Source organism: Pseudanabaenaceae cyanobacterium SKYG29, assembly GCA_025055675.1.
Taxonomy (GTDB): Bacteria; Cyanobacteriota; Cyanobacteriia; order Pseudanabaenales; family Pseudanabaenaceae; genus M5B4.
Map to the genome: position 1 here is coordinate 169,326 of JANWWT010000006.1, position 56,337 is coordinate 225,662.

Consider the following 56,337-nt stretch of genomic DNA (forward strand, 5'->3'; position numbering starts at 1 on the left):
CTCAAGATAGCGGAATTAGAGAATCTCACCCCCAAGCCAGAAGCGGTAGAAGAACAACTGCGGGAGTACAAAGAAGCCCTGCGCGGTCGCAACTATGATAAAGACACGCTGGCGGAGTTTGTAGCAGAATCCCTCAAAAAAGACCTGGCACTGGATTGGTTGAAACACCATGCCACGATCGAGCTAGTGGATGAACTAGAATCGTCTGACCCAGACCAGGAGGAACACCCTACCCCAGAGGCAGCGGATTTAGGGCATAATACGGACAGTTAGGCAAAGTAACTATGGATCACATTTGGGCAAACGATCGGGTGCCTATTATTGTAGAAACGACCGATCGAGGGGAGCGCAGCTGCGACATTTATTCCCGTTTATTACAGGAGCGCATAGTATTTTTGGGTACAGGGATTGACGACAAGGTAGCCAATGTAGTCATCTCCCAACTCCTATACTTGGAAGCAGAAGACCCAGAAAAGGACATATACTTGTACATTCACTCGCCAGGGGGGTCGGTGACGGCAGGCATGGGTATTTACGACACCATGCAACACATTCGCCCTGATGTGTGCACCATCTGCATGGGATTAGCCGCTAGTATGGGGGCATTCTTGTTAGCGGCGGGTGCCAAGGGCAAGCGTTATTCCCTCCCGAGTGCGCGCATTATGATTCACCAACCCCTAGGGGGAGCCCAGGGGCAGGCTATCGACATTGAAATTAGAGCTAGGGAAATCCTTTACATCAAAGGCTTACTCAATCGTATCTTGGCAGAACGCACAGGACAACCCCTGGAAAAAATCGAACGGGACACCGATCGGGATTTCTTCATGTCCCCTGAAGAAGCTAAGGCTTACGGCATAATTGATGAGGTGATGTACAGTCCCCGTTCCGCCCTCGCGCCCAAACCACCCACCGTAATTGAAGTTCTGTGAGGAGAAACAGCCATGCCTAAGTACGACACTCACCTCAAATGCTCCTTCTGTGGTAAGTCCCAAGAACAGGTGCGCAAATTGATTGCCGGTCCTGGGGTTTACATATGTGATGAGTGTGTGGAGTTATGCAACGAAATCCTCGAGGAAGAACTGGTACCGCAGCAGCAGCGGCGGGAGCCGGGGGACAAGCGCAAACGCAGGGGCAAGAATCTACACCAGGTGCCCAAACCGAGGGAGATCAAGAAATTCCTCGATGAGCACGTTGTGGGTCAGGAAGAGGCGAAGAAGATTCTTGCAGTTGCCGTCTATAACCACTACAAGCGCCTAAATTGCCTCGATGAAGATGAGGACGGCGTGGAGTTACAAAAATCCAACATCCTCCTCATTGGTCCGACGGGGTGTGGTAAGACCCTCCTTGCCCAAACTCTAGCGAAATTACTGGATGTCCCCTTTGCGGTTGCCGATGCTACTACTCTGACGGAAGCAGGCTACGTGGGGGAAGATGTGGAAAATATTTTGTTGCGCCTCCTCCAAGCAGCTGACCTAGACGTGGAGGAAGCCCAAAGGGGTATCGTTTATATTGACGAAATCGACAAGATTGCCCGTAAAGGAGAAAACACATCTATTACTCGCGATGTGTCAGGGGAAGGTGTCCAACAGGCATTGCTAAAGATTCTGGAGGGCACGATCGCCAATGTCCCCCCCCAAGGGGGCAGAAAGCATCCCTACCAAGAGTGCATCCAAATCGACACCAAGAACATTCTATTTATCTGTGGGGGAGCCTTTGAGGGCTTAGACAAAATCATTGAACAGCGCTGTCGCAAACGCTCGCCCATTGGCTTTGAAATTGAACCGAACCAAATTGCCAGCAAGGAAGACCGCAAAGCCGATTTGCTGAAAGAACTACAGCCAGAAGACCTTGTCCGCTACGGTATGATTCCTGAATTTATTGGGCGCGTACCTGTTACAGCTGTCATCACCCCCCTAGATGAGGAAGCCCTAGTTTCCATTCTCACTACTCCCCGCAACAGCTTAGTGAAGCAATACCAAAAGCTACTGCTGATGGACAACATCCACCTGGAATTTCAAGAGGAGGCACTGCGAGCGATCGCCCAGGAAGCCTATCGGCGCAAGACAGGGGCAAGGGCACTGCGCAGCATTGTGGAGCAGTTGATGCTGGATATAATGTACGAGCTGCCTTCCCGCAAAGACTCCAGTGTACCCAGGAGGTGTGTAATTACTACCGAGATGGTACGGGAATTATCCACCGCCAGGGTTCTCATGCACCCATCTTCTCTCCCCAAAACGGAATCGGCATAGGGCACAATAGGGGTAGACGTTACAAAAATTCACTATGTCTCCCCCTGTGATGCTGGTAGATGGATACAATGTAGTAGGAACTTGGCAGTCCCTGCAGGAATTAAAATCAACAGGTAATATCGCCCTGGCCAGGGACAGGTTAGTGGAAATTCTCGCTAGCTACAGTGCCTACAGGGGGTTTCATACCACGATCGTTTTTGATGCCTACAACCAGCCCCACCCCGGGTCAACGGAGGATGTAACCCAGTACTTGAAACTTCATTACACTGACTATCACCAAACAGCAGACAGCTACATTGAGAAAGTTTGTGCCCAGCTGCGCAAGCTCAGGCGGATAATTGTAGTGACATCCGATCGTGCCCAGCAGCTGACAGTGGGGGGATTTGGTGCCGAGTGGATGTCTGCCCTCCACCTGGAACAGGATGTACGGTCTGCCCAGAAGAGTATGCACAGGAAGCAGAGAGCAAAAATTGCTCCCCAGAGGCGATTGCACAGTGTCATGAAGGAGGAAGTGAGAAAGAAACTCACCGAGTGGCGAACCCAACTAAGTCAGTAACCTTTAGATGTTAGAGCGGGATACAGCACAGCACTAGGAGCCGAGATGTTTCAACCTAGCAGGCTCCTCGAGTAGTACATTATCGGGCTTTTGCAAAATTTGGAGTCAACGAAAATTTAGACAATTTTGAGGGAGTTATTACGGTAAAGATGTTTATAGTGAGGGTCAGTTAGCTGCTTAGCGACGGGTATATTATTGTACTTGCCCCTTTTAAAATAGTACCAGTAGGGGGCAGGCAACTAATACAGGGATATACTAGCAATTGTTTTGCCAAGCTCGATAGTTCTTGAAGCGATGATTTGCTCTATGTCATAAGGGATATTGAGAGCAGGGACACCGTATTCATCTTGCAGGAAAGTTTCCCCGTCCAGGTGATATTGCCATAGCTCTGCCAAGCTGTCAGTAGTTAGCTGTTGAAAGAAACTCCCCTGTGCTAGTGGGAACAAAAAGCTATCTAAGTTATTAGAAGAAGTAAGGGAAACATTTTCTGTAAATAGGGTCATGAATTCTGCAATTTGATAGTTGTGCACGCCAAAGTATCGCTGCGTTTTAGACTGTTGCCAGATGAGCAAGGGAATATTTTCGTATTCGAAAGCCCCGTAAAACAAAAACTCCTGATCGGTCAGAAAATCCAGGTCAGATTGGGGTATACACTATAGCAGTCGCTGCGCTCTAGTGGCAGCTATTCTGTTTAAGTTAGGTTCTCCTCGTTTCATCTTTTGTACTTGATCGTATATCACAAACATCGTTACTAATAAACGCAAGGCTAGATTTACTAACACAATCACTAGTTCAACCAGGAAAAACAATAGTAAAAATAGGAAAATTGTTGTCATAATCCCTCTGATACATGCATCTCCCTGCGTCTATCTCCGTGGACTTTTAATCCTTCTCCTACTAAAGATAAACCTGTAACTAATAGAGTAATGGCAAGTCCAGGGAAAAAGGTTGTCCACCAAATCGGTTCTCCTGTAGACAGGGCATCGAGGGCTTGTTTGAGGTCATGTCCCCATTCTGGTATCTCTGGCGGTACCCCTAAGCCTAAAAATCCCAGCCCCGCCAGGGTCAAAACGGCATCAGCGCTATTCAAACTCAGCAGTACCGGTAGGCTAGGTAATACATTCGGTAACACATACCGCCATAAAATCCAAAACTGACTGGCTCCCAACGATCGGGCTGCCTCAATATATAATTCATTTTTTACGCTGACGGTCTGATTACGGAATAGGCGAAAATACTGGGGAATATATACCACACTCAGAGCAATCACAGCATTTCCCACTCCCTTGCCCACCACAAAGGCAATAGCGATTGATAACAGTAGGCTGGGAATTGTATAGATAGCATCCATGAGGAAAACCAGGCAACGATCGAGCCAGCCACCACTATAACCACTCCACAAACCCAGCGGCAGACCGATCGTGACACTAACCACTGTGGAAAACAACACCACCTGTAAAGCTACCCCTGTTCCTGCCAGTACCCGTGCCAAGACATCATGTCCCTGTAAATCTGTCCCTAGCCAGTGACTCCAGGAAGGAGGGGAATGAACAGGGAAATCCAGGAAAGTATTGGGGTCGTAGAGCCAACCCGATCGGATGAGAAGAGGGGTAAGGACAGCCACCAGACAAAATACCAGCGTTATCCCTAACCCCACGCGAAACAGAAGGCGGTGCACTAGTCTTGGCGGTTCTTCAATTGGATTAACTCAATTTTGTAGCCATCGGGGTCTTCCACAAAAGCAATTTCCGTGGTGCCGTGCCTCATGGGACCGGGTTCGCGCACAATTTTGCCCCCTTTTTCCCGAATTGCCTGACAGGCACTGTAAATATCTTCTACCCCTAGAGCTACGTGACCAAAGCCATCACCAATATTGTAGGAGGGCGTATCCCAGTTGTGGGTCAGTTCAATGACTGCTCCCTCTTCTTCACTGCCATAACCGACAAATGCCAAGGTAAAACGACCCCCTGGATAATCCTTGCGCCGAATGAGATTCATACCCAAAACATTGCAGTAAAAATCAAGGGACTTCTCCAAATCCCCTACCCGCAACATGGTGTGCAGAATACGCATAACTATTCCTCAGAGCTACTTCAACCATCGTAGTTGCGTTTAGCGCGGGCGGCATCTGCCCTGAGAGCTTCTAGCCGTGCCTCTAGGACCATCTTTTGTCTACCCTTAGCTTGGTTCAGCATGGTTTTCAGCGCTGTTCCCAAACTCTTGTAGGCATCAGGGAGTTTATAACCGTTTTTCACGGCTAGGCGAATTGCCCCCTGGTCTGCCTCAATCAAACGGCGAATATCCTTTTTGGTTGTCCCCTTGCGCCAGAGTTGAAATCCTGCCACCGCACAGACAGCTAACGCCGCCAAAAAGAGAGCACCATTTTGTACCCACAGCTCACCCACAGCGCCACCCAGACCCACCGCTAAGGCTGCTACTTCCCAGCCATCCTTGGGCACATTGTCATTTTGAATGCGAGCTACCTCATGCCAAAATAGCAAGTTGCGTTGGTCTTCCGAGAGACGTTCCCATTTGGGCATGTCAATTAAGATGACCACCTCGTCTCCCCCCGCCTCCTCACAGGAGATAAGCTTGGGACGCACCCCATCCGCCTGGATCACCTTGACCCATGCTTGTAGTTCAGGCGGCAGCAGAGCCTGTAAGCGCATTGATTCATAGCGGGCAAAGGTATTGCGCAGGGAACGGTTGGGGGCTGGCATGGAACTAGAGTGGTAGTTGGTCTAATTCTACTTCTCCTATTTTATCAGGAGGAGACGGGAGCGGCACCAGATACCACTTCAATAATTTCCTGGGTGATGGCAGCTTGGCGGGCTTTGTTGTAGCTCAGGGTCAGTACACGGGCAAGTTCCGCCGCGTTGTCACTGGCGTTGCTCATGGCAGTCATCCGCGCCGCAAGTTCACTAGCAGCCGCTTCCCGTAACGCGCGCAGCAGTTGGTTGTTGACATAAAGGGGTAGCAGAGCATTCAACAGTTGTACGGCATCCTGCTCAAAAATCATATCGCGGGGAATTTCTCTAACGGTGGTCTCCAGGACTTCTCGCTCTACACCAAACTTACCGCCCCTAATGACTAAACGAAAGATTTCATCATCCTTGGGTTCAAGACCTTGGGGTTCCAGGGGTAAGAGGGTTTGGGTGACGGGTCTGGAACTGATCAAAGATACGAAGCGACTGTAGAGCAACTCCACCCGATCGAGTTTACCTGCCAAAAAGTTATCGGTAAATTCAGTGGCAATCTTGGCAGATTCAGTGGCGCTGGGGATTTGGGGCAAATTAGTGTAGGAGGCTAGAATGGGTTGCTGGCGACGGCTGAAGTACTGTAGGGCTTTTCTGCCAATAATAATAAATTGATAGCTCAAACCTTTTTCCTGCAGTTCCTTGGCGCGGTTTTCCGCATAGCGAATGATATTGGCGTTATAAGCGCCACAGAGACCCCGATCCCCCGAAATTACTAATAACCCTACGGTTTTCACTTGCCGTGTCCGCAGTAGGGGTAAGTCCACATCTTCTAGCTTGAGGCGGGTCTGTAACCGGTAGAGAACCTGGGCTAAGCGATCGGCAAAGGGTCTAGCATCGATCACCTGTTGTTGGGCACGCCGCACTTTTGCTGCTGCCACTAGGCGCATGGCTTCAGTGATTTTGCGGGTGTTTTTGACACTGTTGATGCGGTCGCGAATACTCTTGAGATTTGCCATAGTGCTGTGGGATTGTTTCCTTGTCGATCATAGTATCGATGGTCACCTTTAGCTTAACGTGTCTCCCACTTGCTCCCCGTCATGGTAGGCGGCAAACAGCACGGGGCAGGTTTTATCCCACCCGATCGCTCCTGTGTGGTCAATGGCGATCGCACCAAAATCACGGTGACGGCTGCGAGCTTCGGCAAAGGATTTTTCCAGGGCTGCTTGGAGAGTCATGCCATCGGTGACACGGGTAACGATTTTGACGGCTAAGCCTTCATCCAGGATGTCTTCCCCTACCCCTGTACAACTGACGGCAGCAAAACTGTTGGCGTAATTGCCAGCGGGGGTGGCGGAATCGCTCACTCTGCCAATGCGTTCAAAGCCCCTGCCCCCTGTGGAGGTGCCGGCACACAGTCTCCCTTCCTGGTCAAGGGCGACAGCCCCGATCGTACCTTTTTCCCTGAGTATTACCTCTGCCATTTTGCGCTGGAAGTTGCTTTTTCTTTCTTCTACCCACTCCTGGAGTCTTTGGTCAGTCAAGGGGTTGTAAGGAGGGATATTTAACTCCCTGGCTAGTTCCAAAGCACCGTAGTCAGAGAGGACTCGATCGGGACTATTTTGTAAAAACTGGGCAAGGTGGATAGGGTTTTTTACACGGCTGACGTTGATGACGCCGCTAAAACTTTGGCGCTGCCCATCCATGAGGGAAGCACTCATTCTAATTTGCCCATCGGACTGCAGGACAGAGCCAGTACCAGCGTTGAAACGGGGTTCATCCTCTAGGAGTTGACAGGCATAAATCACCGCTTCCAGGGCGCTTGCCCCCTCCAGGAGCTTACTGTAAACCGCTCTAGTTATTTGTTGCAGGATAGCCCTAGTTTCCGCTTGGTTACCTTTGCCTTCGGGGTCATCCCCTGCCCCACCGTGAATGATCAGCTTGGGGGTCATTAAAAGTCATTTCCTCCTGTTGCCATAGCTTCCGCTTCTTTTTTGGAAGTCAGGAGTTCCAGCTCATCTACCAGCACTACTGGACGGGAGCGGTCTTCCCCTGTGGTTTTGTCTTTCCACCGATCGAATTTCAAAGAGCCTACAATCCCCACCAGGTGTCCCTTTTTCACGTAATTGGCTGCTACCTCTGCTCTTTTTCCCCATATTTCTATATCGAACCAGTCGGGTTGCTCATCACGGTTACTGGTACGCCGATTAACAGCCAAAGTGAATTTGGAGACACAGTTACCCGACTCAAAAAAGGTAATCTCAGGGTCTTTGCCAGCTCGCCCTACTAGGTGGACTCTATTGATCATATAGTTTAGTGCCTATCTAGCATCCTATGATACTGCAAAGTGTATCTATCCTTATAACGGGTTTCGTGGTATTTCTACTACTTGTGGCTAGTTGGAAGGGTTAGAGAGTATTTTCGTCCTAGTCGGTTTTTTGACGGTATTTAATGGCTTAGTCGCCCTGTGGCTGCTTCTCTATGGGCTAAATTCCCTCTTTTTGACTTTGATGAATAAGCCTGCTCCCCGTTCGACCACATCTCTGCCACCAGAGGAATTGCCTGTCGTGACAGTACAGTTACCAATCTACAACGAACGGTATGTAGTGCAACGCCTGGTGGATGCGGTCTGTCAGTTGGATTACCCACGGGATCGGTTGTTTATTCAGGTTTTGGATGACTCTACGGACGATACACGCACAATTTTGCAGACGATCGTGGCGGAATATCAGGCTAAAGGACACTGGATTAGCTATACCCACCGCTCCCATCGCGAGGGGTTCAAGGCAGGGGCATTACAGGCAGGTCTAACCGCTGCTCAAGGGGAATTTATTGCTATGTTTGATGCCGATTTTGTGCCTGAACCGAGCTGGTTAAAGGAGACTATCAGTCACTTTTTTAACTATCCTGCTGCCGATCGCATTGGTGTGGTGCAAACGCGCTGGGGACATCTCAACCCCAATTATTCCCTCTTGACCAAACTGCAGGCGGTTTGTCTGGATGGGCATTTTATGGTAGAGCAACAGTCCCGATCGGTCAACAACTGGCTGTTGAATTTCAACGGCACGGCGGGGATTTGGCGCAAAGAAGCAATTTTAAGTAGTGGGGGCTGGCAGGGGGACACTTTGGCAGAGGATACGGATTTGAGTTATCGGGCGCAGTTGCAGGGCTGGCGGATTTTGTTCGACCGCACGATCGTGGCTCCCGCTGAACTACCTGTGGCAATGGCAGCCTTTAAGTTACAACAGTTTCGCTGGGCTAAGGGAACTATCCAATGTGCCAAGAAATTATTGCCCCAGGTGTGGTCCCATCCCCAACTATCCTATCTGGCAAAAATTCAGGCGACTATTCATCTCACGGGCTATGCTACTCAGTTATTTGCTCTGGGGGCACTGTTGCTGGCAATTCCCACTATGCTACTTTTGCCCCAAGATGTTCCCACCCTTAAGGAATCAGTGATGAGTTTTTGGGGCTTTATTACGCCAGCGGCTCTGGGACCAACTATCCTCTACCTAGCAGGACAGAGGGCAATCTATCCTAAAAGTTGGTGGCAGCATATTGATCGGGTGTTTCTCCTCTCTCTGTTGGGGACAGGGCTATCCCTGAATAATAGCCGAGCGGTCTTGGAAGGTTTGTTTAACTACGGTGTCCATTTTCGTCGTACACCTAAGTTCAATATCAAAACTACGGCTGATCGCTGGCAAGATAAAGTGTATAAGCTACCCTTTGACCCCATGGCTTTGGGGGAACTTGCTCTCTGTGTCTATGGTCTAATAGCTATGGTGGTGGCATGGCGGGAGTCGTTTTTCACTTCTTTGCCCTATCTGCTCATGTACACGATCGGTTATGGTTATGTGGGGGGGCTAACTCTGTGGCAGGCGTGGCAACAACAAGGGAGACAATAGGGTTTTTACTCCTTGTCCTGTGCTGGTGGGGGGGGGCAGAGGCAGGTAGCAAAATTGAACTCAATGGCAAACCCTACAATGTACCCTGGCAACAGAATGATAAGGGGCAGATATTTATCCAAGACCACTGGGTGCGGCGGGCTGTAGGTGTCACATTCTTAAGCTCCGATCGTCCAGAGCAGCAGCGGTATCAGTGGTATGGCGCTCCTACTTTTGCCAACAGTTTGTTTGTCCCCCCTAGTCGGCTCTTGCAAATCGACAACATCAAAGCAGATTGGCGCACAGAAATTACAGGGGATACCTTGAAAATCTTTACCCCCGATGCCAAGGTGACAGAAATTAGACGCAATAGCACCGACAAAGGGGAGCGCATAACCCTGCTCCTCAGTCGTCCTACCCCCTGGCAGCAAAGTCAAGTAGGCAATCAGTTGACTGTGACCGTTGCCGCGGAAACTAATAACCCCAACTCCCCTCGCCTGACCCAGAGCACCGATCGGATAACGCAACTACAAATCCGCCCTGCAGGAAAAGAGACAACTATCGATCTGCAATTCAACCCGAACTTAATTCCCCAGGTGCGCACCCTCAGCAATCCCCCCCGTTTAGTGATTGACCTAGAAGAAAACTTTTTGCCCCCACCCCAGAGAATTGCCTGGTTACCTGGCATTACCTGGCGGGAAGAATGGCTAGCAGTAGAGGGAAAACGCTGGCAGTTTTACGGACTAGAAATCAACCCCCAGCAACAGGGGATTAGCTTTCGCCCCATCTGGGCAAATCAGGGCATGACAGGCACAGTTCCCTTAAATACTATTGCCACTGTCAATAGGGCCGTCGCTGCGATCAATGGGGGATTTTTCAATCGTGACCGCCAACTACCTGTATCGCCGATTAAACGGGAGGGGGTCTGGTACAGTGGCGCAGTGTTTGAGCGGGGGGCAGTTGCCTGGAACGATCGCCATGAATTTACCTTCGATCGCCTCAACTACAGGGAAACGATTACCTTGCCGGACAACCAAAAAATTAACTTAACCAATCTCAACAGTGGCTTTGTCCAAAAAGGGATTGCCCGCTATCTACCCAGCTGGGGAGAATACACCAACTTGACGGATAACGAAACGATCGTGACTGTCCAGGACAACCGCGTTGTGCAGAATATCACTGTTGCTACTAGTTTCACCCAGAAATTTCTACCTCCCCCTAACGGCTATCTGTTAGTAGCTAGACAGGTGCCTGAAATCACAACCCTCCTGGCTCCCCAAACCCTGGTCAAGGGGGAGGTCAGTGTCCGTCCCTCTGCTTTTAATCAACTGCCCCATTTGTTGGGTGGCGGTCCTTTACTCTTGCAGAACGGCAAACCTGTTGCCGATGCCCACAAAGAAGGTTTTAGTAAAACTTTCGCTACCCAAGCTGCTCCCCGCAGTGTCATTGCTAGGCTAAAAAATAACAACTTACTTTTGCTCACCCTTTACCCTAACCCCACCCTAGAGGAAACGACCAAAATTCTGCAACAACTAGGAGCAGTGGATGCCCTCAACTTAGATGGCGGTAGTTCGACAGGTCTATGGCTTGGTGGTACTACTGTGGACAAGCAGGGAGAGACGCGACCAGTCCATAACGCTCTTGCTGTATTCTATGACACAAATGCTGGTAAAAATTCCTTTTAATCTTCTATGGGTCTGGAACTTGTCTCTGCTGATGTCTTCCTGGCAGCTTTATCCCGCGTACCCCTGGGGACGAAAGGCAACGTGTTAGATACTCTGTGGTTAGTTTTGGCAGCGGGGTTGGTGTTTTTAATGCAAGCAGGCTTTATGTGCCTGGAGTCGGGTTTGACCCGCTCGAAGAACAGCATCAATGTGGCTGCCAAAAATGCCGCTGATTTTGCCATATCTGTGGCTCTGTTTTGGTCTTTAGGCTATGGGCTGATGTTTGGTTCTAGTGCGGCGGGGTGGCTGGGAGTTTCCCAATTTTTTGTCTCTCCTGGGACTGACTTTAAGCTGAGTGCTTTTTTTTTGTTTCAGTTGATGTTCTGTGGCACGGCGACAACTATTGTGTCAGGGGCAGTGGCAGAGCGCTTAAAGTTTCTTGCTTATCTCATCATCAGCAGCTTGTGTTCAGGGCTAGTTTACCCTCTCTATGGCCATTGGGTGTGGAATGGCGTTGATCAGGGACAGGCGCTGGGCTGGCTAGGCAAATTGGGGTTTATTGATTTTGCTGGCTCAACGGTAGTACATAGTATTGGCGGTTGGATTTCTCTAGCGGTGCTGGTGATCATTGGCCCACGGCAGGGACGATTTGACGATCGGGGCAGGGTACAAAAACTCCACAGCTCCAATCTCCCCATGGCAGTTTTGGGCATGCTGCTATTGTGGTTTGGTTGGTTGGGCTTCAATGGCGGCAGTACCCTGGAATTCAATGCCATGGTTGCCCCCATCATTCTCAATACAGTTATGGGGGGCGGTGGCGGCATGTTGATGGGTATTTGGTTGAGCTATCACCGCTACCGCATTTTGGATATGGATTTTTTAATCAATGGTTGTCTGGCGGGTCTGGTGGGGGTGACAGCCAATTGTTTTGCTATCTCCACGGGTTCAGCCTTTGTGATCGGCGCGATCGGGGCGGCGGTCATGGTTTTAGTCGCCGACCTGTTGGAGCACTACCGCATCGATGATGCTGTGGGTGCAATTCCTGTGCACCTGGGGGCAGGGGTGTGGGGGACGCTAGCATTGCCCTTGTTTGGCGATCGGGAAGTAATTAACACAGGTTTGTCAGTCTGGCAACAGTTGGGTGTTCAGACTTTAGGCATAGTCGTGGCGGGGGTGTGGGCTTTTGGCTTGACCTATCTGGTTTTGCGTTTGATTCATCCCCACTATCCCCTACGGGTAACGAAGCAGGAAGAGGAAAAGGGGTTAAACTGGGCAGAACACAAGGCAAAGACAGAAGCTTACGACCTTGTTCAGGTTATGGAAGCCCACGCGGAGGGGCAAGACCTGCATCGGCGCGCACCCGTAGATACCTTTACGGAGTTGGGACCAATCGCTCTGCGCTACAACCGTGTCATGGATGCCCTGCAGAGTGCCCAGCAGGAAATCCTAGCCCTCAATGACAAGTTAAAGTCAGAAAATCTCAAACTAGCGGCGGAACTAGACCTCACCCGTCAGCTACAGCAGATGATCCTACCCAAGGAGGAGGAGCTAAAAAGTATTGCCAATTTAGATATTTCAGGGTTTATGTCCCCAGCAGAAGCCGTGGGGGGTGACTACTACGATGTGCTGCGGCAGGGGGAGAGAATCAAAATTAGCATTGGCGACGTTACAGGGCACGGTATAGAAAGTGGGGTATTGATGATCATGGCGCAGACAGCAATTAGTACCATGTGTCATGCGGCGGAAGTTGACCCTAGGCGATTTTTCCAGATTGTCAATCGGGTGCTCTACGAAAACGTGCAGCGCATGGGTTCAGACAAAAGTATGACCCTGATCGTTTTGGATTACCAAGACCGTACCCTACATATCAGTGGTCAGCATGAAGAAGTTATTGTCCTGCGCCACCATGGGGAAATAGAACGGATTGATACCATTGACCTGGGTTTTCCCGTGGCCCTTACAGATGACATCACCGACTATGTGCAGCAATACCAAGTTACGCTTGCTCCTGGGGATATTGTTGTGCTCTATACCGATGGCATTACAGAGGCAGAGAATCCGCACAAGGAGTTATTCGGCATCGATCGGCTGTGCCAGGTGCTGCGGGAGAACGCTACTAAAACCGCCAATCAAATCAGAGCTGCCATCATCCAGGCTGTGGATGCGTTCATTGGCAGTAACCAGGTTTACGACGACATCACCCTTGTGGTGATCAGGCAACTCTGACTATTTGACCATAATTGACCAACTCCACAGTCCCCCCGCCAGAGCCACCAGTGCCAGACTCCAGAGCACGATCGTTAGGCCGAAATAGGATTCTGCCACTCCCGCCAAAGCCAAGGGCAAACTGAGAGCCACATTGATGATATTGTTTTGTAAGCCAAACACCTTTCCCCGCAGTTGTTCGGGGGTTTTTTCCTGAATTAGAGTCTGCATAGGGATTGCACACAAACCGGCAAAGACCCCAATCAGGGTAGTAGTAATCAGAGCAGGGAACAAATCTTTGGCTGTCAGGGAAAGTAGAGCCAGGGCAATTGCCATTCCGATCGTGCCATAGAGGGTGGTGCGGCGGTAGGGGAGGATCTGGCCAAAGCGGGCTAGAATTCCTGCGGCAAGGGCAATCCCCACACTGGAAACCGACAGTAAGTAACCAAAATCATCCGCCCGCAACTGGGGCATCTGTTCAGCAATTTGCACAGCCAGCACTGTCAAAGCGGCAATGACAGAATAGGTAGTGACCAACTGTACTAATGCTCCCTGCACGAGGGGTTGAGTTTGGACATAGGCAAATCCTTCCTGCAGGTCTGTCCAGATATGGGGTTGGCTGTGCCCCCTTTCCCTCTCCCCTGTTACCAAGGACAGCAAAATCACCCCCGCTAGGGTATAACAGCCCCCCACCAGCACTTCCTTGCCCCAAATGCCCAAAATTCGGTCAGCCAGTTCTAAGGCAGGTTTACCTACAGCAAAGCCCAAGATGAGTGCCCCCATGACCGTCGTCGCATAGACAGAATTGGCGGTCAGGAGTTGGTCCCGCTGCACCACCAAAGTAATTGCCGATTGCTCAGCGGGTGTAAAAAACTGGGTCAATGTGGAGACTAGGAAGGTAATAACCAACAACACGCCATAGGCTTTTACTCCCTTGCCCAACAGCCCCATCACCACGGGCAGCAGCAAAATTAACGTCCCCCGTAGCAAATTGGAAGCAATTAACACCCATTTTTTTGACCACCGATCGACGAATACCCCCGCCAGGGAGCCGAACAGAATAGCTGGGATTGTGAAAGCTACCATCACTCCCGTAACAAAAGGGCGAATTTCTGTGCCCTCGTTAAACAGTTGTTGAGAAATCAAAGCGATCGTGAACACCAGGTAAATCTTGTCCGCAATTTGGGAAAAGACCTGGGACAACCAAATGGAGAGAAAATTGAAATTGCGAGTGAGAGGCAGGGACTGCATTAAGGTCATACAGGGAAACAACGATCGATGAGATCAGCTGATTGCAGGTGCATTTCCAGATGATACTGGGTATAGGCGCGTAACACCCTTTCCAATACTAGCCAAGAATCGATCGATAACGATAACACTTCTGGGGGTAACTCTTTGGCCGCCAGAGTTTGCAATACCCGTAACTCCTGGGCAGTGAGATAATGGCTAACGGGGGCGCTCACCCCTGGCTTGACCACACCACCCCCCACCACACTAAAGGGGATTTTCCTGCCTGCTGCCCTGGAGAAGTCCCACAACTCCTGGGAAATACAACAACGGTACAACTGAGGCGCAAAACCAGCTAGGGCCAAGAGACGGTAAATGCCCTGGACAAATATGGGCAAAGTATGGGGTGACTCCGCTTGGCTTTGTATGCGGTGCAATAGGTCAGTAAAAACACTGAATAATTCTACCTGGGGCTGATCAGTCAACGCCTGTTTGAGGACAATTTCTGCCAGGTATTGGGCACAGGTCAATTTGGCTAAGTTCTGCCCCAGGACTAAAAAGCTCTCCTGGGTCTCTGCCTGGGTGATGCGATCGAGGGTGCGCCCCTGGGTGATGAGCAAATCATTGACGACAAACAGTTCTGCCCGCCCCCCCAACTTGGAGCCATACTTCCTTGCCCCTGGCGCTACTACCCGAATCAACCCATATTCCTTGGTCAATACAGTCAAGAGCTTGTCCTTTTCTCCCAGGGGCATCCCCTTCAGATTTATCCCCGTTGCCCGATAGGTCCTAGCCATGGCAATTTCTACCCCAGGTAGGCAAGTTGTACCCTAGGGTCATGGAGGAGGTCAGCGCCACTACATTTAATTTCCCCTGCTTCCAGGACATAACCCCGATCGGCAATCTCCAGTGCCAATTTAGCATTTTGTTCCACTAGAAGAATTGTCATGCCTGCCTGGTTCAGCTCCTGAATTACGCGGAAGATGTCTTGGACGATTTGGGGAGCTAGCCCTAAACTAGGTTCATCCAGGAGGAGCAGTTGGGGGCGGGACATCAAAGCCCTAGCGATCGCCAACATCTGTTGTTCACCGCCGCTCAGCGTACCTGCTAGCTGATTCTGTCGTTCTCCCAAGCGGGGAAAGAGGGTAAACATTCTCTCCATATCTTGGGCAATGGCAGTGCGGTCCGATCGGATAAACGCTCCTAACTCTAGGTTCACTTTCACAGTTTGTTTTTGCAGAATATGCCGTCCCTCAGGACAATGGGCAATACCTAGGTGCAGGCGCTGGTGGGGTGGTACGCGGTTGAGTAGCTGACCTTGATAGTAGATTGAACCCGATCGGATTTGCACTAACCCCGAAATTGCTTTAAGCGTGGTAGTTTTCCCTGCTCCGTTGGCACCAATCAGAGTGACAATTTCCCCTTGATTCACCTCTAGGTCAATGCCTGCTAGGGCTTGGACACCATCATAATCCACCGTGAGATTGACAACTGACAGCATCTTTCCCCCTAGATTAGCTTTTCGCCACAACATCCCCGATCGCTTTTGCCATGGCTTGAGTACCGACAGGAGTTACACCGGGGGGAGCAAGGTCGTAGGTGACATGTTTACCTTCAGCAATCACAGTTTCCACAGCCTTTTGTACCCTGCTAGCAGCGGTTTCTTCCCCTAGGTAACGCAACATCAGACAAGCAGAGAGAATGAGAGCTGTGGGATTTACTTTATCTTGCCCTGCATACTTGGGAGCAGAACCGTGGATTGCTTCAAAGACAGCATACTCATCGCCAATGTTAGCACCTGGAGCAACTCCTAATCCCCCTACCATCCCCGCTGTCAAATCGGAAATAATATCACCATACAGATTAGGTAAGACTAATACATCATACAACTCAGGCTTTTGCATCAATTGCATACACATGTTGTCTACAATGCGGTCTTCAAATTCAATTTCCGGGTAGTTTTGTGCTACTTCCCGTGCTACTTCTAAAAACAGACCATCAGTAAACTTCATGATGTTGGCTTTGTGTACGGCTGTGACTTTTCTTCTGCCGTTCTTCTTAGCGTATTCAAAGGCAAATCGCACGATGCGACGACTGCCAAAGATGGAAATTGGCTTCACACCGATCGCACTGTCTTCTCTGATCTTTTTACCTGAGAGGGTGCTGAGAAAGTCCCTGGCTTTGTCGTTTTCCTCTGTCCCCTGTTGAAATTCAATACCAGCGTAAAGGTCTTCGGTATTTTCCCGCACTACGACCAAGTCAATGTTGGTAAATGGGCTTTTGACCCCCACCATCGATCGGGCTGGTCTGAGATTGGCATAGAGGTCGAGTTCCTTTCTAATAGCAACGTTGACAGAGCGGAACCCAGACCCCACAGGGGTGGTAATTGGACCTTTGATAGCAACTTTGGTGCGGCGGATAGATTCTAGGACATGGTCAGGTAAAGGAGTACCATATTGCTCCATCACATCTACACCGGCATCGACTATTGTCCAGTCAATCCCTACCCCCGTGGCATCGACAACAGTTTGCATTGCCTGTGCCACTTCAGGACCAATACCATCGCCACGAATGAGGGTTACGGGGTAGCCCATAGTTATCTTCTCCTATCATTTAAGACGGTTAAGTTAGCACATTTTGTCTCCCGCTTCCAGTCCATCCCAAACATGGATTATAATTTGGGGCTAACCCCTTGGCTCTGTGTATGGCTATTAAACTATTGCTGGAATCCGCTGCCGTGGACATCAATCAACTTACCCCCATGATGCGCCAGTACATGGAAGTCAAGCGGGCTTACCCCCACACGATCGTTCTATACCGTCTGGGAGACTTTTACGAAGCGTTTTTTGAGGATGCGGTCTTCATTGCTAAAGAACTGGAATTGGTTTTAACTGGGAGGGAAGCAGGTAAAGACATCGGCAGGGTAGCTATGGCGGGGATTCCCTTCCATGCCCTCGATCGTTATGTGCGGCAGTTATTGGCAAAGGGAAGAGCGGTTGCCATTTGTGACCAGATGGAAGATGCCAGTCAGGCTAAGGGGTTAGTGAGAAGAGAGGTAACAAGGGTTATGACTCCTGGCACAGTAGTGGAAGAAGAAATTCTCTCCGCTAAACAACATAACTTTCTCTGTGCCATCATTAATAGTAATGACAAATGGGGTTTAGCCGCTACGGACATTTCTACGGGGGAGTTTTTTACAACGCAATTGCAGAGTAATGAACAGTTGGTACAGGAACTCTTGCGTCTGCAACCAGCGGAAATTCTCTATCCTGTGGAGGTGCCTAATTTCAACAAACAGGATTTACCTGATTTTTTACCGTCACAGTTTTGTTACACTCCTTTGTCAACCTCAGCTTTTGCCCTCGTACCAGCGCGGGAAAAATTAATGCAACAGTATAAAGTCCGTTCACTGGAGGGTTTCGGCTGTGAGGATTTACCTTTAGCCATCCGATCGGCGGGGGCAATTCTCGCCTATTTGGCAGAAACTCAAAAAAACACACCTCCTGTCTTACAACCTCTGTTCACCTACACAGTCAGCGATTATTTGATCCTGGATCATCAAACCAGAAGGAACTTGGAAATTACCCACACAGTCAGGGATAATACTACTACAGGTTCTCTCCTCTGGGCACTCGATCGCACTGTTACAGCTATGGGGGGTAGGTTATTAAAACAATGGCTATTGCAACCCCTAAAAGATATAAGACAGATAGAGAAGAGATTAGACACGATCGAGGAACTACACAACCATCTGCTGCGCAAAAAGTTACGGGATTTGCTGGAGGGAGTGTATGACATAGAGAGAATTGCAGGACGGATTAGCTCCAACACCGCTAATGCCAGGGACTTAGTAGCCCTGGGGCAATCCCTCGATCGCTTATCTGCCATCAGTCAATTACTCCAGCAGTGCCAAACGGAATATCTGCAAACGTTACAACATCTGCCCAAATCTTTACTAGCTCTGGCTGACAGAATACAGACGACTCTAGTAGAGAATCCACCCATTAGTTTGACAGAGGGTGGTTTAATTCGTCCAGGGGTCAACAAAGAACTGGATGAGCTGCGGCAACAGCGCCAGGATGACATTCAATGGTTATCAGAATTAGAGAAAAGAGAGAGGGAGAGAACAAACATTCCTACGCTGAAAGTTAGCTTCAACAAGGCTTTTGGCTATTACATCAGTATCTCTCGCGGCAAGAGTAATCTAGCTCCCCCCGAATACATCCGCAAACAGACTCTGACTAATGAAGAGCGTTTTATTACTCCTGAACTGAAAGAGAAAGAAACTCGCATTCTGCAGGGGGAAGCCCAGCTAAATCAAATGGAATATGATATCTTTGTTGACCTGCGTCTGCACTGCGCTAAACACATTGACCTAATACGTACTGTTGCCCGATCGGTGGCGGCTATAGATGTTTTGTGTAGTCTGGCTGAAGTCAGTGCTAAATACAATTACACCCGTCCCATCTTGCACGATAGAAACAGGATTGAAATCGAACAAGGTCGTCATCCTGTGGTGGAACAGACGCTCCCCCCTGGCTTTTTTGTGCCCAATTCTGTCTGTTTGGGCGAAGGTAGCCCTGATTTAATTATCCTCACGGGACCGAACATGAGTGGCAAGAGTATCTTTCTCCGTCAGACAGGTTTGATTCAATTATTGGCTCAGATAGGCAGTTTTGTCCCTGCTCAGTCAGCCCGATTAGGTATCTGCGATCGTATTTTTACCCGTGTGGGGGCAGTGGATGACATTGCCACAGGACAATCGACTTTCATGGTGGAGATGAACGAAACTGCTAACATTCTCAATCATGCCAAAGAGACTTCCCTAGTTTTGTTGGATGAAATTGGCAGGGGTACTGCTACTTTTGATGGCATCGCGATCGCTTGGTCGGTGTCGGAATATCTGGCAAAACACATCAGGGCAAAAACCATCTTTGCTACCCACTACCATGAATTAAATGAGCTAGCTTTAGTCTTGCCAAATGTTGCCAACTTTCAGGTAACCGTGCGAGAGTTAGAAGATGAGATTGTCTTCTTACATCAAGTGCAGCCAGGTGGGGCAGATAAATCCTATGGGATTGAGGTAGGAAGATTGGCGGGTTTGCCACCCCAAGTCATCAAACGTGCCAGAGAGGTGCTAGATTGCATCAGTGCCCACAGTCATATTGCCCTTGGCTTAAGAAAAATTGATTGAACAAAGGGCAACAAAGGTCGTACTATAGAGGCGAAGTTTAGCAGATAAGTCAATGCGGCAACTCACCTTCCTATTTTTTTTCCTTGTCGTCTTAATCCTGGTCTTTTTTGGCATGGAAAATACTGAAACTGCCACAATTTTTCTTTATAAGGAGAAGGACATCAAACTACAAGCCCCGATCGCGATCGAAATGATTCTGGCTATGGGTGTGGGGGCGGTTTTAGCCTGGCTATTTGCGGTCTGGACAGGTCTGCAGGAATCAGTGGCACTGAGTGATAAAGAGAAACAAATCAAAGCCCTACAAAAGAAGGTAGAAGAACTATCAATTCAGGCAGAAAAACATCAACTGATGTTACAAGGTGCGATCGATGTGGAAGTAGAAGATAAACCTAAGGGCTAAGAGTTATGCTACCAGAGTCTGTGACGAAAGAAGCAATCGCGTTATTGATTGAGTTAGCCGAACGGGGGGAGATTGATCCCTGGGATGTGGATGTAATTGCTGTCATCGATCGGTTTCTCTCTCGTTTGGTTGACCACGATCGGCAGGGTTTGTATGACTCTGGTCAGGCAATTTTGTATGCATCCATGTTGTTATTGTTAAAGGCGCAAACCATATCTCCCCCCTCGCCCCAGGAAGCAGACAAGCTAATAGAAGAACAACTGACAGATGAGCTAGCAGAAGGAGAGAAATTACCGATCGATTGGGAAAAACACATCCGTCGTCGTGGCACTGCTCCACCTCCCCTGCGCAAAGTTACCCTCCAGGACTTGATTGGTCAGATTGAACAGATAGCGGCTGAAATCAACAAAGAGCGTCGCCCTCGTCCCAAGAGCAACAAAAAGGTCAGTAAGGCGCAGATCAAGGCAATCAGTCAGTTAGCCCACAAGGAAAATCTATCGGAAATTGCTGCTAGCTTGGAGAATTTTTTGCAAAATAACTCAGGGGAATTTACTATTACAGAGTTAGCCAGCCTGTTCCATGACAAAGTAGGGATATTTTGGGCATTACTTCTGCTGTCCTCCCAGTCCAAAGTAGTATTAGAGCAAACAGAGTTCTACGGTGAAATAACAGTGAAAGCTATCATTGCTAACCAGATGCAGGCATAACACACCTGATACCCACAAAAATATTGCGGATATGGGGATGATACCAATTTCTAAATGTTGGTCTGACAGTCCATTTTTGGCTTTGCCAGGATTTACCCCTCAATACAAAATGTTGGTCATCGAAGTAATTAGCTGAATAGCCTTGGTAGGGGAAAAATCGGAACCCTGGATAAGCATAGAACTTAGTCTGCGTCCACTGATAAACATAGTTGTAGTCAGGCAAGAACTGATAGCTTAATTCCCACTCTGACTCCGTTGGTAATCTTTTGCCAACAAATTTAGCATAGGCTTCCGCCTCATAAAAACTCACGCCATAAACAGGATGGTGGTCAGTTAATCCCTCTCCCTGCCAAAATCTTGGTCTAAAAACTTCGGGCTGTTGTTGTCGCCACTGCCAACCTTCTCTTGACCACAGTTCCTCCCGATCGTATCCCCCCGCCTCTATGAATTCTCGGTACTGCCCTCTAGTAATGGGATGTACATCGATCGTAAATTCATCCACATACTGACAGAAAGGTTGCCGTTCATTGTCCAATGCCCAAAAATCATCGCTCCCTTGGGTAAATTCTCCCCCAGAAATAGTGACAGTCCTGCCAACAACTGCCGCGGGAATTACTGGTGGTATACCTACAACTGGGTGACCTAACATGTGCAGGACATAACAAATAATCTCCCGATGTTGACTTTCATGTTGCAAGAGAAAAGCTAGTAGTTTATATTGCTCTGCACCAAATCTCTGGGACAAATTCTTGACTAACTCCCGTACCTCCTGGCAGTATTCTATGATGTCAGCTAGGGGAGGCAGACAGGAACGATTAGACTTAGGTAAATTCTCCACCGAGAAATAACTCTTCGCCTCAGGTATTGATAATTTGGACTGCCATTCCCCAGGTAACAACCATAAAGACTCAGTGTAGGCAATGTGACCTAAATGCCAACCGATCGGGCTGAATTCTGGATGAGCCTGCACATAGCATATTGATTCCTCGACCTGTGTAAAAATAGCTAGAGTATGTTGACGACAAGCCGCCATTTCTGCTAACAAAAACTCTGTGCTGATATTCATCGTTTATCCTGGGCTAAAATTTGTCTGAAAGTTGTCCATGCCGAATAGCTTACACCCGCTGTTCCTTCCCCTGGATGGGTAGAATCTCCTACCAGCCACAGACCCTCCCAAGGCGTACGATTGGCAAAGGCAAAGGGGCCAAAAGTATTTACCCGCATACCCACACCCCCCACAATCCCTGCCCACCGATCGGTATATCTAAGAAATGTCCTCGGCGTAGCTGCTTCTACATGCACGATATTCCCTTCTAAATTAAAGAACTGGTTTAATTGCTTAATTGCTCTTTGTGTAAAAAATGCCTTTTGCTCCTGATAGTCTGCCACCTCTTGCCATAAATCGATCGGTGTGAATTCCGAAGCAATGATAGTGCGCCTGCCCAAGGGTGCTCTGCCATCTCCTGGCTTACTCACAGAGACAAACAAAGACCGATCGGTGTCATAGCTATCCAAAAGCTGTAAATGGGGGGGACAATCGGCAGGAACAGCCGCCTCTTTCACACCCAGATAGACAACAAATGCCCCCCAAGGATTAGGCAGAGATTCCACTCTTTGACGATAGCCATGCTTGGGCGATAACTGTAATAGCCTCACTAAATTCTGCACCGTGACATTAGCAACCACATAATCAAATTCTGCTTCTACAAACGACTGCCCCTGCTGTATAGTAAGAGTCAATTTCTTACCTGGTTTAATTTCTTTGACACGATGGCGATACTTGATTTTTCCCCCATATTTTGCCAGAGCAAACAACAACCGATCGGATAATACTTGCATACTTCCCTGCAAATGAAATAGACCCAAAGGTGCCTGGGAGACAGCCAGAGTAGTAGCAGCATAGAGCAAAGCAGTTTCTTCCGCGTTGACTTGAGAGTAGAGCTTTAATTGTAGGTCGAGAAATGTGCGCAAGCGCCGATCGTTATGCAAACCAAATCCCCTTAGAGCATCCCCCACCGTACAAAAAATGTAGGGCATAGTGCCGACTGTATCCCAGCGCAGTGCCTGCAGTAGTTGTTGTAAATCCCACAAATTGCGAGGAGGTAAAACAGGGTCACGGACTTGAAAACGCCAACTCCGCTCAAACAAATCCTGCAAAAATTGCCAAAACAATTCACTGCCAGGAAACTGTTTGTTTCTTTCTTGGTGCCACTTAACCCGATCGTGCCACACATTTACAGGCGTAGTTTCTTGGGGGAGAAAAACCGCACAAGCTGGGTCACAAATAGTTGCCTCAGGTAGAGGGACAGCAAGGAGCTGAAAAATGCGATTGTGAATTCCCCCTGGTTCCAAACCCGCTACCTGCGTTGCCCCCACATCAAAAACAAATTGCCGTCGGCGAAATGTAGAAGCACAGCCCCCTGCCACCATTGCCTGTTCAAATACAGTGACTTCGTAGTCCTCTTTTGCCAACAAAGCCGCGGCTGTCAAACCGCCAATACCTGCACCAACAACTGCAACTTTTTTCTTTGGCATCCCCAAAATTTTATCTTCTTTCTCATGATGGGGAAAAATGGCGCCTGCGTAAATATCTACAGGCAGATTCTCTCTAGTGAAGTGAAGCCAAATTACTTTATAGTAGATATGGGGAATTAGAGCTTACAAGTTTTGATGGTTAGTATCCAGAAGGAATGGACAGATAAAGACTTCATGAATCTGCCAGAGGATGGGCAAAGCTACGAATTAGTCAATGGAGAACTGGTTGTCATGGGTACAGCGGGTGCTAGGCATGGTTACTATGCCGCTTTAATGACTTTCTTTCTTGCTGCCCATTGTCGTGCCCATAGGACAGGAATTGTTTTCGATGCTGACACTTCTTTCAAGATGGCTTCTAGCAATCTTCGCTCTCCCGCTTGTGCTGTCTTTAGCAGAGCAAGGCTCAAAGCTTTGGGGGGTATTCCCAGTGGTTACATCAGCGGTGCCCCTCCCTCACCTAAAAGACGAAAGCGCTTTGATCACAACTGGTCTCTATAGTTTTGTCCGTCATCCCATCTACAGCGGCGTCATCTTTCTGGCTCTAGCCTATGCCCTATGGCTAGCAAATATTTCTCACTTAGTCGGGGTGCTAGTGTTATTCATCTTTTTCGACCACAAAGCCGCCTAGGAAGAACAATGGCTGACCAGCAAGTTAGCAGAGTATGAAGAATATAAAGGATCAGTGAAGAAATTACTGCCTGGCATATACTAAATTGCTGAGGGGGTAGGAGCAGGGAAACTAACTTTGTCATATAAGTCCGGCAAGACTATGGTTAGTGCCACCGTTTGTAAATTACAAACATCTTCCATTACTTTATCCTGTTCAATCGACATATACTCGGCAAAAGTGGCAATCGTCCGATAGACAGCAAACTTCTCACCACAATCTTAACTCCTGGTGGAATCTGACAAAACTTCAGCAATTAATTTTATATAGATGATTGATCACAGTATCTTGTTTTCCCTCTTGCAGTTGGAGTGGCTCTCCTGTAACCATGACATCAGGGTAGGTGTACATCTGACGATCGGGAATCCACAGGCGCTGGTCTGCGACAAAGGCACGGTCGGGTTTCCCCCGCAGGGCAAAGTTAAGGCTTGCTGCTAAGTTCAGGACAATTAAGTTGTGATTAGGTCATTTCTCTGATTTCTCCAGCGATGTATTCATGGCGTAACTCAGACTCCAGCTCCAGATATTCCTGGGGGGAAATTTTTTCTTCTGTAAGGCTACCATGATATGATTTTCTCCTAAATTTGTCTATGACCTTATTTTAATTGACTGTTTGGAGATTTATCATTTTGCTAAACAGCAGTTCTCCAATTAAAGACATTAAACTGAGGACTTGCCTTGGCGACGGCAGGGAGCATAGATTTTGATAATTAAAGTTCGCCGTGTTGATTAAGGAGGTATCCAAACCTCAGCGGATATTGACTTCGAGCTAAACCAGGGGGAAATTGTCACTCGCAGGGAACCGAATGGGTCAGGTGCCTATCCGATCGGGGTCAATTCTCTAGCGAAGTCAACTACTCCCCACAAGCGTCTGTCTTTGGGGATTGCCCATTGTCATTCTGCAAAAACAAAAAATTCAGATCAGACCTTTGTAGCATTGCGGTAGATGAAGATGTTTACTTCCTTTCCCCGCTTGCAAGCAAGACAGCATTGACTAGCAGTTAAGATGAGTGAGTGATTGTCAGAGGTTAGTTGCTATTAAATCCTTACTATGCTGTCTGCCCCTTGCACCATCCACCTTGCTGTTCTCCGCTAATCTTTTTCCCCATTTAAGACAGCTAAATTGCTCACATCCCGTCTTATCTAGTTCTCCCAGCTTCTGAGAGGAGGCAATTATTTCTTTATGGGTATATACTACCCCCCACCGGGGAAGATGTAGGGGGAATTAGTTTTTAATGCCAACCTTAGCCAGGTCAGCGTCCACCATAATTCGCACTAACTCTTTGAAAGTTACACGGGGTTGCCAGCCCAATTTTTGTTTGGCTTTAGTGGCATCTCCCAACAGCAAATCTACCTCAGAAGGACGGAAGTAGCGGGGGTCAATTTCCACATAGTCTTCCCATTTGAGGTTGACGTAACTGAAGGCTTCCTCTAAAAACTCCCTTACAGAGTGGGTTTCCCCTGTGGCAATGACAAAATCATCGGGTTCTTCCTGTTGCAGAATTAGCCAAATTGCCTCCACATAATCTTTAGCATATCCCCAGTCCCGCTTAGCATCGAGGTTGCCCAGATAGAGTTTGTCCTGTTTCTTCGCCAGGATATTGGCAATCGCCATGGTAATTTTACGGGTAACAAAAGTATGCCCGCGGCGGGGAGATTCGTGGTTAAAAAGAATACCATTGGCTGCAAACAGACCGTAGGCTTCCCGGTAATTAACCGTCTGCCAGTGGGCATAGACCTTAGCACAGGCATAGGGACTGCGGGGGTAGAAGGGGGTAGTTTCCCGTTGGGGCACTTCCTGCACTAAACCAAACATCTCGGAAGAACCCGCTTGGTAAAACTTCACTCTCCTACCAGTGTGTTGTTGATAATCTCTGATTGCCTCCAGGAGGCGCAGTGTCCCCATCGCCACAGTATCGACAGTATATTCAGGGGCATCAAAACTGACCCGCACATGGGACTGGGCACCCAGATTGTAAACTTCTATTGGCTCCACAGCTCCCAAAATTTTGCGTAGGGTAGTGCCGTCTGTGAGATCGCCGTAGTGGAGAAAAAGTCTGGTATTGGGCAGGTGGGGGTCCTGGTAAAGATGCTCAATGCGGCTAGTGTTAATCAAAGACGATCGGCGAATAATGCCATGGACTTCGTAGCCCTTGTCCAGCAGTAGTTCCGCTAGGTAGGAGCCATCCTGCCCTGTGATACCAGTGATCAGCGCTTTTTTCATAGCTAGAAAGTGTGTTGGAAGAGAGCGTTGAGGTAAACTTTAGCGGCATTGCGGTAGTTCTTGGCAGCAGATACTGTTTCTGAGGTTCCATTTTGCAACAAAAACAGGGAGAGGGCAGCGCAGAAAACCCGGTCTTGGTCCCAATCGGGGTGGGACTCCAGGTAATTTTGCAGCGTCTCGTACAGCTCCTCAGGGATTTCAGCCAGGATGCTCACACGGGTAGTCATGGTGGTTACTCCAACTCGTCATTTTGGAATGGCGGGCTTTTATTTTGTGACCTTTCCCCCCCGTTGTCAACGCAGGCTTGGTTTGGCTGTTGCACCCAAGACACTACAGAGAATCTAGGTTTTGACTGGTTTGCCGCAACATTCCCTCACATTTTCCCTAAGGGACAAGTTTTCCCCAGACCCGCCTCCCCCGATCGCAGAAAGCCGTGACATCAGTGACCTTGACCAAGTTTAACTGCATTCGCCCTGTGGAAAACTAGGGCAAATCTGTGGAAAAACCTGTGGAAAACTTTCTCTGGCACAGGCATAAAATTTAAGAAAATTTAGCCCAATAATGTTAAGAGTTCTTAACCTACATGAACTTGAGCAGGTACAAAGGTTTTTGGGAGTGGGACTGGTGGCTGATAGCTCCCTGTCTGGGCTTAATAGGGATTGGCGGAGCAGCTATCTATAGCATCAACTACAACAATCCCCCCTTGGGGAATTACTGGTGGCAGCATCTCCTGACGGGGGGCGTGGGGCTAATCTTAGTTGCCTGTCTCCGTCAGTGGCATTATCCCCATTTACTAACTTGGCACTGGTTGATTTATGGATTGACTAATGTCAGCTTAATCTTGGTGCTGCAGTTTGGGGTAGTTGCTTCAGGGGCGCAGAGTTGGCTGAATTTGGCAGGATTTCATGTACAACCCTCGGAGTTTGCCAAAATTAGCTTGATAATCTCCATCGCTGCTCTCCTGCACAAGCAGTCTGTACAGAGAGTAGGGGATTTACTGCGGGTTTTACTGGTAGTTTTACCCCCCTGGGTCTTGGTCTTGGTGCAACCCGACCTGGGTACAGCAATAGTTATTTTGGCAATCACGATGGGAATGCTCTATTGGGCGGGGACACCCTTAAGCTGGCTACTACTGATGTGTTCCCCCTTAATTTCCGCTTTAATTTTAGCCTTCTCCCTCCCCCTCTGGTTTGTCTGGATTGGCGGGATTGGGGCAGTGGCTTTTTGGTCTAGTTCCAGTCGGCGGACACCTGTGACAGTGGCTGCTGTCATTGTCAATTTAATTAGCGGTGAGTTGGGGAAGATAGCTTGGCATCTGCTCCATCCCTACCAACGACAGCGCCTAGTTTTATTTCTTAACCCCGATCAGGACCCCTTAGGGGGTGGGTACCACCTAATTCAATCCCGGATTGCCATTGGGGCGGGACAACTGTGGGGGCAGGGGTTTCTGCAAGGCTCCCAGACCCAACTCAGTTTTATCCCTGAGCAACACACTGATTTTGTGTTTTCCGCCATCGGCGAGGAGTGGGGCTTTGTCGGCAGTATGATGGTGCTTGCCCTTTTTTTTGTGCTTTGCTGCCGCCTATTGCTGATTGCAGTTACCTGCCGTTCCAATTTCGGCTCCCTGTTGGCGATCGGGATGCTTTCCTTAGTTTTTTTCCAGGTGTGTGTCAATGTGGGGATGACGGTTGGGTTAGCCCCTGTCACAGGTATTCCTTTGCCCTTCCTTAGCTATGGGCGGGCGGCCCTCCTTGCCTATCTGCTGGGTGTGGGCATCGTCGGCTCTGTGGGCAACCAAGGGAAAATCTGCTAGAATAGTAAAAACAGGGTGGCTGTTATGGAATTCCCAGTAGCGGGGGTAGTGATTCGTCCTCTACAACATCGTGACCTTACCCAGGTTGCCCACTTACACCAGGTGGGGGCAGCGGCAGACCTAGACATAGAGGAGTGGATTGGTTTAGTGCGCCGTGCCAGTTGGTTACCCTGGCAAAAGGTTTCCCAAGCCTACGTGGGGGAAATAAACGGAGAAATTCAGGGGTATATCCTAGTGCTGCCTGTAAATGATAGCCGCACCACCTGGCGAGTACAACAGATTGTAGTGAGTCCAGGGCAGCTCTACAGCTTGGGCAGTCAGTTGATTCGGCACTGCTTGGAGTATTGCTGGGAAGCGCGGATGTGGCTGGCGGAGGTAGACGAGCAGGCAAGAGACACGATCGCTCTCTGTCGGCAGAATGGCTTTCAGCCCCTTGCCCATCTCACAACCTGGGTGATTCCTGCCCCTGTTCTAGCAGCTTTGCAAGAGCACACACCAGCTCTGCCGAATTTATACCCTATTGGCAATGTAGATGCCCCCCTGCTCTACCAGTTGGAGAACGCGGCGATGCCGCCCCAGATTCGGCAGGTCTATGATTGGGGAGTGCAGGACTTTCGCCATAACCCCCTAGTCAAGTTCTGGCACCACAGTCAGTTGTTCCTGTCCCAGCGGCAGGAGATTACAGGGTATGTCTATGAAAGCCAGCGGAAAGCTGCGATCGCTTCCTTCCGTCTACTATTGCAGCGGGTCAAGGAAGACCAGAGTGCTACCCACCAGCTGCAGTTGACTGTCCACCCTGCCTATACTTGGCTCTACCCAGAGATGATTGCCCAGGTTGCTCAGATTGTGATACGCCATCGTCCTGCAGCCCAGGATGCTCTTACCCTAGTTTCGGCGGACTACCAACCGGAGCGGGAGGACTATCTGGAAAAAATCGGGGCGACGCGGTTGGGGCAGAAGGTACTATTAGCCCGATCGGTTTGGCACAAAGTCAGGGAAACTAAGCCGGTTTTAGAGGGATTACAGTTATCGCGGGTATTGTCGAGTCTGCAACCGGCACAAAAACCAGTACCTGGTAGGATTGAAGCCGAAGCGGAATAGACCAACTGTATCCTAGGTTTTGTTGCTTTTGGTACAGTAGTTTACTCCATCTACAGTAGTATTTAGATTTGGATGTTCTCCGGCGATTTTCTATGAAGATTCTCAAAACACAGGCACTGAGGGGACCGAACTTTTGGCACATCGATCGCCACCAGTTGATTGTGGTGCGCCTAGATTTGGAAGGGAACATCCATCATTTGGAGCGGTTTTACCGGGAGTTAGAGCAGTGTCTGCCCCAGATTGATACCCGTAGGTTTCCCCTGACACAGGAGGGCGTAGCCCAGGCAGTGGCGGAGGTTGCCTTGGAGTTACAGCGCATGGCGGGGATGGAGGTAGAGTTTGCCACGGCACGAGCAACTAGCGATCGGGATGTATATAATTGTGTGTTTGAGTACCAGTACGAGGAATGTGGGCGTTATGCAGCGCGGGCGGCGGTCAGGTTGTGTCAGGATGTGCTGGAAACGGGGACTTATAAAGAACTAGAGGATGACCGCAAGGACTTAGAGGAAATTAAGCTAGATTCCCAGCTGGGACCGAGTACGGATTCTATTGTGGCAGAGGCTAAGGCACGGAAAATTCCCTGGCTGGAACTGGGCAGCAGAGCGATGATTCAACTGGGGTATGGGGTCTATCAAAAACGCATCCAGGCAACCCTGACCGATCGTAGTGGCATTTTGGCGGTGGAGCTGGCTTGTGATAAGGAGGGGACAAAGCGGATTCTCCAGGATTCGGGGATTCCTGTGCCCAGGGGGACAGTAATTAAATCGCTCAAGTACCTAGAGGATGCCATTGAGGAGGTAGGGGGTTTCCCCATTGTGGTTAAACCACTGGATGGCAATCACGGTAGGGGGATCACGATCGATGTGCGCAGTGTAGAGGAGGCGGAGGCTGCTTTTGCCCTAGCCCAGCAGGTATCAGATGGGGTGATTATTGAGAAATTCCACCGGGGTAGAGATTATCGCGTGTTGGTGATCGATGGACGGGTGGTGGCGGTAGCAGAACGGGTACCTGCCCATGTGATCGGTGATGGGCGCTCGACAATTGCAGAATTAGTGGAAATTACCAACCAAGACCCCCGGCGGGGTGTGGGGCACGACAACGTTCTGACTAAGATTGTGGTTGACCAGACCAGTTTAGCTGTCCTCAAGCGCCAGGGATTTACCCTAGAGAGTGTACCCCGATCGGGGGAAGTGGTCTACTTGCGGGCAACGGCGAATTTGAGTACGGGGGGTATTTCCGTCGATCGCACGGATGAGATTCACCCAGAGAATGTGTGGCTATGTCAGCGGGTGGCACGGATTATTGGTTTGGATATTGCAGGGATTGATGTGGTTACCCCTGATATTCGCCAGCCGATTCGGGCAACGGACGGGGTAATTGTGGAAGTCAATGCGGCGCCTGGGTTTCGTATGCACACTGCCCCCAGTGTGGGATTGCCCCGCAATGTGGGTGAACCGGTGATAGATATGTTGTTCCCGCCGGGCAGCCCCTGTCGTATCCCAATTATCGCAGTGACGGGCACAAACGGCAAGACTACAACCACTCGCCTAATTGCTCATATTTTCAAGCAGACGCATAAAGTAGTGGGCTATACCACCACCGATGGCATCTACATTGGTGACTGGTTAGTAGAGAAAGGAGACACTACTGGACCCTACAGTGCCCAGGTCATTCTGCGGGACCCCACGGTGGAAGTGGCGGTATTAGAGACGGCGCGGGGAGGAATTCTACGGTCAGGTTTAGGTTTCGATCGAGCGGATGTGGGGATTGTCTTGAATGTGCAAGCAGATCACCTGGGTCTGGGGGATATAGACACGATCGAGGATTTAGCGGAATTAAAGAGTGTAGTGGTGCGGGCAGCAGCAGGTTACGCTATTTTGAATGCCGAAGACCCCTTAGTAGCGGCAATGGCAAAGGTAGTGACAGCGGAAGTGGCATACTTTTCCCTTGACCCCCATTTGTCTTTAGTACGGGAGCACGTGCGCCAGGGAGGGATAGCAGCGGTATATGAGAATGGCTATCTCTCGATCGTGAAGAACGGTTGGACAATACGCATAGAACAGGCGGCTAATGTGCCCTTGACCCTGGGGGGCAAAGCAGAATTCATGATTCAAAATTGTTTGGCGGCGGTGTTGGCTGCCTATGTGCAGGGCGTGAGAGTTGAGCAAATCCGCAAAGCCTTGACCACTTTCGTTGCTTCTGCTGACCAGACCCCTGGGCGCATGAACCTGTTCAATATGGGTAAGTTTCACGTCCTGGTGGACTACGCCCACAATCCCGCGGGCTACCGTGCCATTTCCGGGTTTATCAACAGCTGGCAGGGGGAAAAGATTGGTGTAATTGGGGCACCGGGCGATCGACGCAATGCGGACATCGAAGAACTAGGGGAATTAGCAGCGGAGATGTTCGATCGGGTGATTATTAAAGAGGATAGTGACCGTAGGGGCAGAGAGCGCCATGAGGTGGCAGACTTGTTATGCCGCGGGATCACCCATGTCAGCCCTAATTTCCCCTATCAAATTATCCTCGATGAAAAGGAAGCGATTACTAAAGCTCTGGCAATTGCCCCCGATCGCTCCTTGGTGGTCATCTTCCCAGAGAAGGTGGATCAAACGATCGAGATTATCAAAAAAGCCATGCCCTGATTATGCCTGGGAGGGATTGTCTGGACAGAGGGGCAGGAGTAACATAGGGAAGAGAGTTTTAGTAATGATCATGACGGAACCGAGCCAACTGCCGCAGATAGAAGACCCCAAATTTGGCTTTAATACCTATGCGGAGCGCTTAAACGGTAGGGCAGCAATGGTAGGGTTTGTACTTGCCCTGGTGATTGAATACTTTACCCATCAGGGTGTACTAGCTTGGTTAGGCATTATCAATCCTGCCAATTATTAGTAGAAGCAATCGATCGTTTTGGCTAGTGGCGGGAGCTGGTCTGGCTATAGACCAGGTGACTAAGCTATTGGTAATGAAACTGATGGAGCTGCATCAGAGTATTCCCCTGTGGAGGGGTGTCTTCCATTTGACCTACGTGACTAATACAGGGGCAGCCTTTAGTTTATTCAGTCAAAATCCGATCGGTTTGAAATGGATTTCCCTGCTTGTGAGTTTGGGATTGGTGATCTTAGGCTGGCGGGCAAGGAATTGGCACCCTTGGGAGAAAGTAGGATTCGGTCTCATTTTGGCGGGGGCAGCGGGCAATGGCATCGATCGATTTTTATACGGTTATGTCATTGATTTTTTGGATTTGCGCTTAATTCGTTTTCCTGTGTTCAACGTAGCTGATGTGTGCATTAACTTAGGATTAGCTTGTCTTCTAGTCTATCTATGGCAGCATCCCCGATAGCCCCTTGGCGCTCACCCCTAGCCCGTGCCCTCCATTATCACAAGGAACCCCATGCCCGTTACGTCCAGTTAGCTACTGTTTCCCCCCAGAGTTTGCCCCACAATCGCACAGTAGTATTTCGTGGTTTCCTCAGAGACACCGATACCCTGCAGTTTATTACCGATCGCCGTTCCGCCAAAGTTCAGGACATTAAAGCTCATCCCTACGGTGAGGTGTGTTGGTATTTCCCCAAGACAAGGGAACAATTTCGCATAGCGGGTAGTTTAAGACTGATAGATACTGCTGACCCCGATCGCACCGCCCTGTGGCAAGCGATTTCTGCCAAAGCCAGAGCGCAATTTTTCTGGGCAGAGCCAGGAGCACCTCGACAAGCCGCTACAGAGTTTATAGAGACCTGGGCGGGCTTAGACCCCCCTGACAATTTTTGCTTATTACTCTTACAACCAACTACGGTAGACCACCTACAACTGCGAGGCAACCCCCAGAATCGCACTCTCTACAAGTGGGAAAACAATCAATGGACTGTTACTGACATCAATCCCTAATCACAGCCCAAGGACTCTCTGGTATCAACTCCTGTCACAGGATTTTTCCCCTTTGCCCGTTGGCAGAGCCATCGCACCTGCCCAGGATCAAGAATAGCGCCAGTAAAGTCGGCTCCTTCAATTTGGGTAAAATCAAAGCGACTGCGCAAAAGGATCGTATCAACAAGAATGGCATCTCTGAGGTCAGCATTAGCAAAGTCTGTCTGATCAAGCATGGCATAACTCAAATCCGCCCCCCGCAAATTGGCATTACGCATAATCGAGGCGCTGAAGACCGCTCCCTGTAACTGGGCATAGGAGAAATCCGCTCCCTCCATATTGGCATTGGCAAAACCTGAGCCTCGTAAATTTTGATAGGAGAAATCCCTGCCCTTCAAACTGCCATGACTGTAGGGTAAAGCCGCTGCCTCTAAACTCTGTACCTGTCCCCAGCAACTAAAGATGAGCAGTAAAATAACTACAGCCCTAACAAGATGATGAAACCCTTTCGGCTGTGGCTTTGTAACAAGGATGCTAACTTTCCTAGGGATTAATGGCATACAGGTTCGCTATAAATGGTTTTTGGGTTATTTTAACTTATTTCTGCTAACCTACTTAGTCAGTCTGCAATTAGAATCATCATGCAAGATCAAGGTCTGACTTTGTGGTTTACTGGGTTGAGTGGTGCGGGAAAAACAACAATTTCCCAGCGGGTAGGAGAGCATTTGCGGCAGCAGGGCAAAAGGGTGGAAATTTTAGATGGGGATATAGTGCGTAAACATTTGACCAGGGATTTGGGCTTTTCTAAAGCCGATCGGGATGAGAATATCTATCGTATTGGCTTTGTCGCTCATTTGCTGTGTCGGAATGGGGTGTATGTTTTAGTGGCAGCTATTTCTCCCTACGCTGATGCCAGGCAAAAAGTCAGAGAAATGATCGGCAGCAATTTTGTGGAAATTTATGTGAATGCCCCTTTAGAAGTGTGCGAAGCCAGAGACGTCAAGGGTCTGTACAAAAGAGCCAGGGCAGGTGAGATTAAATATTTCACTGGTATCGATGACCCCTACGAACCACCCACTGACCCCGACTTGGAATGTCACACAGATAAGGAAACGATCGAGGAATCAGTTACGAAAGTGTTGCAGTTGTTGGCATTAAGGGATCAGCAAAGACGCGAAATCCCCCTGCTGTAAGGGCTTGGCGGGTAGTCTCCACATCCCGCACCCAGAATTGATTGCCAAGACGCACTGCCTGATTGAGTCCTTCCACCTGAGCAATAATGGGAATCCTGCCCCCACTGTAGTTCTTGAGAATCTCCCGCAGACGATGCAAAGTCTGTATATCCAATGCCTGTTCCCTGGTCAATTCTAACCGCATCATACTGACCTGTTCAATCTCTGCCATGTCATCTACCACTAGTTGTACAGACTCGTCTTTACGATCGACCTTACCCCAAACAATCACTCTATTATCTTTGCGTAGATACTCTTTTACCTTCTTGTGTACTTTGGGAAACACTACTGCTTCCAGCTTACCACTGAGGTCTTCGATCTGTAAAACTGCCATCTGTTCATTATTCTTCGTCAGGATATTTTTCAAGTCTGTAATCATCACGATCGCTGTCACGGTCACAGTTTCCCTGACTTCTTGTAGGTCGCTGAGGTTGACAGGAGCTAGTAACTTCACAGCAGGACTAAGGGCTTTCAGGGGATGAGCGGACAGATAAAAACCAAGTAATTCTTTTTCCAATTCGATCTTTTCCTGGGGTAAGTAATCGGGTATGTCAGGGGGGGCAGGGGGTTCGTCCACAAAGGTTTCCTCTCCCGTTGCTACCATCATGTCAAATAAAGAAACCTGGCCTGAGGCTTTGTCCTTTGCCCGCCGTGATGCCCAAGTTAAAGTTGGTTCAATGTTGGCTACGGTCTGTTTGCGGTTGGGATGTAACCGATCGAATGCTCCTGCTTGCACTAGGGCTTCCAATGCTTTTTTATTCAGGGCACGGCTGTCTACTCTTTTGCATAAATCCCCCAAAGATGTAAAGGGTCTCTCTTTCCTGGCGGCTAAAATTGCCTCGATCGCTCCCATACCCAGATTTTTAATGGCTGCTAGACCAAAGAGAATGTCCGTGCCGCGGGGTGTGAAATAAACGTCAGAGGTGTTGATGTCGGGGGGTAAAACATTGATGTTCATGTAATGACAACTGGCAATATATTTCTGCACTTTATCGGTGTCATCACTGACAGAAGACAACAAAGCAGCCATGTACTCTACCGGATAGTTGGCTTTTAGATAGGCAGTCTGGTAGGTGACATAACCATAGGCAACACTGTGGGACTTGTTAAAGCAGTTAGAGGCAAAGATACCCCCCTGGATTAAAAAATTGTGCTCATGGAGCAGACCGATGTCATATACAGGCAGAAAACCGATCGGTTCTTTTTTGACTATCTTCATCTTCTAGGTCAATTGTTCCTGCAGTTGTTGACGGGCAGTGGCGAGAGCTTCTGGTAAACGATCGGTGTCTTTTCCCCCTGCCTGAGCAATGTGGGGACGACCCCCACCCCCACCCCCACAAATACGGGCTATCTGACCAATGAATTTGCCAGCCTGTAAACCCTTGGCAGTTACCTGCTTACCAAATGCTGCTACTAGAGCTACTTTCCCTGCCTCTGGCACCGAACCTAAAATGACTGCCCCCTTGTCCCCCAATTTTTGGACCAATTTTTCTGCCGCTGTCTGTAAAGCGTTTCCATCTAAGCCGTCTAACCGATCGATAATCACTTGATATGATGCCACCGTTTCTGCCTTGGTCAACAACTGCTCCGCTTTCAGTAGGGCTAACTCCCGTTTGAGATTCTCTGTCTCTTTCTGTTGTTGTTTCAGAGCGTCTTGTAGCTGAGTCACCCGATCGATAATTTCTTCTGGTTTAGCCTTGAACCGATCGCTTAACTCTTTGGTAATTTGGTCTCGCACTGCCAAGTAATCCAGAACCGCCTGCCCCGTAACTGCTTCAATCCTTCTAATACCCGCAGCTACCCCTGTTTCACTGACAATTTTGAACAAGCCAATCTCCGCCGTGTTGTGCACATGGGTACCACCACAGAGTTCCATGGACACCCCAGGAAAATCAATCACCCGTACTTCCGCACCGTATTTTTCACCGAACATTGCAATCGCACCCTTGGCTTTGGCTTCCTCTAGGGGCATGACCGCCACCTGAGCCGTGTGTCCTTCCAAAATCCATTGATTGACCTGGGCTTCCACTTGTCTGATCTCTTCCGCAGTCAGAGGACGGGGTAAATTAAAATCAAATCGCAGTCTTTCACTGTCCACTAAAGAACCTGCCTGCCCAATTTGGGGGTCAACAATCTTCTTTAATGCTGCCTGCAGTAGATGGGTAGCGCTGTGGTGTGCCTGGGTCCTGCGTCGTGTAGAAAAAAGAACCGCTGCTGTTACTGTCTCCCCTACGCTAATTTGTCCCTCTTGTACCACGCCAAAGTGTAGGAATAAATCCCCTTGCTTCTGCACGTCCTCGATCGTGATCACCCCCTGTTTGCCCCTGATTTCGCCCTTGTCTCCCACCTGACCCCCCGATTCCGCATAAAAAGGCGTAACATCCAAAACCAGTTGGACCCGATCGTTCATTTTGACTAACTCTTTCTGCTCTCCCTCCTGCACCAAAGCTAATACCTGTCCCTGGCATGTCAGCGTGTCATAACCGACAAAGCGCGTCGGCGCTAACTGAGCATCTAGCTCTTGCCAGACCTTCTCCCCCAGTAAATCAATCTCCGTGTGGGCTTCCTTCGATCGCTGTTGTTGCTGAGCCATAGCGCGGTCAAAGCCTTCCCGATCGACAGTCAGTCCTTGTTCAGCAGCAATTTCTTCTGTCAACTCCAAGGGAAAACCATAGGTGTCATAAAGAGTAAAGGCATCCACTCCTGCAATCTGTTTTGCCGATCGAGCCAGAATTTCCACCAGCAATTTTTCACCCCGTTCCAAAGTTTGCCGAAAACGGTCCTCTTCCCTTGTCAGTTCTTCTTTGATGGTATTGGCTTTGTTTTGCAGTTCAGGATAGGCAGAGGCTCCCAGGGCGATCACTTGGTCTGCCACAGTTGCCGTAAAAGGTTCTTCTATGCCTAATAGCTTGCCATAGCGCACCACCCGTCTTAACAAACGGCGCAGGACATAACCCCTACCCACGTTGCTGGCAGTAATGCCGTCCGCCACCATATACACCACCGCCCGCATATGGTCACCCATGACTTTGAAGTGGGTCTTTGTTTTATCATCACTTTTGTGGTAAGGGACTCCCGCAATCTCACTGATTTTGGCAATGATGGGAAAGATGAGGTCAGTTTCGTAATTATTCGGTACACCCTGCAAAACCTGGGCCATCCGTTCCAAACCCATGCCCGTATCAATGTTTTGTTTGGCTAAAGGTGTGAGATTTCCCTCACTATCCCTGTTCAACTCCATGAAGACCAGGTTATATACTTCTAAAAAACGCCGATCGTCTTCTAGGTTAATCTGTTCCCCCGCTTCTGGGTGAAAGTCATAGTAAATTTCGGAACAAGGACCACAGGGACCAGTTGCCCCCGCTGCCCAAAAATTGTCTTCTCCTAAGCGCTGGATGCGGTGCGCAGGGATACCGATTGTATCCCGCCAAATTTTGTAAGCCTCATCATCTTCATAAAACACACTGACAGCTAAACGATCGGGGGGTAACTGAAACACTTCTGTCACCAATTCCCAGCCCCAACTGATAGCTTCCTTCTTGAAATAATCACCGAAGCTAAAATTACCGAGCATCTCAAAGAAAGTATGGTGGCGGGCAGTTTTACCTACGTTCTCAATGTCGTTAGTACGCACACACTTTTGTGCCGTTGTCACTCTGGGGTAGGGCGGTTCTTCTTGGCCTAAAAAAATCGGCTTAAAGGGCAACATCCCCGCGATCGTTAGGAGTACGGTGGGGTCAGAAGGCACTAGGGAAGCACTGGGTAAAACTTGATGTCCCTTTTCTTCATAAAACTTTAGAAATCTTGTCCTAATCTCCGCACCCGTGAACGCCATAGTACCTGCCAACCTCTGGGTGTATATTATATCTGCAGACAGCTAGCCCAGGGGGGAAACTTTTGCGTAGTATAGTGAAGCAGGTCAAACCGATCGTCTATGAAACTCTCCAGTAAAAATCTCCATGAGCGCACGGATGTTCTCTATGATGCCATCGTAGCAGGCGGTGGGGCAGGGGGTCTCTCTGCTGCTATTTATCTGGCGCGTTATGGCTTGAAGTGCCTTGTGATTGAGAAGGGCAGGGGGCGTTCTTTCTGGATGCAGGAATTACGTAACTATTTTGGTGTTGACCCCACTACTCCAGGAAGAAAACTGCAAAAACATGGCATGGAAACCGCCCTCTCCTGGGGAGCGGACTACCTTATGGGGTACGTAGAGGATGTAGCCGATCGGGGTGACCACCTAGAAGTGAAGGTAAAGGTAGGCAAGCAAAACAGTATCTATCCTGTGTTCAAAGCTAAGTACTTGGTAGCAGCTACAGGGATTATTGACATCCTGCCTCAGCTAGAAGACATGCAAAACGTCTATGATTACGCGGGTTACACGCTGCACGTGTGCATGATCTGTGATGGCTTTGACATGTGGGACCAGAAAGCGATCTTGATCGTGGCTAAGGAATCGCAAATAGAGGCAGCTTTTGTCCTTAGTTGGTTCACACCCTACATTACCGTCCTCACCCATGGTCTATTTACGGTCAGTGAGGAGATGAAACAAAAGTTGAAAGAGCATGGCTATCCCCTCATTGAAACCCCGATCGCCCGTTTTTTGGGGGAAAATCACCAGTTGCAGGGGGTAGAGTTTGTTGATGGCACGCGCATTGAATGCACAACGGGGTTGATCAACATGGGATCGAAGTATCACAACCACTATCTCAAGGGTATTCCTGAGTTGACCTGGGACGGGGAGAATCTAGTAACCGATGAATTCTGTCAGACTACTCACCCCCGTATCTTTGCCGTTGGCGATTTGAAAAAAGGATTAAATCAGGTCTCGATCGCTGTTGCCGATGGCACCCTAGCTGCTACCAAGATTTGGCGGAACATTCGCCGCAGTACTCCACCGCGCAAGTGGTTGGAAAATATCCCTGCCTAATTAGTCTGGGGAAATGGTTTTCACTTCTCCTGGTCCCATCCTGTTTTCCTGGGGGGGGTTCACGATCAGGTGGTATGGTTTCCTGATTGCCCTGGCTTTGATTGTGGGGACATGGGTATGTCAGCGGGTAGTGCAGGTGCGGTTTAGTCAGAAGTGGGGGCGGGAGTGGCTAGTGGTTGTTGGTCAGACCAACCTTTGGCGTAACTACTGGTTAACAGTGATTCCCCAACGGTGCAAATACTGGCAGCAGATCGCCGATCGGGTAGGGGATTTAGTGTTTTGGCTGGTGGCGGGGGCACTGCCGGGGGCGCGGGCTTACTATGTTGCGTTTAAGTGGGATATTTACCAAGATGTTTGGAGTACTGTTAACTTTTTGGGCATCAACTTAACTGTGCCTGCGGCTGTGGCAATTTGGGAAGGGGGAATCGCCATCCACGGGGCAATTTTGGGGGGGGCAGTAGCTCTGTTGTTATTTGCCTGGCGCTACCGCCTCAACTGGGTAACTTTGGCAGATGGCATTGCTCCGGCTTTGGTATTAGGACAGGCGATCGGTCGTTGGGGTAACTTTTTTAACTCAGAAGCCTTTGGTGCACCCACAAACTTACCCTGGAAGTTGTACATTGCCCCGCCCCATCGTCCCCCTGAGTACGCCGACTATGAATATTTTCATCCTACATTTTTGTATGAATCTCTTTGGAATATTGGTGTATTTGTCCTATTATTGATTGTGTTAACAAAATATCCCCGTGCCAAAGACGGTACACTAGCACTTTTGTATTTGGTTTTCTACAGTCTTGGTCGCATTTGGATCGAGGGTTTGCGAACTGATAGCTTGATGTTAGGGAATTTCAGAATTGCCCAACTAGTCAGTTTAGTAGCGATCGTGGGGGGGATAGTGGGATTATACAGGCTGTACGGTGGGATGAGGCTGTTACAACGTGCTCAAAGTTAAGCCCCCTTTAGCAATAGTAGAAACTGCCTTTATGGCAAGTACAACAGCAATGTTGTTTTTAATTAACTACTACTTTCCTGTCGGTCCCCTGTTGCGGATGTTTTTCCCTACGCCTATCGCTTTGATTTTCCTGCGGTGGGGATACAAGGCGGCGTGGAAATGTGTGATTGTCGCTGTTTTGTTGTTGACTTTGCTGATGGGACCAACACGGAGTATTCAATTTTTTATCCCCCATGCCTTCGTTGGTTTGTTTTTGGGCTATAGCTGGAAACGGGGTTTGCCCTGGGCAGTCACATTGTCGATCGGTTCTCTGCTCAACACCCTAGGAGTTTTCTTTCAAGCGGCATTGATTTCTGTCCTGGTGCAGGAAAACGTCTGGCTTTACTTCATCATTCAAATTACTCAACTCCTAACTAATATCCTGCAGTTTTTCGGTATCATTAATCCCCCTGGTTTCTGGGCAGTACAGACTTTTGCTGTCTTTTCCATCATCTGTGCTAATTTCTTTTATCAATGTCTAATTCATGTGGGAGCTTGGTTATTACTCGATCGCCTAGGCACACCCATTCCTTCTCCTCCCCGCTGGGTGGAAAATCTGTTTCTCTAAAGACGACGGGAGCGATATTTAAGGATTTCTTGGGGAACATCGAAGATAGACCTACCATCAGGGTGTACAGGAATAAGGGGATTGACTCTGCCTGGTGTGGTCAACAGAGGAGCTTCTGAGCCTGGTCGGAAGGGCAACGTGCTGCGGGGGCTAAACAGGGGTTCATAAAAATTATCAGGAAATTCAGGTATGTCTGGCATGGGGGGCAGGTCAGCAATCGCAAACAGCGATCGGTCTATCTCTTGTCCATTTGGCGGAAAGATTACTTCTATATTTTCCCTTGGCGTGTCTGGCATAGTCTTGACGGAGCTGAGAAAATCGTAGACAAAAGCATCGGAGTCAATTACACCGTTTTGATCACTGTCTTCTCCTAGCACCGTGCGCAGACTGCCGTAGAACTGGGGGTTAGCAGGCAGAATGACAGATACTGCTGCATTATCATCTAATCCTTCAAATTCTGTATAGCCCAAAAAGCGATTCTCCGGATCGAACAGTCTAATAGTAATTCGTTCAAAGGGTTCAATACCCCGAATAAACTTTGCCCTTTGATTGATAGGAAAGACAAAATCCCCCACAAATCGTTCTGGCATATAGACATTGTTTCTCTTTCTCTGCCAGGCAATACGGACGATTACCTCCTTTAGCTGGGGGTTATTCTGTCTGATACTGAGAATAAAATTGCCCCGGTTGGTCAACAATCTCTGGCGTAGGGGAAACCTAGTATTGGGGAATAGGCTGTTGTGGGTAGCACGCAATTGATTAAATCTTGCCTGGTCTGTCTCAAAACCGCGAAATGCCCATCCCCGCAGATTTCTAACGTATTCCCCCCGTGATAGCTTTGCCCGCACTACTCCCTGCTAACCGGGTTCCATAAAACACTTATCACCAGCTTCCATTGCCCATTTGTGAGGGTCTGTGGGGGAGGTTTTGGTAAATTCCACTCTGCCATCTAGGACTTGGTATGCTTCTGTGCCATTCTCATTCACCGTTAAGATGTAGGTCGTACCCCTGACTGCCGCTGTCACACTACTAGTACAGGCTGATACACCACTGACCAGGATGCTACCCTGTTGCAATTGCACACCACATTCCCCCACCGTGAATCTTGTATTCCTGCCTAGCCTGGCAATCGCTTTGTTGTCAAAAGTCAATTCTGCCCTCGCTATGCCTGTACGTACCTGCTGATTGCGCTCTGCTACATCTCTTAACTTTGCCTGTCTTTCCTGAATGAAGACTTGATTTCCTTCCAAAATTGCCGTCACAGTTCCCCTCTTGACCGCTACCTGAGCAATCGTTTTTCCCGCTGTGACCACAAGAATAAAAGCTGAGAGAAAAATAGCTCCTGATTTTGCAGAAATAAGTGAGGGCATGGCCATTCTTCAACTGTATGCAAATATACTAGCAGCATTGTGCTACTGGGGAATCATGTACTTTTGTAAAACAACTGGGAAGAAAAACTAAAAAAAAGTCATTTCCTTAAACTTTCGTTATATTGTTCAACTTAACTACTCGGTTAATAATTACTAGAGGTTAACTCTATGTGGGAGCTGCTATCTAACACAGTCATTTTATCGCGTCTGCAGTTTGCGATTACGGCAATATTTCATATGTTGTGGCCCGTTCTGACCACGGGGATGGCAATCTATCTTGTAATAGTTGAGGGGTTGTGGCTGAAGACAAGAAATATCAGTTACTATCACCACGCTCGCTTTTGGTCAAAACTGTATGTCCTCAATTTTGGCTTAGGGGTGGCTTCCGGATTGCCAATGGCATTTCAGTTTGGCTTAAACTGGGCACCTTTTTCGGAGGCAGTGGGGGATTTCTTTGGTACAGTCTTAGGTTTTGAAGGCACCATGGCTTTTATGTTAGAAGCTAGTTTTTTGGGCATTATGCTCTTTGGTTGGGAAAGGGTGCCTCCTTTAATTCATTGGTTATCGACGATGTTAGTAGCGTTCGGGGCTAATCTCTCCACATTTTGGATTTTGAGTGCCAATTCCTGGTTGCAGACTCCCAGCGGTGGGGAATTTATCAATGGTAAGTTTGTGGTGCAAAATTATTTTGCTGCCATCGCTAGTCCCTTTATGGTCAATAGTTTTAGCCATATGTTTCTGGCGACATTTGAAACTTCTCTATTTGTCATCGGGGGAATCAGTGCCTGGTACATTTTCCAAGACCGTCACAAAGAATTTTTTGCTAAGTCACTGCAGATTGTCCTGATTTTAGCTTTGTTTGTTGCTCCCTTACAAATTTTTGTCGGGCACCTCAGTGCGGAACAAGTGTATCACTATCAGCCTGCTAAATTGGCGGCAATGGAAGCGCAATGGGAGACCATTCCTGCGGGCAGTTCCCCTGGTTGGAGTTTATTAGCTGCCCCCAACGATCGATTGCAAAAAAATGACTGGGAGATAAAACTACCTGGTGTACTCAGCTATTTGTTAGAGTTAAAACCAACAGTTAGCCAGCCAGTATTGGGTTTGAAGAATTGGCAACCCCAGGACCGTCCCCACATGATTGGTTTAATCTATTATTCCTTCCGCATTATGATTCTCATCGGTCTTTATTTTGCGGGGTTAATGTTAGTAAGTGTGGTGGAATGGCTGCGAGGAAAACTGACCGATCGGAAATGGTTGATGGCGGGGTGGGTAATTGCGGCACCCTTGGGCTATATCGCTGTAGAATGCGGTTGGATTGTGCGGTGTGTAGGGCGGCAGCCTTGGCTAGTTTATGGCAAAATGCGCACGGTGGAAGCTGCTTCTAACTTACCGGCTGGGGAAATCCTGTTTTCTCTAGCAGGGCTGACAGTGATGTATATAATTTTTTTGGCTGCTACCCTATTCTTTGGCAGTAAAATTATCCGTAAAGGACCTGATTTAGAATTACCTGCGCCCCGCATGGGTCGAGTAAAATTTGTCCCCGATCGTCGTCCTGCGGAAGCTTAGTACAGATAGGGAGGAAAACTATGGAACCTCTACAACCGTTACAGGAATTTTTGCCGCAAGTTTGGTTCTTTATTTTGGGTTTGTTTCTCTTTCTATACGTCCTACTTGATGGCTTTGACCTGGGAGTCGGGATTCTCTCCCTCACTGCTTCTAGTGAAGAAAGACGGACGATTTTAATGACTAGCTTAGGCAATGTCTGGGATGCCAACGAAACTTGGTTAATTTTGATGGGTGGCTCGTTGTTTGGTGCTTTTCCCCTTGCCTACTCCACGATTTTGAATGCCCTCTATCTGCCTGCTGTGATTATGGTGGTGGGTTTAATTTTACGGGCTGTCTCCTTTGAATTCCGTGAAAATGCAGAGAACAAAATGGTATGGAATATTGCCTTTGGTGTGGGCAGTTTCCTAGCGGCTCTAGGGCAGGGATTTGCCCTGGGGACAGTGTTTGAGGGCATCAAAGTAGATGAGGCAGGTCATTTTGCTGGGGGCATTTGGGATTGGCTGACCTGGCGATCGGTAATTGTGGCTTTGACATTAATTCAAGCTTATGTTTTGGTCGGCTCCACCTATCTCATTTTGAAGACAACAGGGGATTTACAGGAGACGCACTACAAAACTGCCACGATCGCCACTTGGACGACGTTGATCGGTGCTATTTTTATCACTGTGAGCACTCCTGCTTTGTCGGAGCAGGCAAGGGAACATCTATTTAGTCCACCTCTGCTCTATATTTTTGAGATAATTCCCGTAGGAGGCTTGCTATTAGTTTATCTCCTATTGCGTAGTCTCAGGAGACGGGAAGAGGTCACACCCATCGTTTGGACTTTTCTGCTCTTTGCTCTGTCTTTTATTGGTCTGGGTTTTGTCATTTTTCCCAATATCATTCCCCCCAGTGTCACCATCTACGAAGCAGCAGCGGCACCTAGCTCTTTGGTGTTTATGCTCACCTTCATCGGTTTCCTGATCCCGATCTTGCTTGCCTACAACATCTATAACTACGTTGTCTTTCGTGGCAAGATTGTTGGCAGCGAATCTTAGTTTAACTAGGGCTAACCTGATGTGTTAGCCTTTTTTGCATTAGCGTCAAACTAAACAGATGGAACGATCGAAGTGGGTGGCAATTGTCACGGGGGTAATTTCTCTGCTTTTAGGCATAGCTTACCTAGTGCTAGTGCAAATATTGGACTGGCGGGGGGAGATGGTACCAGCACCCCTGGAGGGTTTGCTCTGGTCAGTAGTGAACTAGGCTGATCACAGGGACATGGGGGTTGAGCTGGGTTCTCCCCTGCAGGGCGGTTAACTCTACCACAAAGCCATAGGCCTTGACTTTGCCTCCTGCTTTTTCCACCAAACGGGAAGTAGCGGCGGCTGTACCCCCTGTGGCAATGACATCATCAACAATCAATACTTCTGCCCCTGCTGGTAAAATATCGGACTGCATTTCTAAGCTGTCCTGTCCATACTCCAGGCTATATTCCACTTTAATCAGTTGCCCTGGCAACTTTTTAGGCTTGCGCACTGCAATAAAACCACACTCTAATTTGAGGGCAAGGGCAGCACCAATGATAAAACCCCGCGACTCGATCGCGACTACGTAATCCACAGGCGGACACTGGGCACTTAGTCGACTGACAATGGTACTCAAGCCCTGGGGGTGTGCCAAGAGAGGCATGATGTCACGGAACAAAATCCCTGGTTTGGGGAAGTCAGGAACATCTCTAATTAGTTGCTGCAAGTCCATAGGGTGGGCTAGTAAAGGTTCTCGATTGTGCCATTGCCTGATACAACTTGACCAATCCCATAGCATTCTACCCCTTTTTGCCGAAACCACTCTAGGTAGTCTAGGGTAGGAACTACCACTGCCATGCCAATCCCCATGTTGAAGGTGTTAAACATATCGGCAGTAGGAATTTGTCCGACTGCCTGCAGCCAGCGAAAGAGAGGAGGAATGTCCCAGGGGACGATGTTAACAGCGCAGTGGGGGGGTAAGCAGCGGGGTAAGTTTTCTGGTATGCCACCCCCCGTGATGTGGGCTAACCCATGTATCTTTACGCCCGATCGCAGCGCCTCTAAAATTATAGAGACATAAATCCGCGTAGGGGTCAGACACCATTCCCCGATCGTTTTTTCTCTGCCTAATTCCGGGAGACGGTCGTGCCAACTCCAGCCCTGGTCCGCTATGACGCGCCGAATCAAACTAAAGCCGTTGCTATGGAAACCAGAACTGGCTAAACCAATCACATAGTCGCCGATTTGTACTCGATCGGGGGTGATCATTTCTGCTTTCTCCACAATCCCCACACAAAATCCTGCTACATCGTATTCCCCTGCTTGGTAAAAGCCAGGCATTTCCGCCGTTTCCCCGCCAATTAGGGCACAACCCGCCTCTCTACAACCCGCGACAATTCCCTCTATTACTGCTTGCAGTTGGTCAGGCTCTAGTTTGCCCGTTGCTAAATAGTCTAAAAAGAAAAGTGGCTCCGCCCCTGTTGTCAGCACATCATTGACACACATGGCAACCAAGTCAATCCCGATCGTGGTGTGGCAATTAAGGGCTTGGGCAATTTTGAGCTTTGTCCCTACCCCATCCGTGCCCGCTACTAACACCGGCTCCCGATAACCGGACGGCAGAGCAAACAGACCACCAAACCCGCCAATACCCCCTATAACCCCTGGGCGATGGGTACTGTGGACTAAATCCCTGATACGCTGGACAAACTCCCTGCCCGCCTCTACATCTACCCCCGCTGTTTTGTAGTCCAAGGGCTAACTCCCCGCTGCCACCTCAGCTTTAGCCACCTGTTGCTTGAGTACATCTAGGGCTTTGACAAATTGGGGGTCATCCTCTGTACCTAACTTATCCTGGTTTTTCGCCAGGGTTTCCCTCTGCTTGGGGGTAAGTTCGACAATCACATCTGGCTTGATGCCCGATCGGTTGATGTCCGTGCCATTGGGTGTCAGGTATTTGGCGACCGTCACTGCCAGACCAGAACCATCCGACAGGGAATGGACAGACTGTACTAAACCCTTGCCAAAGGTCTTTGTCCCCACAATCACTGCTCGCTTGTTGTCCTGTAATGCCCCCGCCAAAATTTCACTGGCACTGGCAGAACCCCCATCCACCAGAACCACTAGGGGCTTATCGGTCATAGCTTGGCGATTAGCGGTTAATCGCTCACTCTCTCCCTTGCGGTCAACCGTAGACACGATCGTGGCATTTTCCATCCACATCCTGGCAATTTCGGCACTGGCATAGAGCAGTCCCCCTGGGTTGGCACGGAGGTCTAGGATAAAGCCCTTTACCTGTGCGTCAAGGTGAGAACGAATAGCTTTGCGCATGTCATTGGGAGCATTGGCATTGAACTGAGTGAGACGGATGTAGCCCACTTTGCCAAATTCTGTCTGTTGCACAGTAGAGCGTACAGCGTGGAGTTCTATCTTTTCGCGGCGGATTTCTACCTCAAACTTATTGCCCCCCCGCTGGATGCCCAATTTTACCTTTGTCCCCTGGGGTCCGCGAATTAGGTTGACAGCTTCGTTGATGTCCATCCCCTCTGTGCTTCTGCCGTTGATGGTGATAATTTCATCCTTGGCAAGAATACCCGCCCGCGCTGCTGGGGAATCTTCGATGGGGGAAATTACTGTTAATTTTTTAGTCTCTTCGTCAATGCCCAGAGTTAAGCCTACCCCCGTTAATTCCCCCGATGTATCGATCTTCATACTCTTGAACTGATCGGGGTCAAGGAAGCGGGTATAGGGGTCATTCAGGGACTGCAGCATCTCCCGCACAGCGCGGTAGGCATCGGCTTTGGAGGCATAGTCGCGGCTGAGGTACTTACGGCGAGTCTCCTGCCAATCCACTTTGTTGAAGGTACCATCCACGTAGTCCCGATTGATAATTTGCCATACCTCATCAACTAATTCCTTGGGACTATTGCGGAAGGCTGCCCCTGCTACCTGGTAACCTGCCATTGCCAACCCCGCTATCAAAGTAGCTGTGGAGCCAAGAATCAGTCCGCGCTTTACCATAACCAAAACCTGTGCCATGCTTCTACTGCCTTAATTTAGCACAACTGATCCCGGGGAATAGTGTCCCTCCTCACAATGGCAACTGTCACTGCTATGACTTAAAAAATCTTAACACAACCCTAGCGGTAATTAGTAAATTGCAGCGCCACGGGAAAATCCTGGGTCTTGAGGAACTGAATCACGCTTTGCAGGTCGTCTTTAGATTTGGAGCTAACGCGTAGGGCATCCCCCTGGATGGTCACCTGCACTTTGAATTGGTCGCGGATCAGCTTACTAATTTTTTTCGCTAGTTCCTGCTCAATCCCCTGTTTTAGTTTGATCTGTTGGCGGACGCGATTACCGCTGGCACTTTCTATAGGGCCATAGTCAAATATTTTGAGTGACAGACCCCGTTTAACTGCTCTGGTCTGTAAAATATCCACAACCGAGTTAAGGGTAAGTTCGCTGGCCGTATTGATAGTGAGATGGTCTGCTTCTAACTCGATCGTTGTATTGGTATCTTTCAAATCAAAGCGGGTATTGACTTCACGGCGGGTTTGGTCCAGGGCATTGACTAGTTCCTGGCGGTCGAACTCGCTGACTATGTCGAAGGAGTAGGTGGCAGCCATAGCAGTCGGTAGGCAATTCAGCGTTTGATTTTAGCATACTCCTCTTGGGCTAATTCCACTAGGCGAGCACAGAGGGCTGTAAAGCTCAAGCCCTGGGCTGACCACAGTTTGGGGTACATACTAGTTTGGGTAAACCCAGGCATCGTGTTGATCTCGTTGAGCAAGACCGTAGCAGCAGCTTCCACATAGAAGAAGTCGACCCGGGCAAGTCCCCGCGCCCCGATCGTTTGGAAGGCTTTGAGGGAGAGTTCCTGGACAATTTCTACTACTGCCTGGGGCAGGGCAGCGGGGATGATTAGATCGGCTTTGCCGGGGGTATATTTGGTGTCGTAGTCGTAGAAGTCGCTACTATAGGTAATTTCCCCCACAGGGGAAGCCAGAGGCTGGTCGTTGCCTAACACGGCGCATTCTATTTCCCTGGCTATTACTCCCTGTTCAATCAGAAAACGATTGTCGTATTGCAAAGCAAGCTCAACAGCCGCCACTAATTCTGCCCGGTTCCTCACCTTGGAAATACCAACGGAAGACCCCATGTTGGAGGGCTTGACAAAACAGGGATATTGCAATTCCAGTTCTACCTTTTCCTGCCACAGGGTGGGTTGTCTATACCATTGATAGCGATTACAGGCGAGGTAATTGACCTGGGGAATGCCTGCTCTGGCAAATAGCGATTTCATGACAATTTTATCCATGCCGATCGCTGAGGCTAACACACCACTCCCGACAAAGGGCTTTTGCATTAAAGTTAATAACCCCTGTACCGTACCATCTTCCCCATTGGGTCCGTGTAGGACGGGAAACCAGATGTCTACGGCTTTTATCTCTTCTGGCAGACAGAACTGGTCGAGGGAAGAAAGCAAAGTAAAGTTATCTTCGTACAAAACGGCGGCGGATTCCCTGGGGTGGTGCCAAAAACCACAACGATCGATGTAGAAAGGCAATACTTTATACTCAGGCAGGCCAGAGGCAATTGCCCGTGCAGAAGCAATGGAAATGTCATGTTCACCAGACTTACCACCGAAAATTAATCCTACCGTTTGCACAAGATTCCCCCTCGCATTGGAAGGCAATCTTAACACCTAAGACCTAAAATAGCTCCATGGAAATTACGTTTTTAGGCACTAGTTCTGGCGTTCCCACCCGCACTCGCAATGTCTCCAGCGTGGCAATTAAGCTGACGCAACGATCGGAGGTATGGCTCCTAGACTGCGGCGAGGCTACCCAACACCAAATTATGCGCAGTGAGGTGCGCCTTAGTCAGCTCACTAAGATTTTTATCACCCATCTGCACGGCGATCACATTTTCGGCATCCCTGGTTTATTAGCTACCTGTGGCTTGGCGGGTACAGTCAAACACATCGACCTTTATGGTCCCCCTGGTCTAGCCGGTTTTGTCGATGCTTGCCTCAAATACAGTGAAACAAAGCTGAATTATACGATTGCCGTCCATCGCGTCAAGCCTGGTTTGGTGACAGAGGATGCTGACTTTGCTGTGTTTTGTGCCCCCCTCAAGCACCGTGTCCCTGCCTATGGCTACCGTATCGTGGAAAAAGACCGCCCTGGCACCTTCGACGTGGATAAAGCCAAAGCCCTGGGCATACCCCCCGGTCCCCTCTACGGCAAGCTAAAGCAGGGGGAAACGATCGTGCTACCCGACGGTAGGACTTTTGTGGGGAAAGACTTTGTCGGACCGCCCAAGGTAGGGAAAAAAGTAGTCTATTGTACAGACACGATTTACTGTGATAGTGCTGTAGACCTGGCGCAGCAAGCGGATGTGTTGATCCATGAAGCTACCTTTGCCCATGCAGATGCTGATATGGCATACCAAAGATTGCATTCCACTAGTACGATGGCAGCTCAGGTTGCCCTCGGTGCCCAGGTCAAAAAATTGGTGATCACCCACTTCAGTCCCCGCTATGCCCCCGGCAACAGTATTTTATTGGAGGATTTGCTCAACGAAGCCCGCCTAATTTTCCCCGAAACGTACCTCGCCCAGGATTTTCTTACCCTAGAAGTTTAACCATCTGCGCCAAGCTAACCAGCGGAGCCGCTGCAGTTTCTCCCCTGGTGTTTGTTGTCTATATGCTACCTGTTGGGCAATTTCTGTGAGTAGACTGGGGATTTCCCAGCGATATTGGCTGAGTTGGGTCAGTCGCAAACCCCATTTCATGACTAGACCGATCGTTTCGATCACCTCGGCGGCTTTGTCACTGAGGAGATGGGCACCGACAATTTTGCCATTGGCTAAGCAGACCAGTTTACACAATCCTTGGGGTAGGAGGGGATACCGCCACACCCGTACACTTTTGCCGTAACGCCGTCGGGCTTGTAACTCCGTCATGCCAATGCTGGCAACCCCTGGCTCCGTGTTAACCACCGTAGGCACGACGGGTACCGCACTTCTTCCCCAATTAAACCACAGTATCTGTCGCAAAAGGGAGGGAATCTCCGCTGCCTGCTGACAGACAAATACTCTGGGGTTAGTAGTTTGACCCCACTCATTATGCACAATCATCCCCTCTACTACCTTCACTCGCGCTGCCCACAAATTCAGGGATGCCAAGTAATCCTCCATCACCAGCGGTAGGTAGAGACTGTGACAGATAATACCCTGTTCACTTGTCCAGAGTTTAATTCTGCCATCGGGTAACATGTCCACCGCTGACGGGGTAGTCATTGTCAAAACATCAATCCCATCAATTTCCAACTTAGTCTGCAATAACCGACTCACTTCACTGTCTACTTGGGGCAAAAGCTGCTGTGCCACTAATAAAGTCACTTTGGTGCCTGCGCGGCAGAGACTCTGGGCGATCGTGCAGCTAAGGGCATCTTCCCCCAAAATGGCAATACTGGTGGGAATTCGCTCAATCTTGAAAAAATCCTCACTGGTGACATAGGGCACAGCCGCTAACCCATGAATTTTGATCGGCGGGCGCTGGGGGGGAATCGCCAAGACAAACAACCGTGCCCCTAGGGTCCTGCCCTGGGATACAAACGTCTGCCGCCCGCTGAAATAGCCACCCCCCATCAGCACATCCACCCCCAGTAGGGATAAGGACTCTAGCCAGTTGCCCAACCGATCGGTCTGGTAGGTCGCCATCGTCATCAGGCGGGTAGAGGGGACAAAAGCTACCCTTGCCTGGGCTTGCACTGCTGCTTCCGCTAATAAGTAGGAAGGAATACCCCCGCCAATTACCACGAGATCATAGTCCAAATAGGGGGCATTTCTTTCCGCTGACATATTTACAATACTTTACAAAATTTCCACAATAACGATAACCGACAGAGAAAGATTATGACAGTTACTAACAACATTGACTTCAAAAACATCAACGTCAATCCCGAAGGCAAGGGTACGTTTGGGTTCACTAACTTGGCTGAAATTTGGAATGGCAGGATGGCTATGCTGGGTTTTGTAGCAGGGTTAGTGCAGGAGGTAGTTACTGGCAAGGGGATTCTTGCCCAAGTGGGCATTACCAACACAGCTGGGGGCTACCTTACGGCTCTGTTTTTAGCGGGGTTCACAGTGGCAGCGATCGTGGGCTACTATGCTGTCAACCTTTCTAGCCCTGGGGAATCATCCAGCAATCCCTAGAAGGGGGTCAACTGTTGTAACATTTTCCGCACTCTGAGCAACTGGACAAGGTGGCGGAGGCGGGGGGAAAGAGTTGCTTCCGCGTTAGACAATTCATCCCGTAGGGCTTCCTGGAGAAGGGCATACTCCCCTGCCGTCAGTTTCTGTCCATCCAGGGGTGAGCGAGCGTGGGTGTAAATTTCAGTGCGCAGGACTTCCTCTGGCGGTTCTCCCAGGGGCACACAGGTAGCAAGGAGGGCACTAAACACCCAGTCGATTGGGCACATCGCGGCAACCCCCCGGGATAGTTCTTCTAGTCTCACTCCCCCCCCAGGCACAGAGGTACTTGCGGTTTTCTTCCGACAAGCCCACAACCCCTGTGAAATCTGCCCCCTCTACTACTGCACCTGTGTAAGCTCCTGTCTGGAAATTGGGGTTGAAGTTGCGGCTACGGGGAGACGCCTGGTCTAAGCAGCCATGGAAAAACTTGACGTTGCTCAAGTCAGCCCCCCGAAAACTGCAGCGAATGAGAATCGTACCTGTAAAGTCCGCCCCTGCTAGGTTGGTGAACTCCAGGTTAGCCTTAGCCATATTTGCGCCAGAGAACACCGATCGTCTTAAGTCGGTACCGCTTAGGTCCTGCCCTGCCAGCATATTCCCCAGGTTAATTACTCTAACCCCTTGTTCTAGGTCGACCACATAGCCCCCTGCCCCATCAAGGATTGGTCTGCCCAGCAAGCCGTCCCGTTTGAGGGGAGTCAACAAGTTGGCGCTGGAAAGGAAGCGGATCACCTTGGCTTTGCCGCCTGCGTCAATACTACCGAGGAGAGCAGCAGTGCGGGCTTCGGCAATCACCCGTTCTAGGGGCCAATCTTCCATCTGTCCTTCTTCGTCAATTACTAGGTCAGAAATACCCTGGAAGTAAGCATCGATCGTTTGTTGTTGCGTAATTGTATTCTGCTGGCTGGTGAGCTTTTCTGTGATTTCATTTTGTCGTCCTGCCACCCACACTGCCAAGATGGCGATAATTACCTGACCCGCTGCCCCGATCGCCCCCGGTACGCCCTGTTCCCAGTTGAGACTGCCCACCCACTCCCAGAATTTGTTGTCCAGTTTGGTGTAACTGCCTAGGAGAAAGAGTGTGACAAAAGTAATAATGGAGGCAAGGGTAACGTCCCAGTGGATACCCAGGGGAGAAGTGATGTAAACCCGATAGAGGAAGGGGAGCAAAATAGGCGCACTCAGAACAGCTACCCCCAGTGTTCCCCCCATGATTAGAGATTCCTGCTGCAGATTAACGCCCACTGCTGTTACTGCCATTGCCAACAGGGCAAGCAATAAGCTGAGAGCTTTTAAGCGAATTACTGTGCGCATTCCCTTGGGTCAATACCCTTTACACAAATAACTGTAACAGAATTGACACAGTCGGTTTCCTGAAATTGCCTCTCCCTGGCAAAAGGAGGTTTTTGCTTTTTGAGGTGGCGGTATCAATGCTGCACTGCCCCTAGTTTCGCGGTCATGATCGGAGACAATGCTGGTATTATGGGGGCAAATTTGGGCACAGAGGTAATTAGAGGTGCAACTGCCGGAGTTACCAGAAGCTAATCACCCCCTAGTCAAGCCCCTTCTGTTCAAGGGGGACTCAGAATTATTGTCCCTCTTTTTAAGATACCCCACCACAGGGCGCTATTTTACGGCGATTTTTTGTCGCTATGGGCAGGTTGTCTACACCCTCACTAGCCGCACCACCCGATCGATGGTGCAAGGAGATTTTTTGTTTCTTAAGGTATGGGAGTATATTTTCAATGAACTGCGCCTGCTGGGGGAGCAATCTATTAATTTGCAGAGTTGGATAATTGATGCCACGGGTGTTGTGCTCAACCGCATAAAGGTGCCCCCCGTAGAAGAAATTAACTACTCTCTCAGTCATACACCCCCTGTGTTTTGGTGTTATTTAGACCAGGCGTTGCAACAATTACCAGGGGATTTGCGGTTAGTTTTGCTCCTCAGTGAAACGTTCAAGTGGACTTCTGTCCGCATTGCTGCCTATCTGCAAGCAGAAGGGGAAACGGTGACCCCCGAAGATGTCATGAACCTAGTTACAGAAGCCTATGCCCATGTGCTAGAAATCATACCAGAAGATATTCAAGCCATTTACCTCACTTCCGATCGGATGGTTGCCTGATGGATATTCCCCCTTTGTTAAAAACGGCGATTGCGGAATTGGATGTCAACCTAGAAGAGGAACTGAGCCGCTATCAGTACTGGCGCAAGCATGGCAAAGCACCTACGATCGTGTCTAAGTTTACCCAGCGAGCGAAACCCCGTCCTATCCCCCCTGAACCTGTTGTGCCACCACCGCCGCCAGCGGTCGACGAGCCAGAAGTAGCGGTTGCCCCAACTAACAACATTCCTTTTGCACCACCCCCTGCATCGCCCCCAGAAAAAGAGAATTGGCTAGATTTCCCCACTGTTTTTGCCGCCCTTGCCCTCATGGTTGTCCTTGGGACGGTGGGCTATATTCTAGCGGATATGTTCCAACTCGATCGGGCTATTCCCAAACCAGACTCGCCCAAAGCTCAGACCCAGACCGAACCACAAAGCCAACCTGCACCCAAGCCTATTGCCGTCAGCCCTCCTAGTCCCGCTCCTCCTCCTGTTTCTGTGCGTCCGCCCTTGCCTGACCCCAGGATTGAAAATTTACCCCCTGTACAACCTGCCCCCCCTGCTGGTGAACCTAGTGTCCCAGAACAAAACCTGCCAGTTAAGTTATATCGGGTGGTGGTGGCGCGGGAATATATCGATCGGGTGCAAGCCCTTGAGCCTGGTGCCTTTATTCGTCCCGCCGATGGCAAGGTGCAGGTAGCTGCCCTAGAAAACAGAGCAGACGCGGAAAATCTGCTACGCAGGTTAGAGGAACAAAATATTCCTGCCCAAATTGAAGAATAGGTATGTCCTGGTGGTGGGAACAGATCATTAGCAGTATGGTGGGGGGAGCACTAGCCGCTTTCACTTGGCTGATGCTGGTCAGTTTGGGCAAGGAGATAGCAGTCAAGGGCTGGGGTTGGGGTCTGGGTATAGGCATTGTCGGAGGCAGTAACGCCCTGCTGTGGCTATTTTTGGGTATTGTCCAACCAAATCTCTGGCTGTGGGTGCTCCTCTTTCTTCTACTCAATAGTATGGATGGTTACTGGTTGACCAATTTACCCCTAGTTACCATCCCCCCCCTCTGGGCAATTTACCTGCACCCCCTGGCTATTACCCTTATGCTGACGCTCCTGGGGGGAGCAACAGCGAAATTCACTTAACCGATCGTTAATATTTTTGCTAGGCTGTCTAAAAGTTTGGATAACAGCAGTGGACATCGTAATTGGTAGGGGAAGATACGCACGCCGCGCCTACGGCATTGATGAAATTGCTCTCGTACCAGGTAATCGCACGATCGACCCCCGTCTAGTCAACACTACTTGGGAGTTGGGGGGCATTTTGCGGGAAATTCCCATCATTGCTAGTGCCATGGACAGCGTGGTGGATGTCAATGTAGCAGTCAAGCTGACGGAATTAGGTGCCCTAGGCGTAATCAACCTTGATGGTTTGCAGACCCGCTATGCTGACCCCAACCCTATTTTGGACAAAGTGACCCAGGTCGGGAAAGAGGAATTTGTCCCCCTGATGCAGTCCCTTTACAGCGAACCAGTAAAACCAGAGTTAATCACAGAGCGTATCAAGGAGATCAAAGCCAAGGGGGGGATTGCCTGTGTCAGTACCGTACCTGCTAACGCCGCTAAATACGCTCCGATCGCCATAGAGGCTGGTTGTGACCTATTCTTTGTGCAATCGACCGTTGTTTCCACGAACCACCTGGTTCCTGCCCAGTCCCCTCTGCTCGACCTAGCCCGCTTCTGTGGGGAAATGCCCGTGCCTGTAATTTTGGGCAACTGTGTCACCTATGAGGTCACATTAGAGTTAATGAAGGCAGGAGCAGCAGCGGTTTTAGTGGGGATTGGTCCAGGGGCAGCTTGTACCTCTAGGGGAGTATTGGGTGTAGGCGTACCCCAAGCTACAGCGATTGCTGATTGTGCGGCTGCCCGCAATGATTTCTACCGCGCTACAGGTAAATATGTCCCGATCGTTGCCGACGGCGGCTTGATTACAGGGGGAGACATTTGCAAAGCGATTGCCTGTGGGGCAGATGCCGTGATGATCGGTTCACCCTTGGCGCGGGCACAGGAAGCACCAGGCAGAGGATTCCACTGGGGCATGGCAACGCCTAGTCCCGTTTTACCCAGGGGCACCAGGATCAAAGTTGGCTGTACGGGCACGTTAGAGCAAATTCTCCGTGGTCCCGCTGTCCTCGATGATGGCACCCACAATCTCCTGGGAGCACTGCAAACCAGTATGGGTACCCTGGGAGCACAGACCATCAAAGAGATGCAGAATGTGGAAATTGTTATTGCCCCTTCCCTGCTGACGGAGGG

Annotated in this window: 59 protein-coding genes and 1 pseudogene (2 of these 60 running past the window's edge); 31 read left to right on the forward strand and 29 right to left on the reverse strand. The window is 49.4% G+C overall.

Features of this window, described 5'->3' with window-relative positions:
- The 4 genes in view from tig to NZM01_10905 are tightly spaced (at most 34 nt apart) and all read left to right on the forward strand, a layout consistent with a single transcriptional unit that may run on beyond the window.
- Window positions 1-273, forward strand: the final stretch of a protein-coding gene (gene tig, locus NZM01_10890) for a trigger factor (protein MCS6960539.1). Its footprint begins 1,128 nt before the window's first position; the window shows 273 of its 1,401 coding nt (coding positions 1,129-1,401); its start codon lies off the left edge, out of view; its stop codon occupies window positions 271-273.
- 11 nt (window positions 274-284) lie between these two features.
- Window positions 285-929 (forward strand): ATP-dependent Clp endopeptidase proteolytic subunit ClpP, encoded by a 645-nt coding sequence (gene clpP, locus NZM01_10895; GenBank protein MCS6960540.1) that lies wholly within the window; start codon window positions 285-287, stop codon window positions 927-929.
- Between the two features lie 12 nt (window positions 930-941).
- On the forward strand, window positions 942-2,249 hold the full coding sequence (clpX, locus tag NZM01_10900) for an ATP-dependent protease ATP-binding subunit ClpX (GenBank protein MCS6960541.1): 1,308 nt from the start codon (window positions 942-944) through the stop codon (window positions 2,247-2,249).
- 34 nt (window positions 2,250-2,283) lie between these two features.
- The gene (locus NZM01_10905) at window positions 2,284-2,805 is read left to right on the forward strand and encodes an NYN domain-containing protein (GenBank protein ID MCS6960542.1); all 522 of its coding nucleotides are present in this window, start codon (window positions 2,284-2,286) and stop codon (window positions 2,803-2,805) included.
- A 239-nt stretch (window positions 2,806-3,044) separates the two neighbouring features.
- Here NZM01_10905 and NZM01_10910 read toward each other — a convergent pair whose 3' ends face one another.
- The 7 genes from NZM01_10910 to NZM01_10940 all read right to left on the reverse strand — a co-directional run bounded on the left by NZM01_10910 (window position 3,045) and on the right by NZM01_10940 (window position 7,809).
- Window positions 3,045-3,308 (reverse strand): hypothetical protein, encoded by a 264-nt coding sequence (locus tag NZM01_10910; protein ID MCS6960543.1) that lies wholly within the window; start codon window positions 3,306-3,308, stop codon window positions 3,045-3,047.
- A gap of 329 nt (window positions 3,309-3,637) precedes the next feature.
- Complete coding sequence (locus tag NZM01_10915; GenBank protein MCS6960544.1) at window positions 3,638-4,483, reverse strand: ABC transporter permease; 846 nt, start codon at window positions 4,481-4,483, stop codon at window positions 3,638-3,640.
- Complete coding sequence (gene gloA / locus NZM01_10920) at window positions 4,483-4,878, reverse strand: lactoylglutathione lyase (protein ID MCS6960545.1); 396 nt, start codon at window positions 4,876-4,878, stop codon at window positions 4,483-4,485. Before gloA ends, NZM01_10915 begins: the two co-directional genes overlap by 1 nt.
- Before the next feature lie 20 nt (window positions 4,879-4,898).
- Window positions 4,899-5,525, reverse strand: a complete 627-nt coding sequence (locus NZM01_10925) for a DUF3318 domain-containing protein (GenBank protein ID MCS6960546.1) — start codon at window positions 5,523-5,525, stop codon at window positions 4,899-4,901.
- Between the two features lie 44 nt (window positions 5,526-5,569).
- The gene (locus NZM01_10930) at window positions 5,570-6,520 is read right to left on the reverse strand and encodes a F0F1 ATP synthase subunit gamma (GenBank protein ID MCS6960547.1); all 951 of its coding nucleotides are present in this window, start codon (window positions 6,518-6,520) and stop codon (window positions 5,570-5,572) included.
- A 48-nt stretch (window positions 6,521-6,568) separates the two neighbouring features.
- Window positions 6,569-7,453 carry an isoaspartyl peptidase/L-asparaginase gene (locus tag NZM01_10935; GenBank protein MCS6960548.1) on the reverse strand — a complete coding sequence of 295 codons (885 nt, stop codon included), beginning with the start codon at window positions 7,451-7,453 and terminating at the stop codon, window positions 6,569-6,571.
- Window positions 7,453-7,809 (reverse strand): single-stranded DNA-binding protein, encoded by a 357-nt coding sequence (locus NZM01_10940; GenBank protein ID MCS6960549.1) that lies wholly within the window; start codon window positions 7,807-7,809, stop codon window positions 7,453-7,455. Before NZM01_10940 ends, NZM01_10935 begins: the two co-directional genes overlap by 1 nt.
- Before the next feature lie 91 nt (window positions 7,810-7,900).
- Here NZM01_10940 and NZM01_10945 point away from each other — a divergent pair, with 91 nt between their 5' ends.
- The 3 genes from NZM01_10945 to amt are packed head-to-tail and all read left to right on the forward strand — an operon-like array spanning window position 7,901 to window position 13,275.
- Window positions 7,901-9,406, forward strand: coding sequence for a glycosyltransferase (locus tag NZM01_10945; protein MCS6960550.1), 1,506 nt, complete (start codon window positions 7,901-7,903; stop codon window positions 9,404-9,406).
- The gene (locus NZM01_10950) at window positions 9,292-11,070 is read left to right on the forward strand and encodes a phosphodiester glycosidase family protein (GenBank protein ID MCS6960551.1); all 1,779 of its coding nucleotides are present in this window, start codon (window positions 9,292-9,294) and stop codon (window positions 11,068-11,070) included. Before NZM01_10945 ends, NZM01_10950 begins: the two co-directional genes overlap by 115 nt.
- A gap of 6 nt (window positions 11,071-11,076) precedes the next feature.
- Window positions 11,077-13,275: an ammonium transporter gene (gene amt / locus NZM01_10955; protein MCS6960552.1), complete on the forward strand. Its 2,199-nt coding sequence runs from the start codon at window positions 11,077-11,079 to the stop codon at window positions 13,273-13,275.
- Here the strand turns inward: amt and NZM01_10960 are convergent, their stop codons facing one another.
- The 4 genes from NZM01_10960 to NZM01_10975 are packed head-to-tail and all read right to left on the reverse strand — an operon-like array spanning window position 13,276 to window position 17,075.
- Window positions 13,276-14,514: an MFS transporter gene (locus NZM01_10960; GenBank protein MCS6960553.1), complete on the reverse strand. Its 1,239-nt coding sequence runs from the start codon at window positions 14,512-14,514 to the stop codon at window positions 13,276-13,278. It lies immediately after the preceding gene.
- Entirely contained in the window at window positions 14,511-15,278 is a 768-nt protein-coding gene (gene recO / locus NZM01_10965; GenBank protein ID MCS6960554.1) for a DNA repair protein RecO, read from the reverse strand. Before recO ends, NZM01_10960 begins: the two co-directional genes overlap by 4 nt.
- An 8-nt stretch (window positions 15,279-15,286) precedes the next feature.
- Window positions 15,287-15,982: an ABC transporter ATP-binding protein gene (locus NZM01_10970; GenBank protein MCS6960555.1), complete on the reverse strand. Its 696-nt coding sequence runs from the start codon at window positions 15,980-15,982 to the stop codon at window positions 15,287-15,289.
- A gap of 13 nt (window positions 15,983-15,995) precedes the next feature.
- Entirely contained in the window at window positions 15,996-17,075 is a 1,080-nt protein-coding gene (locus NZM01_10975; GenBank protein MCS6960556.1) for an isocitrate/isopropylmalate dehydrogenase family protein, read from the reverse strand.
- A 110-nt stretch (window positions 17,076-17,185) separates the two neighbouring features.
- On the opposite strand from NZM01_10975, the gene mutS reads away from it, so the two are divergent.
- From mutS to NZM01_10990, 3 genes are read left to right on the forward strand one after another with little or no spacing between them, the layout of a single operon-like run.
- Entirely contained in the window at window positions 17,186-19,675 is a 2,490-nt protein-coding gene (mutS, locus tag NZM01_10980) for a DNA mismatch repair protein MutS (protein ID MCS6960557.1), read from the forward strand.
- 52 nt (window positions 19,676-19,727) lie between these two features.
- Entirely contained in the window at window positions 19,728-20,075 is a 348-nt protein-coding gene (locus NZM01_10985; GenBank protein ID MCS6960558.1) for a LapA family protein, read from the forward strand.
- A 5-nt stretch (window positions 20,076-20,080) separates the two neighbouring features.
- Entirely contained in the window at window positions 20,081-20,782 is a 702-nt protein-coding gene (locus NZM01_10990; GenBank protein MCS6960559.1) for a segregation/condensation protein A, read from the forward strand.
- Here the strand turns inward: NZM01_10990 and NZM01_10995 are convergent.
- Both NZM01_10995 and crtD read right to left on the reverse strand, forming a co-directional pair.
- Entirely contained in the window at window positions 20,763-21,848 is a 1,086-nt protein-coding gene (locus NZM01_10995; GenBank protein MCS6960560.1) for an SUMF1/EgtB/PvdO family nonheme iron enzyme, read from the reverse strand. The two genes, NZM01_10990 and NZM01_10995, sit on opposite strands and share 20 nt — an antisense overlap.
- Entirely contained in the window at window positions 21,845-23,317 is a 1,473-nt protein-coding gene (gene crtD / locus NZM01_11000) for a C-3',4' desaturase CrtD (protein MCS6960561.1), read from the reverse strand. The genes NZM01_10995 and crtD overlap by 4 nt, the downstream gene beginning before the upstream one ends.
- A gap of 135 nt (window positions 23,318-23,452) precedes the next feature.
- Between crtD and NZM01_11005 the strand changes: the two genes are divergently transcribed.
- Window positions 23,453-23,815 carry a Uma2 family endonuclease gene (locus NZM01_11005; GenBank protein ID MCS6960562.1) on the forward strand — a complete coding sequence of 121 codons (363 nt, stop codon included), beginning with the start codon at window positions 23,453-23,455 and terminating at the stop codon, window positions 23,813-23,815.
- Entirely contained in the window at window positions 23,793-23,945 is a 153-nt protein-coding gene (locus NZM01_11010; GenBank protein MCS6960563.1) for a hypothetical protein, read from the forward strand. The genes NZM01_11005 and NZM01_11010 overlap by 23 nt, the downstream gene beginning before the upstream one ends.
- An 80-nt stretch (window positions 23,946-24,025) precedes the next feature.
- Here NZM01_11010 and NZM01_11015 read toward each other — a convergent pair.
- The 3 genes and pseudogenes from NZM01_11015 to NZM01_11025 all read right to left on the reverse strand — a co-directional run bounded on the left by NZM01_11015 (window position 24,026) and on the right by NZM01_11025 (window position 26,435).
- Window positions 24,026-24,525 (reverse strand): annotated as a pseudogene (locus NZM01_11015) (Uma2 family endonuclease).
- 684 nt (window positions 24,526-25,209) lie between these two features.
- Window positions 25,210-26,208: a GDP-mannose 4,6-dehydratase gene (gmd, locus tag NZM01_11020; protein MCS6960564.1), complete on the reverse strand. Its 999-nt coding sequence runs from the start codon at window positions 26,206-26,208 to the stop codon at window positions 25,210-25,212.
- 2 nt (window positions 26,209-26,210) lie between these two features.
- The gene (locus tag NZM01_11025; GenBank protein ID MCS6960565.1) at window positions 26,211-26,435 is read right to left on the reverse strand and encodes a DUF2811 domain-containing protein; all 225 of its coding nucleotides are present in this window, start codon (window positions 26,433-26,435) and stop codon (window positions 26,211-26,213) included.
- 356 nt (window positions 26,436-26,791) lie between these two features.
- Here NZM01_11025 and rodA point away from each other — a divergent pair, with 356 nt between their 5' ends.
- The 6 genes from rodA (at window position 26,792) to NZM01_11055 (ending at window position 33,013) form a co-directional block, all read left to right on the forward strand.
- Window positions 26,792-28,021 (forward strand): rod shape-determining protein RodA, encoded by a 1,230-nt coding sequence (gene rodA / locus NZM01_11030; protein ID MCS6960566.1) that lies wholly within the window; start codon window positions 26,792-26,794, stop codon window positions 28,019-28,021.
- A gap of 24 nt (window positions 28,022-28,045) precedes the next feature.
- A complete protein-coding gene (locus NZM01_11035) occupies window positions 28,046-29,122 on the forward strand; it encodes a GNAT family N-acetyltransferase (protein MCS6960567.1) in 1,077 nt (358 codons plus the stop codon).
- Window positions 29,123-29,214: 92 nt separating this feature from the next.
- Window positions 29,215-31,767 (forward strand): cyanophycin synthetase, encoded by a 2,553-nt coding sequence (gene cphA / locus NZM01_11040; protein ID MCS6960568.1) that lies wholly within the window; start codon window positions 29,215-29,217, stop codon window positions 31,765-31,767.
- 70 nt (window positions 31,768-31,837) lie between these two features.
- Complete coding sequence (locus tag NZM01_11045; protein ID MCS6960569.1) at window positions 31,838-32,017, forward strand: chlorophyll a/b-binding protein; 180 nt, start codon at window positions 31,838-31,840, stop codon at window positions 32,015-32,017.
- The gene (gene lspA, locus NZM01_11050) at window positions 32,013-32,468 is read left to right on the forward strand and encodes a signal peptidase II (protein ID MCS6960570.1); all 456 of its coding nucleotides are present in this window, start codon (window positions 32,013-32,015) and stop codon (window positions 32,466-32,468) included. Before NZM01_11045 ends, lspA begins: the two co-directional genes overlap by 5 nt.
- Complete coding sequence (locus NZM01_11055; GenBank protein ID MCS6960571.1) at window positions 32,450-33,013, forward strand: pyridoxamine 5'-phosphate oxidase family protein; 564 nt, start codon at window positions 32,450-32,452, stop codon at window positions 33,011-33,013. The genes lspA and NZM01_11055 overlap by 19 nt, the downstream gene beginning before the upstream one ends.
- Here NZM01_11055 and NZM01_11060 read toward each other — a convergent pair.
- A complete protein-coding gene (locus NZM01_11060; GenBank protein MCS6960572.1) occupies window positions 33,010-33,552 on the reverse strand; it encodes a pentapeptide repeat-containing protein in 543 nt (180 codons plus the stop codon). The genes NZM01_11055 and NZM01_11060 overlap by 4 nt on opposite strands.
- 81 nt (window positions 33,553-33,633) lie before the next feature.
- Here NZM01_11060 and cysC point away from each other — a divergent pair, with 81 nt between their 5' ends.
- The gene (cysC, locus tag NZM01_11065; GenBank protein MCS6960573.1) at window positions 33,634-34,185 is read left to right on the forward strand and encodes an adenylyl-sulfate kinase; all 552 of its coding nucleotides are present in this window, start codon (window positions 33,634-33,636) and stop codon (window positions 34,183-34,185) included.
- Here the strand turns inward: cysC and NZM01_11070 are convergent.
- A complete protein-coding gene (locus NZM01_11070; protein ID MCS6960574.1) occupies window positions 34,121-35,443 on the reverse strand; it encodes an OB-fold nucleic acid binding domain-containing protein in 1,323 nt (440 codons plus the stop codon). The two genes, cysC and NZM01_11070, sit on opposite strands and share 65 nt — an antisense overlap.
- A 3-nt stretch (window positions 35,444-35,446) precedes the next feature.
- Complete coding sequence (gene alaS / locus NZM01_11075) at window positions 35,447-38,059, reverse strand: alanine--tRNA ligase (protein ID MCS6960575.1); 2,613 nt, start codon at window positions 38,057-38,059, stop codon at window positions 35,447-35,449.
- Window positions 38,060-38,158: 99 nt separating this feature from the next.
- On the opposite strand from alaS, the gene NZM01_11080 reads away from it, so the two are divergent.
- The 3 genes from NZM01_11080 to NZM01_11090 are packed head-to-tail and all read left to right on the forward strand — an operon-like array spanning window position 38,159 to window position 40,710.
- Window positions 38,159-39,151 (forward strand): NAD(P)/FAD-dependent oxidoreductase, encoded by a 993-nt coding sequence (locus NZM01_11080; protein MCS6960576.1) that lies wholly within the window; start codon window positions 38,159-38,161, stop codon window positions 39,149-39,151.
- Window positions 39,152-39,164: 13 nt separating this feature from the next.
- Window positions 39,165-40,103, forward strand: coding sequence for a prolipoprotein diacylglyceryl transferase (gene lgt, locus NZM01_11085; protein MCS6960577.1), 939 nt, complete (start codon window positions 39,165-39,167; stop codon window positions 40,101-40,103).
- A 31-nt stretch (window positions 40,104-40,134) separates the two neighbouring features.
- Window positions 40,135-40,710, forward strand: coding sequence for a DUF2232 domain-containing protein (locus tag NZM01_11090; protein MCS6960578.1), 576 nt, complete (start codon window positions 40,135-40,137; stop codon window positions 40,708-40,710).
- On the opposite strand, the gene NZM01_11095 is transcribed toward NZM01_11090, so the two are convergent.
- On the reverse strand, window positions 40,707-41,558 hold the full coding sequence (locus NZM01_11095; protein MCS6960579.1) for a hypothetical protein: 852 nt from the start codon (window positions 41,556-41,558) through the stop codon (window positions 40,707-40,709). The two genes, NZM01_11090 and NZM01_11095, sit on opposite strands and share 4 nt — an antisense overlap.
- 9 nt (window positions 41,559-41,567) lie before the next feature.
- Window positions 41,568-42,080: a FecR family protein gene (locus NZM01_11100; GenBank protein MCS6960580.1), complete on the reverse strand. Its 513-nt coding sequence runs from the start codon at window positions 42,078-42,080 to the stop codon at window positions 41,568-41,570.
- 168 nt (window positions 42,081-42,248) lie between these two features.
- On the opposite strand from NZM01_11100, the gene NZM01_11105 reads away from it, so the two are divergent.
- Genes NZM01_11105 through NZM01_11115 form a run of 3 tightly spaced genes read left to right on the forward strand, consistent with a single transcriptional unit; the run spans window position 42,249 to window position 44,894 of the window.
- A complete protein-coding gene (locus NZM01_11105) occupies window positions 42,249-43,649 on the forward strand; it encodes a cytochrome ubiquinol oxidase subunit I (GenBank protein ID MCS6960581.1) in 1,401 nt (466 codons plus the stop codon).
- Between the two features lie 20 nt (window positions 43,650-43,669).
- The gene (gene cydB, locus NZM01_11110) at window positions 43,670-44,686 is read left to right on the forward strand and encodes a cytochrome d ubiquinol oxidase subunit II (protein ID MCS6960582.1); all 1,017 of its coding nucleotides are present in this window, start codon (window positions 43,670-43,672) and stop codon (window positions 44,684-44,686) included.
- Between the two features lie 58 nt (window positions 44,687-44,744).
- On the forward strand, window positions 44,745-44,894 hold the full coding sequence (locus tag NZM01_11115; GenBank protein MCS6960583.1) for a hypothetical protein: 150 nt from the start codon (window positions 44,745-44,747) through the stop codon (window positions 44,892-44,894).
- On the opposite strand, the gene NZM01_11120 is transcribed toward NZM01_11115, so the two are convergent.
- From NZM01_11120 to NZM01_11140, 5 genes are all read right to left on the reverse strand, one after another.
- The gene (locus tag NZM01_11120; protein ID MCS6960584.1) at window positions 44,880-45,389 is read right to left on the reverse strand and encodes an adenine phosphoribosyltransferase; all 510 of its coding nucleotides are present in this window, start codon (window positions 45,387-45,389) and stop codon (window positions 44,880-44,882) included. The two genes, NZM01_11115 and NZM01_11120, sit on opposite strands and share 15 nt — an antisense overlap.
- 8 nt (window positions 45,390-45,397) lie before the next feature.
- Complete coding sequence (gene purM, locus NZM01_11125) at window positions 45,398-46,411, reverse strand: phosphoribosylformylglycinamidine cyclo-ligase (GenBank protein ID MCS6960585.1); 1,014 nt, start codon at window positions 46,409-46,411, stop codon at window positions 45,398-45,400.
- A gap of 3 nt (window positions 46,412-46,414) precedes the next feature.
- Window positions 46,415-47,677, reverse strand: coding sequence for a S41 family peptidase (locus NZM01_11130; GenBank protein MCS6960586.1), 1,263 nt, complete (start codon window positions 47,675-47,677; stop codon window positions 46,415-46,417).
- A 119-nt stretch (window positions 47,678-47,796) separates the two neighbouring features.
- Window positions 47,797-48,285, reverse strand: coding sequence for a YajQ family cyclic di-GMP-binding protein (locus NZM01_11135; protein MCS6960587.1), 489 nt, complete (start codon window positions 48,283-48,285; stop codon window positions 47,797-47,799).
- Window positions 48,286-48,302: 17 nt separating this feature from the next.
- Complete coding sequence (locus NZM01_11140; GenBank protein ID MCS6960588.1) at window positions 48,303-49,328, reverse strand: D-alanine--D-alanine ligase; 1,026 nt, start codon at window positions 49,326-49,328, stop codon at window positions 48,303-48,305.
- A 56-nt stretch (window positions 49,329-49,384) separates the two neighbouring features.
- Here NZM01_11140 and rnz point away from each other — a divergent pair, with 56 nt between their 5' ends.
- Window positions 49,385-50,305 carry a ribonuclease Z gene (gene rnz, locus NZM01_11145; GenBank protein MCS6960589.1) on the forward strand — a complete coding sequence of 307 codons (921 nt, stop codon included), beginning with the start codon at window positions 49,385-49,387 and terminating at the stop codon, window positions 50,303-50,305.
- Here rnz and NZM01_11150 read toward each other — a convergent pair.
- The gene (locus tag NZM01_11150) at window positions 50,294-51,526 is read right to left on the reverse strand and encodes an FAD-dependent oxidoreductase (protein ID MCS6960590.1); all 1,233 of its coding nucleotides are present in this window, start codon (window positions 51,524-51,526) and stop codon (window positions 50,294-50,296) included. The two genes, rnz and NZM01_11150, sit on opposite strands and share 12 nt — an antisense overlap.
- Before the next feature lie 54 nt (window positions 51,527-51,580).
- Between NZM01_11150 and NZM01_11155 the strand changes: the two genes are divergently transcribed.
- On the forward strand, window positions 51,581-51,880 hold the full coding sequence (locus NZM01_11155; GenBank protein MCS6960591.1) for a chlorophyll a/b-binding protein: 300 nt from the start codon (window positions 51,581-51,583) through the stop codon (window positions 51,878-51,880).
- On the opposite strand, the gene NZM01_11160 is transcribed toward NZM01_11155, so the two are convergent.
- Window positions 51,877-52,146, reverse strand: a complete 270-nt coding sequence (locus NZM01_11160) for a hypothetical protein (GenBank protein MCS6960592.1) — start codon at window positions 52,144-52,146, stop codon at window positions 51,877-51,879. The genes NZM01_11155 and NZM01_11160 overlap by 4 nt on opposite strands.
- Window positions 52,121-53,233: a pentapeptide repeat-containing protein gene (locus tag NZM01_11165; protein ID MCS6960593.1), complete on the reverse strand. Its 1,113-nt coding sequence runs from the start codon at window positions 53,231-53,233 to the stop codon at window positions 52,121-52,123. Before NZM01_11165 ends, NZM01_11160 begins: the two co-directional genes overlap by 26 nt.
- Before the next feature lie 202 nt (window positions 53,234-53,435).
- On the opposite strand from NZM01_11165, the gene NZM01_11170 reads away from it, so the two are divergent.
- The 4 genes in view from NZM01_11170 to NZM01_11185 are tightly spaced (at most 49 nt apart) and all read left to right on the forward strand, a layout consistent with a single transcriptional unit that may run on beyond the window.
- Window positions 53,436-54,044 (forward strand): sigma-70 family RNA polymerase sigma factor, encoded by a 609-nt coding sequence (locus NZM01_11170; protein ID MCS6960594.1) that lies wholly within the window; start codon window positions 53,436-53,438, stop codon window positions 54,042-54,044.
- A complete protein-coding gene (locus NZM01_11175) occupies window positions 54,044-54,808 on the forward strand; it encodes a hypothetical protein (protein MCS6960595.1) in 765 nt (254 codons plus the stop codon). The genes NZM01_11170 and NZM01_11175 overlap by 1 nt, the downstream gene beginning before the upstream one ends.
- A gap of 2 nt (window positions 54,809-54,810) precedes the next feature.
- Window positions 54,811-55,167 carry a hypothetical protein gene (locus NZM01_11180; protein MCS6960596.1) on the forward strand — a complete coding sequence of 119 codons (357 nt, stop codon included), beginning with the start codon at window positions 54,811-54,813 and terminating at the stop codon, window positions 55,165-55,167.
- 49 nt (window positions 55,168-55,216) lie between these two features.
- On the forward strand, window positions 55,217-56,337 hold the 5' portion of the coding sequence (locus tag NZM01_11185) for a GuaB3 family IMP dehydrogenase-related protein (GenBank protein MCS6960597.1). The gene runs 43 nt beyond the window's last position; the window shows 1,121 of its 1,164 coding nt (coding positions 1-1,121); it begins with the start codon at window positions 55,217-55,219; its stop codon lies beyond the right edge, outside the window.

Excerpts from the sequence above, each read along its gene's own strand:
- clpP (MCS6960540.1), top strand. The coding sequence starts at position 285 with ATGGATCACATTTGGGCAAACGATCGGGTGCCTATTATTGTAGAAACG.
- clpX (MCS6960541.1), top strand. The coding sequence starts at position 942 with ATGCCTAAGTACGACACTCACCTCAAATGCTCCTTCTGTGGTAAGTCC.
- NZM01_10905 (MCS6960542.1), top strand. The coding sequence starts at position 2,284 with ATGTCTCCCCCTGTGATGCTGGTAGATGGATACAATGTAGTAGGAACT.
- NZM01_10910 (MCS6960543.1), bottom strand. The coding sequence starts at position 3,308 with ATGACCCTATTTACAGAAAATGTTTCCCTTACTTCTTCTAATAACTTA.
- gloA (MCS6960545.1), bottom strand. The coding sequence starts at position 4,878 with ATGCGTATTCTGCACACCATGTTGCGGGTAGGGGATTTGGAGAAGTCC.
- NZM01_10925 (MCS6960546.1), bottom strand. The coding sequence starts at position 5,525 with ATGCCAGCCCCCAACCGTTCCCTGCGCAATACCTTTGCCCGCTATGAA.
- NZM01_10930 (MCS6960547.1), bottom strand. The coding sequence starts at position 6,520 with ATGGCAAATCTCAAGAGTATTCGCGACCGCATCAACAGTGTCAAAAAC.
- NZM01_10935 (MCS6960548.1), bottom strand. The coding sequence starts at position 7,453 with ATGACCCCCAAGCTGATCATTCACGGTGGGGCAGGGGATGACCCCGAA.
- NZM01_10940 (MCS6960549.1), bottom strand. The coding sequence starts at position 7,809 with ATGATCAATAGAGTCCACCTAGTAGGGCGAGCTGGCAAAGACCCTGAG.
- NZM01_10950 (MCS6960551.1), top strand. The coding sequence starts at position 9,292 with ATGGCGGGAGTCGTTTTTCACTTCTTTGCCCTATCTGCTCATGTACAC.
- amt (MCS6960552.1), top strand. The coding sequence starts at position 11,077 with ATGGGTCTGGAACTTGTCTCTGCTGATGTCTTCCTGGCAGCTTTATCC.
- NZM01_10960 (MCS6960553.1), bottom strand. The coding sequence starts at position 14,514 with ATGACCTTAATGCAGTCCCTGCCTCTCACTCGCAATTTCAATTTTCTC.
- recO (MCS6960554.1), bottom strand. The coding sequence starts at position 15,278 with ATGGCTAGGACCTATCGGGCAACGGGGATAAATCTGAAGGGGATGCCC.
- NZM01_10970 (MCS6960555.1), bottom strand. The coding sequence starts at position 15,982 with ATGCTGTCAGTTGTCAATCTCACGGTGGATTATGATGGTGTCCAAGCC.
- NZM01_10975 (MCS6960556.1), bottom strand. The coding sequence starts at position 17,075 with ATGGGCTACCCCGTAACCCTCATTCGTGGCGATGGTATTGGTCCTGAA.
- mutS (MCS6960557.1), top strand. The coding sequence starts at position 17,186 with ATGGCTATTAAACTATTGCTGGAATCCGCTGCCGTGGACATCAATCAA.
- NZM01_10985 (MCS6960558.1), top strand. The coding sequence starts at position 19,728 with ATGCGGCAACTCACCTTCCTATTTTTTTTCCTTGTCGTCTTAATCCTG.
- NZM01_10990 (MCS6960559.1), top strand. The coding sequence starts at position 20,081 with ATGCTACCAGAGTCTGTGACGAAAGAAGCAATCGCGTTATTGATTGAG.
- NZM01_10995 (MCS6960560.1), bottom strand. The coding sequence starts at position 21,848 with ATGAATATCAGCACAGAGTTTTTGTTAGCAGAAATGGCGGCTTGTCGT.
- crtD (MCS6960561.1), bottom strand. The coding sequence starts at position 23,317 with ATGCCAAAGAAAAAAGTTGCAGTTGTTGGTGCAGGTATTGGCGGTTTG.
- NZM01_11005 (MCS6960562.1), top strand. The coding sequence starts at position 23,453 with ATGGTTAGTATCCAGAAGGAATGGACAGATAAAGACTTCATGAATCTG.
- gmd (MCS6960564.1), bottom strand. The coding sequence starts at position 26,208 with ATGAAAAAAGCGCTGATCACTGGTATCACAGGGCAGGATGGCTCCTAC.
- NZM01_11025 (MCS6960565.1), bottom strand. The coding sequence starts at position 26,435 with ATGACTACCCGTGTGAGCATCCTGGCTGAAATCCCTGAGGAGCTGTAC.
- rodA (MCS6960566.1), top strand. The coding sequence starts at position 26,792 with ATGAACTTGAGCAGGTACAAAGGTTTTTGGGAGTGGGACTGGTGGCTG.
- NZM01_11035 (MCS6960567.1), top strand. The coding sequence starts at position 28,046 with ATGGAATTCCCAGTAGCGGGGGTAGTGATTCGTCCTCTACAACATCGT.
- cphA (MCS6960568.1), top strand. The coding sequence starts at position 29,215 with ATGAAGATTCTCAAAACACAGGCACTGAGGGGACCGAACTTTTGGCAC.
- NZM01_11045 (MCS6960569.1), top strand. The coding sequence starts at position 31,838 with ATGACGGAACCGAGCCAACTGCCGCAGATAGAAGACCCCAAATTTGGC.
- NZM01_11055 (MCS6960571.1), top strand. The coding sequence starts at position 32,450 with ATGGCAGCATCCCCGATAGCCCCTTGGCGCTCACCCCTAGCCCGTGCC.
- NZM01_11060 (MCS6960572.1), bottom strand. The coding sequence starts at position 33,552 with ATGCCATTAATCCCTAGGAAAGTTAGCATCCTTGTTACAAAGCCACAG.
- cysC (MCS6960573.1), top strand. The coding sequence starts at position 33,634 with ATGCAAGATCAAGGTCTGACTTTGTGGTTTACTGGGTTGAGTGGTGCG.
- NZM01_11070 (MCS6960574.1), bottom strand. The coding sequence starts at position 35,443 with ATGAAGATAGTCAAAAAAGAACCGATCGGTTTTCTGCCTGTATATGAC.
- alaS (MCS6960575.1), bottom strand. The coding sequence starts at position 38,059 with ATGGCGTTCACGGGTGCGGAGATTAGGACAAGATTTCTAAAGTTTTAT.
- NZM01_11080 (MCS6960576.1), top strand. The coding sequence starts at position 38,159 with ATGAAACTCTCCAGTAAAAATCTCCATGAGCGCACGGATGTTCTCTAT.
- lgt (MCS6960577.1), top strand. The coding sequence starts at position 39,165 with ATGGTTTTCACTTCTCCTGGTCCCATCCTGTTTTCCTGGGGGGGGTTC.
- NZM01_11090 (MCS6960578.1), top strand. The coding sequence starts at position 40,135 with ATGGCAAGTACAACAGCAATGTTGTTTTTAATTAACTACTACTTTCCT.
- NZM01_11100 (MCS6960580.1), bottom strand. The coding sequence starts at position 42,080 with ATGCCCTCACTTATTTCTGCAAAATCAGGAGCTATTTTTCTCTCAGCT.
- NZM01_11105 (MCS6960581.1), top strand. The coding sequence starts at position 42,249 with ATGTGGGAGCTGCTATCTAACACAGTCATTTTATCGCGTCTGCAGTTT.
- cydB (MCS6960582.1), top strand. The coding sequence starts at position 43,670 with ATGGAACCTCTACAACCGTTACAGGAATTTTTGCCGCAAGTTTGGTTC.
- NZM01_11115 (MCS6960583.1), top strand. The coding sequence starts at position 44,745 with ATGGAACGATCGAAGTGGGTGGCAATTGTCACGGGGGTAATTTCTCTG.
- NZM01_11120 (MCS6960584.1), bottom strand. The coding sequence starts at position 45,389 with ATGGACTTGCAGCAACTAATTAGAGATGTTCCTGACTTCCCCAAACCA.
- NZM01_11130 (MCS6960586.1), bottom strand. The coding sequence starts at position 47,677 with ATGGTAAAGCGCGGACTGATTCTTGGCTCCACAGCTACTTTGATAGCG.
- NZM01_11135 (MCS6960587.1), bottom strand. The coding sequence starts at position 48,285 with ATGGCTGCCACCTACTCCTTCGACATAGTCAGCGAGTTCGACCGCCAG.
- rnz (MCS6960589.1), top strand. The coding sequence starts at position 49,385 with ATGGAAATTACGTTTTTAGGCACTAGTTCTGGCGTTCCCACCCGCACT.
- NZM01_11150 (MCS6960590.1), bottom strand. The coding sequence starts at position 51,526 with ATGTCAGCGGAAAGAAATGCCCCCTATTTGGACTATGATCTCGTGGTA.
- NZM01_11155 (MCS6960591.1), top strand. The coding sequence starts at position 51,581 with ATGACAGTTACTAACAACATTGACTTCAAAAACATCAACGTCAATCCC.
- NZM01_11160 (MCS6960592.1), bottom strand. The coding sequence starts at position 52,146 with ATGTGCCCAATCGACTGGGTGTTTAGTGCCCTCCTTGCTACCTGTGTG.
- NZM01_11165 (MCS6960593.1), bottom strand. The coding sequence starts at position 53,233 with ATGCGCACAGTAATTCGCTTAAAAGCTCTCAGCTTATTGCTTGCCCTG.
- NZM01_11175 (MCS6960595.1), top strand. The coding sequence starts at position 54,044 with ATGGATATTCCCCCTTTGTTAAAAACGGCGATTGCGGAATTGGATGTC.
- NZM01_11180 (MCS6960596.1), top strand. The coding sequence starts at position 54,811 with ATGTCCTGGTGGTGGGAACAGATCATTAGCAGTATGGTGGGGGGAGCA.